A 57,548-nucleotide genomic window follows, 5' to 3' on the forward strand; every position below is an offset into this window, starting at 1 on the left:
CACGTAAAGACGTGAACCCTGATGAAGCAGTAGCCGTTGGTGCTGCAGTTCAAGGTGGTGTACTTGCTGGTGACGTTAAAGACGTACTTCTTCTAGACGTAACACCACTGTCTCTAGGTATTGAGACTATGGGTGGCGTTATGACTAAGCTAATTGAGAAAAACACGACGATTCCTACTAAAGCGAATCAAGTGTTCTCAACTGCTGAAGATAACCAAAATGCAGTTACGATTCACGTACTACAAGGTGAGCGTAAGCAAGCGACTTACAACAAGTCTCTAGGTCAATTCAACCTAGAAGGTATTCAACCTGCACCACGTGGCATGCCTCAAATCGAAGTTATCTTCGACCTAGATGCGGACGGTATCCTGCACGTATCTGCGAAAGATAAACAAACTGGTAAAGAACAGAAGATCACTATCCAAGCTTCTGGCGGTTTGAGCGACGAAGAAATCGAGAAAATGGTACAAGAAGCAGAAGCTAACAAAGAAGCGGACAAGAAGTTCGAAGAGTTAGCAACTGCACGTAACCAAGCTGACCAAATGATTCACGCAACTCAAAAACAAGTTGCTGAAGCAGGTGAAGCTCTTCCAGCAGAAGATAAAGAGAAAATCGAAGCCGCTGTAGCAGCCCTAGAAACTGCGAAGAAAGGCGACGACAAAGCAGAAATCGACGTAAAAGTTCAAGCGTTGATGGAAGCTTCTCAAAAGCTAATGGAAATTGCTCAACAGCAAGCACAAGCACAACAAGGTGCAGGCGATGAGCAACAATCCGCTTCTAAAGAAGACGATGTTGTTGACGCTGAATTTGAAGAAGTGAAAGACGACAAAAAATAATTTGTTGTAAAGCAGATGACTTGTTAAACAACAAGTCATCTGTGTTCACAATTCATTCTATTTACTTGCGGGCGTCAGAGTTTCTCTCTCGCCCGCATGTTTCTAGTTGTAGAGTCTATCTAGATAATACTATTTGCTCGTCAACTTATAGCGTCAACATATTGATTACTAAGTAAAACCTAAAATTGTTGTCAGTAATATTATCTAGATTGATTGATAAAAGACGGAGAGGCATTGCGCTTCTCGCTGAAAGTAATTGGTAGTTTAAAACATGTCAAAACGTGATTTTTACGAAGTATTAGGCGTTAGCCGTGATGCCTCAGAGCGCGATATTAAAAAGGCGTATAAGCGCCTAGCAATGAAATTTCACCCAGACCGCAATCCGGGTGATGCGACTGCGGCGGATAAGTTTAAAGAAGTAAAAGAAGCGTACGAAATTCTGACGGATGATCAGAAAAAAGCCGCTTATGACCAATATGGTCATGCAGCCTTCGAACAAGGTGGCATGGGCGGTGGCGGCTTTGGTGGCGGCGGTGCTGATTTTGGTGACATCTTCGGTGATGTGTTTGGTGACATCTTCGGTGGTGCTCGTCGTGGCGGTGGTCCTCGTGCACAGCGTGGTGCAGACCTACGTTACAACATGGAACTGACTTTAGAAGAAGCGGTTCGCGGTTGCAGCAAAGAAATCGAAGTACCAACACTGGTGCACTGTGATACCTGTAACGGCTCTGGTGCTAAGAAAGGTACATCGGCACAAACCTGTGGAACCTGTCATGGCCACGGTCAAGTGCAAATGCGTCAAGGTTTCTTCGCTGTGCAACAGACCTGTCCTACCTGTAATGGTAAAGGCAAGATCATTAAAGACCCATGTAATGACTGTCATGGTCAAGGTCGCAAGCAAAAAACCAAAACCCTTAACGTTAAGATCCCTGCAGGTGTGGATACTGGCGATCGCATTCGCTTATCTGGCGAAGGTGAAGCGGGAGAAATGGGTGCACCAGCAGGTGATTTGTACGTACAAGTACACGTGAAAGAGCACCATATTTTTGAACGTGACGGCAATAATCTTTATTGTGAAGTGCCTGTAAGCTTTGCTATGGCAGCACTTGGTGGTGAAGTTGAAGTACCAACACTTGATGGTCGTGTAAACCTTAAAGTGCCAGAAGAGACGCAAACAGGTCGTATGTTCCGTATGCGTGGCAAAGGCGTGAAGAGTGTTCGCGGTGGTGCGATGGGTGACTTGCTAGTGAAGCTGGTAGTAGAAACGCCGGTGAAACTCAGCTCACGTCAAAAAGAACTGCTACGTGAACTGGAAGATTCTTTTGGCGGTGAAGCGGGTCAAAAGCACAAACCTAAATCAGAAGGTTTCTTCAACGGTGTTAAGAAGTTCTTCGATGATCTAACCAGCTAATCTCTGGTGACTAGATATAAAGATAAGGCCAGCATTGCTGGCCTTATTTGTATTTGAAATATGTCATCACTTTGGATGTATTTGCGGATAAACCGAATTACGTTCAATCAGTTCTACCGCCATATAAGCGCGGATTCCGCTAATGGTACTGTGAGCTTGCTTACTGATAAGCATCGCTAATCCTTGCTTGGCTAAATCATAGTAGTTAGAGCGAATTGTCGTGAGCTGTGGAGTAACAAGGGAGGATATGGGTAAATCATCAAAGCCGATAATCGAGATGTTTGCCATTTTCTTATTCTTTAGTGCTTGCATTAGTGAGATCGCCATTAAGTCACAGATACAGAATACCCCATCGATGTTATTTAGCAGACCGTCATCAATGATTCTCGGTAGCAGATATTTTGCACCAAAGTCCCCGCCAGCCGTGCCATGAATGATTTTGTCATGCAACATAGGATCATGCTTCTTCGCATACTCGACTAAATCAATGATCTTACAACTTCGCTCAGGATGAATGTCTGTTTGTCTGTGTGCTCGCTGAAAGCCTAATTGTCTGTCTACTAAAGATTGACGTAAATTGACCGTAATAATGCAATTGTTTCTGTTGCCTGCTTCCAACAGGTATTGACCTGCTAAGTAACCACCGTATTCATAATCGGGTGAGATACTTGAAAACTGCATTGAAGGGTCACTACCGTTGATAATTTGCACCGGTTTACCGAGTGATTTTAGGACATTCAATAAGTTTGGATTTTCCATACCAACAAGAATGACCGCATCAGCCCCCTCAAATTGCTCTTTCAATGCCTCTTTGTTTTCCCCCAGGCTATCAATCAGTACAACCTCAATATCAATTTCAAGTCGCTCAGCTTCGAATTTTAACCCAGACAAAACTGCATAATAGAAACTATTTGGATTCGAAAAATCATCGTTAGTAATAACAACGATCTTACTTAATGTAGAAAGTGGTAGGGATTTATAAACCTTTCTTTTATAGCCTAATTGTTTGACGGCTTGTTCCACTTTTAATTTCAGATCATCACTCACGTAACCACTGTCATTTAGCGCTCGTGATACGGTCGCAATTGAGGTGTTCGCTAGTTTAGCAACATTTTCTAGAGTAGGTTTCATAGCAAAACTTATTTGATCTGTAATTTCTTTTTATCTGAACATAGTTATTTTTTAGTGAGAAGTAATTTTTACATTGAGGGTGGTAATTCGTATATATGATCACAAATTAATTTAATTTTAGCCTGAAAAATAAATAATAAATATTTTATCATTAAAAGATATTTTGAAATAAAATTCATTAAAATCAATGTGTTAAGTGAGTTTTGAGGTCTAATGGATTTATAAAAAAAGATGAGGTAATGTGTAAATTTTACATTTACTTATTTTTCCATGTTTAAGGTGATCTTAATCTCGTTTTTATCACTAGTGATACCGAATAATAGTTTTGATTATGGAGATAATCGAAATAAGCCGTTTATTTATTAGATTGAATAAACATAAGTTCATTTAAGCAGATTGAGTTTATCTATGTCTGATCAAGCACTGGCCGTGAAAATGGATCCTACAAAAGCAAAATCAAGAAAGAATAGGAAAATGAGAGATATGCTTACCGCATATTCTTTTATTGCGCCTAATTTCTTGGGCTTTGCAATATTTACGCTAGGTCCCATTGGATTCGCCTTCTTATTAGCTTTTATGAATTGGGATGGTTCTAATCCTATGGAGTTCGTTGGGCTTGATAATTTCTTTGCCCTATTGGAAGACCGTATTTTTAAAATTTCGCTATGGAATACGATTGTCTATACGTTGTTTTCCGTTCCTCTCACTTTAATTTCAGCACTCGCTATTGCGGTACTTCTCAATCAGAAAATTAAAGGACGAGGCTTGTTCAGAACTGCAATGTTCTTCCCTTATGTGGCGTCATTGGTGGCAGTAGCAGTGGTATGGAACATGGTATTCAACCCAGATATGGGGCCGGTCAATATGCTTCTGTACAACTCAGGTGTTGATCCGCAAAACCTACCTGGCTGGTCAGCAGATAAAGACTGGGCAATGCCAACGATTATCCTATTCGGTGTTTGGAAAAACATGGGTTACTACATGGTGATCTATTTGGCTGGTTTACAGGGCATCAACTCTGAGCTGTATGAAGCAGCCGATATCGATGGTGCGAACAGCTGGCAGAAATTCATCAGAATCACAGTACCGCAACTCACACCCACCACGTTTTTCGTTTCAGTAATGCTAATGATTCAATCCTTTAAAGTGTTTGATCATGTATTACTTCTTACTCAGGGCGGTCCGGGCAGTTCAACCATGGTATTGGGTTACCACTTGTACAACGAAGCATTTGTAAGCTGGCGTTTAGGTTATTCATCGGCGATTGCAATTGTTCTGTTCTTACTGGTGCTTATCGTGACCATTATTCAATTCAAATATGCCAAGAAGTACGAAGAGTAATTAGATGAAAATGCAATCTAAAACTAAACAGGAAACAATTAAGAAATTTGTTCTCTATGCCGTCATCATTGCTATTACGCTTGTAATGATCATTCCATTTATCTGGATGTTGTCTGCTTCTCTGAAGCTCAGTAGAGACGTATTTGTATTTCCCATTGAGTGGATTCCTTCTGTACCGAGATGGCAAAACTTTGTCGATATTTGGGAACAGATTCCGTTAGCGTTGTTTATCTACAATACAGCTAAATTAACCGTAATTGTCACTGTGCTCCAGTTGCTGACTTCTAGCTTCGCAGCTTACGCCTTTGCTAAGTTACGCTTTCCGTATCGAGATGCCTTGTTCCTAGGTTATGTTGCGACTATCAGCGTTCCTTGGATCTCTTACATGGTTCCTCAGTTCATCATGATGAGAGAGATAGGGCTCAACAACACTCACGCTGCGATCATCTGTTTACAAGCATTTACCGCTTTTGGCGTGTTTCTAATGCGTCAGTTCTACATGAGTATTCCGGATGAGCTATGCGAAGCGGCGAGAATTGATGGCATGAACGAATATCAGATTTGGTACAAGATTATGCTACCACTTTCTAAACCAGCTTTATCTACCCTAACTATCTTCACGTTTGTAACGACGTGGAACGACTTCTTAGGGCCAATGATTTATTTGACTGAAACTAAGCTCAAAACCATTCAGATAGGTTTGCGCATGTTTATCTCTCAATACTCAGCGGAATACGGCCTGATCATGGCAGCATCGGTTGTGAGCTTAATTCCCGTACTGATTGTTTTCTTAACTCTACAGCGTTTCTTCGTAGAGGGTATCGCTTCATCAGGCTTAAAAGGTTAACTAAATGAATATCAAAACACTTTCAGAGCAGAGTCTGAACAACGCGATCATGCAGGCTGTTTCTATCGTCAAAGGAAATCTCAAGCAGTTCACCTATGACAGCCAGTTCCATTCGAGTGAGAACAACTTCTACAAACCATGTGACAACAACCTTTGGACGACGGGCTTTTGGCCGGGGGCTGTCTGGTTAAGCTATGAATTGACGCATGATCCTATCTTCAAATATGCCGCGCAGATTCAGGTTCAGAGTTTCAAACATCGTATTGAAAATTTGATTGAAGTTGAGCATCACGATATGGGTTTTTTGTATACGCCATCTTGTGTTTCTGCGTGGATGTTAACCAAAGATGAAGACGCAAAAAAAGCTGCGATTTTGGCGGCTGATCAGCTCTGTACACGTTATCAACCTGTCGGTGAATTCATTCAAGCATGGGGTGAGAAAAGCGCACCAGACAACTATCGATATATCATCGACTGCTTGATGAATGTGCCTTTGCTTTACTGGGCTTACGATCAAACCGGTGACAAAAACTACCTCGATATTGCGCTTAAACACACCGAGACCACGTATCAAAATTCCGTACGTGAAGACGGTTCAACTTACCATACCTTCTTTATGGATATGGAAACGGGGGCTCCTTCTTATGGTTCAGCATGCCAAGGTTATAAAGACGATTCAACCTGGGCGCGTGGTCAAGCATGGGGCATTTACGGATTTGCTTTGGCCTACCGCTATACCAAAGATGCGAAGTATCTCGATGTGTTTGAGAGAGTATTGAAGGTTTACCTAGAGTTTCTGCCGGAAGACCAAATCCCTTACTGGGATTTGACCTTTACCGATGGTAGCAGCGAACCAAGAGACTCTTCTTCAGCAGCTATTACTGCGTGTGGTTTGTTGGAAATGGCAGACCTTGTTGAAGAAAGTAAAGCGAAAGAGTATCGAGCGATAGCTCGCTCTATGATTCAAAGCCTGATAGACAACTACGCCGTAGCGGATGCTTCTCAGTCGAATGGCTTGTTGTTACACGGAACCTACTCGAAGAAAAGTCCTTACAACACCTGCACTGAAGAGGGTGTTGATGAGTGTGTGTCTTGGGGAGATTACTTCTACCTTGAAGCATTGACACGTTTGACCACCAACTGGAACCCGTATTGGTAAAAGGAACAGAGACATGGCTGCTATATCACTACATAAAATTAATAAGACTTATGACGACAAAAATGTTGTTGTTCCTAGCATTGATTTAGAAATCAAAGATAAAGAGTTCATTATCCTTGTTGGTCCTTCTGGTTGTGGAAAATCGACCACACTGCGCATGATTGCGGGCTTGGAAGATATCTCAAGCGGTGAGTTATTCATTGGTGGAAAACTGGTGAATGACGTGCCATCAAAAGATCGCGATATTGCGATGGTGTTTCAAAACTACGCGCTTTATCCGCATATGACGGTATACCAAAACATGGCTTTTGGTTTAGAGCTACGTAAAGTTGATAGAGATATCATTGAGCAGAAAGTGCAAGAAGCGGCAGAGATACTGGATATTTCTCATCTGCTTAATCGTAAACCGAAAGCTTTGTCTGGCGGTCAACGTCAACGTGTGGCTTTAGGGCGAGCAATGGTACGTGATCCAGAAGTGTTCTTGTTGGATGAGCCTTTGTCAAACCTTGATGCCAAACTGCGGGGCACGATGCGCTCTGAAATCAGTAAGTTACATAAACGACTCAATTCAACTTTTATCTACGTAACCCATGATCAGGTTGAAGCTATGACTATGGCTGATCGAATTGTGGTTATGAAAGATGGCATTATTCAACAGGTAGACACGCCACAAGAGCTTTACGATAACCCAGCCAATATCTTTGTCGCGGGCTTTATTGGTGCACCACAAATGAATTTCATTCCTGCAAAATTGACGCTAGATGGCAGTGATTTTCAATTATTTGCTCTGGGAAAAACGTTGACTTTGCCAAGTCGTTTTTCATCTCAAATCCTAGATGCTCAACTCAATGAAGAGTTAGTGTTGGGCATTCGCCCTGAAGATATTTACGTTAAAGCACCGAAGGACGTGGATGAGAACTTAATTACGCCAATGGAGTTTGAAGTAGATCTGGCGGAGCCTATGGGTTCTGAAGTGCATTTGAGCCTGACCTGTAAAGGACACAAAATGGTGGCAAAAATCACCTCTCGCTTGGATGCCAAAGTAGGCGATAAGTTAACTTTGTATATCGACATGACTCACGCTCATTTATTTAACGAAAAAACAACCCAGTCGTTAATGCATTTATAAGCTAAGGAATACCATGCTACGTATATTTAAAGACAACAATTCTATTCTGGCGGTTATTTTTCGCGAACTGTGGAATTTATTAGTTCTAAATATACTAATGCTCGCTTCAATGATGCTGATTGTAACTATTCCAGCCAGTTTTATTGCTGCCTATAAAATATGCGAGCGAATGGTTCAGGATAAAAGCGTTTCTGTATACGCTGACTTTAAATGGCATTTCAAAAAAGTCAGCATCAGAGATTGCGCTTTCCTATGGGCGATGACGATTACTAGCGGCATTCCTGCCTACAGCAGCTACATATACTTTCAACTTACACAGCATGCCACGATTTACAGTCTGCCTTTGACTGTCTCTGTGATCGTGTTTGCTATGTGGGTATCCACCATATTTATATACCTGAGTAAGAAACCGGAGGAGGGGAATTTACAGACACTAAAAAAATCCTTATTGAAACAAATGGGTAAACCATCGCTAATTATAAAAATAAACATAACTGTTGGCTTATTTGTATTAATTGCCGTTGCGATGTTTCCCTTATCTTTCTTATTTATTATTTCAATCATGCCTCCTTTGTGTTTGCTGTTTATAGCGAACACGATGAATAAATCCAAAAAGCGAGAAATAGAAGGAACTTGTCATGTTAAATAAAAAACTTACAACACTCTGCCTGACCTCTCTGTTATCTGTCGGTGGTGTTGTTCAAGCTGCAGATGATCCAATTACTCTAAACTGGGCTCGTTGGGATGTGTCTAGCGGCGTAGAATTAAACGCAATTGCGGATGCTTACATGAAAGCGCACCCAAATGTAACAGTAAATTCTGTAGACTTAGGCAGTGCGGATTACAACTCAATGCTGATGACTCAGCTTTCTGGTGGCGCAAAAAATATTGATATCGTAACTGTGAAAGATGTACCAGGGTATACAGATTTAATTCGTTCCAACAACGTGGTAGACATGACTAGTGCTCCAACAGACGAATTGAAAAGTAATGCTACTTATCAAGGCTTGATTGATGAATTTTCCGTTGACGGCAAACTTTATGCGTTGCCAGTCCGTCTTGATTTCTGGGTGCTTTACTACAACAAAGCGTTATTTGATAAAGCGAATACACCTTACCCAAGCAATGATATGACGCTGGAAGAGTTTGATGCATTAGCAGAGAAAGTCACCAGTGGTTTTGGTGCGAACAAAAACTACGGTGCTTACTACCATACGTGGCGTTCAACCGTTCAACTACCTTCTCTGTTTGATGGTAAACAAACGTTGATCAGTAAAGACTACTCATTCCTAAAGCCTTATTACGAACGTGTTCTGAAACTGCAACAAGAGGGTACAGTTCCTCGTTATGCTTCATTAAAAGCAACCAGCACGCACTACTCTGGACCTTGGTTTAACTCAACAGTTGCAATGCTCCCTATGGGATCTTGGTTTATCTCAACTCAAATTGCCAAGCTCAAAACTGGCGAAAGTAAAGCCAGTGATTGGGGGATTGTGAAAATGCCACACCCTAAAGGTGTAAAAGCTGGGACAACAGCAGCAACAGTCACGAGCCTAGCGATCAATGTGAACTCTGATAAACAAGAAGCAGCGTTGGATTTCATCAAGTTCGCTGCGAGCCATCAAGGTGCTCTTGCTGTGGCTAAAGCTGGTGGCTTCCCTGCTAACCAAAACGAAGAAATCTTGAAGATCGCAGCAAATCGTGACGGTTTTCCTAAAGATGCGAAAAGCTTAGCAGCACTCGAAATTGGCAAAACTTACCTAGAAATGCCAGTTGACTCTTTAACGCCACGTATTGAAGTGATTCTAAACCGTACTCACGATGCAATCATGACGGAAAGTGAAAGCATTGATGATGCGTTGAATATGCTTAACAAAGACGTAGCAAAAGTACTGAATTAGTCTTAAATGAGCCACGTTCTGCGTGGCTCTATTTTTAGGAATGACAATGGAACTGGTACAGGCATTTACTGACGAGCGCTCTCTTTCTTCACTAACTCCTTTTCCAGCTTGCGACGACAGAAATGCGTGGCAAGCGTTACCATCTTGGGTTCAGTCGATTATTCAAATTAATCTGGATAAAGCGCAAGAATCAGAGTGGTCACAGCTATTTGCCTCAGATTATGTGGCTTTTTCTCAGTCTGGAAATCGAGTGAATTTTGAAGCCAAGTATTTTCAGCGTAGAGAAAAACTCATCGATTTAACGCTTGGTTATTGTTTATCCCCTAACGATAGGGTATTGGCTCAGATTGTGGATGGCATCATTTTAATATGCGAAGAGTCAGGCTGGCAGTTACCTGCCCATAACGGATATGTGCGTGACTCAACCTTGTACCCATTCCCAGATACTACCCGCCCTGTTATTGATTTATTTGCCGCAGAAACTGGCGCATTGCTGTCACTGGTACATTATTTACTTCAAGCCGATCTACAACATCAATATCCCTATGTGTTAGAGAGACTTCATTTTGAAGTGACTAAACGGATTGTTGATCCTTTCCTTGATTCTCATTTTTGGTGGATGGGAAATGGCGATGAATCTATGTGTAACTGGACGCCGTGGTGCACGCAGAATGTCTTGCTGGCTTTCTTTGTTCTTCCTCAATCACAAGCGTTGAAACAAAAAGCGATTAAGAAAGCCATTTATGCCCTGAACTGTTTTTTGAAGGATTATGGAGATGATGGTGCATGCAACGAAGGCGTGGTCTATTACCGTCATGCTGGATTATGCTTTTTTAACTGTGTCGATATTTTAAATCAGATTACGGATGGCTTTTATCTCAATGTTTTTAATGAAACGAAAATTAAAAACATGGCGAATTTCATCACCAATAACCATATTAACGAGCAGTGGTATTTTAACTTTGCGGACAGTGCTCCGCGCATAGACTCTTGTGATGTCAGAGAGTATTTATTTGGTGTTGCAACAGATTCTCCTGTATTGATTCAGCACGCATTGGAAGACTGGCAAAGAAGTGTGAATAACGGCGGAAAGAGCCGTTTGGCAAACGAATACAGCCTCTATTATCAGCTACAAGGTGCATTCTTTGCGCAGGTGATGAGTGACCGAATCCAGCAGTCACTATCTGAGCGAGAGAGTGTTAAACCGGATGTATATTATCCAAGCATTGGTCAGTTTATCTCTCGGGATAATAGCTTTGCTTTGAGTGTCAAAGCAGGGCATAACGCAGATAGCCACAATCACAATGATGTCGGCAACATCATTGTTTATAAGATTGGTAAACCAATCTTGATTGATATTGGTGTTGGCACATATACCAAAAATACTTTTTCTGAGCTGCGCTACGAGATATGGACCATGCAGAGTGCTTGGCACAACCTACCAACGTTTTCAGCAGTGATGCAAAACAACGGTAAAAATTTCGCCGCAACGGATGTCAAAGTCGAGTTTTCACCTCTGATGAGCTCTATTGCTATGGAACTGTCCAACGCTTATCCACCAGAGGCAAATCTCAAATCTTATCGACGTAAAGTCACTCATGTTAAAGGACTGTACATTCAGGTTGAAGAGCAGGTTGAAGGTGATAGTGAAATGGTTCTTTCACTGATTTTTTCTTCTTTCCCTCAAGTCTTTGACAAGCACATTTTAGTTGGAAGCTCTCAAATTCAGTTTGATCAATCTATCCGTGTCGACATTGATACCGTGGATATTGATGACGCCAGATTGAGGCAGTGTTGGCCTGAGAATTTATATCGAGCAAGAGTAAAAACAGAAAATCCTAAGTTCAGTTGGCGTATTTTTTAAGAGAAAAATCATGAGCAAAACTCAACAATTTCTGAGCAATAATCCATTAGCAACTCGCAACGATTTAGCCGCTTGCTGCCAAGAACTTCTTAAAGCTGTGGATCCTTTTTTTACTGCCGAATGCAGCGGGTTAGCTTTAGGTGAAACCACCACACATTACGGAAAGAAAATTGCCGAGATGGAGGCTTTCTCACGCCTACTATGGGGTGTGTTTCCTTTACTTTCTGGCGACTTCAATAGCTCTAGTGTTGATCATTATTTTGATGCAATTCGTGTTGGTACAGATCCAAATCACCCTCAATACTGGGGAGAAATAGACGATTTTGATCAGCGCGCAGTTGAAATGGCGGTTTATGGCTACGGAATGGCTCTGCTGGGGGAAGGTTTTTGGAACTACTTTAGCGAATCAGAAGCAAACAATGTCCAGACTTGGTTAGAGCAATCGGCTTGGGCGGCTATTCCTGATAATAACTGGCATTTCTTTCCAATTATGGTGCAGATAGGTTTTCAGCTATCGGGTAAGCCTTACGAACAGAAGAGCCTAGATTTTCACTTTGCCAAAATTGAAGAGTATTACCTCGCAGATGGTTGGTATTGTGATGGTATTGGTCGACCAAGAGATTATTACATTTCTATGGGATTCCACTTCTATAGTCTGTTTTACGCCAAACTCATGAAGTTTCATGACCCTCAGCGCTCAGCTCTGTTTGTTGAGCGAGCAAAGCTGTTTGCTAACGATTTTATATGGATGTTTGCAAAAGACGGGGATGCCATCGCTTTTGGGCGTAGCTTAACGTATCGATTTGCTGAAGCCGCATTTTGGAGTGCTGTCGCTTTTGTTGATGAAGGTATCTATGATCTTGGGGTAGTAAAAGGGTTACTGCTGCGCCATTTACGTTTCTGGTTTAAACAGCCAATTTTTGATCATCAAGGCTTGCTGACGATTGGTTACCATTATCCCAATTTAATTATGGCTGAAGACTATAATGCGCCCGGCTCAACCTATTGGGCGGCCAAAGTCTTTCTGGTCGTTGTTCTCGGTGAAGAACATCCATTTTGGCAAGCGGAAGAGAAACCTTTACCTGTGATGAGGGGCATACATATCATTCCTCACGCCAATCAGATCATTACCCATAGTGAAGAATCAAAACATGTTTGGATGCTGACGTCTGGTCAGCTAGAACTGAATAACTATGTCAATACTGAGTCGAAGTACACCAAGTTCGCTTATTCGAATCAGTTTGGTTTTACGCTTGAGCGAGGTCGTTATCAGCTTAAACACAATGCTTGCGACTCGATGTTGTTACTGAGTGAAGGTGATGGTTATTACCGAGGTCGTCGAGAATGTGAGTCAGTTGAAGTGACGGACCAATACATAGTTTCAACATGGCGACCATGGAAAAACGTTGCAATAAAGACGTGGTTAATTCCTTGTGCTGACTGGCACATCCGTCTGCATTGTATTGATAGTGAACGAGAATTGGAGGCTGTAGAAGGAGGCTTTTCTATCAAAAAGCGGCCTCAATCAGTGATTGAATCGTCGCAGACTCAATGCCGTGTGGTAACGGAAGAGTTAGAGTCACAAGTGGTCGATTTACTAAACTGCGCTACGGACGCCCAGTGTGTTACAACACCACCCAATTCCAATATCCTTTATCCTGAGCAGGCATATATCCCAATCTCAACGCACGATATTCATGTTGGTCGTCAGTGGATTGCTTCGGCGATATTTGCTGGTAAACGTTGTGAACACCAAACTGCGCCAATGCTGAGTTTAAATGGAGAGGAAATCGAGATTGTTCATTTGAATGAAAGCAAAACTATCAAAATGTAGTTCAAAATAGGCCAAGAAGGTTTAGCCTTCTTGGCTCTCTGTGATTAAAGCCAGCAAACACTAGGTAAACTTTCTCCTGTGTGTGATAGCGTCAACTTGGTATAGGTATCCCCTAAACAGGTGTCGTTGTTCTGTCCTTTTGTTGTCTTGGGTGTCGCTGTAATCAAATAACTTGTTTTACTGACAGCGGCTGAAATCTCATATCTGTCACTATCCACTTCGCAAAAGCTATTGCAAATACCGTTCGTCATTATGCTATCGGCCGAATAACCGTTGTCGTAGTGCTCTTCCAAGTAGAGTTGCAATTTAGTAATATCGGCCATTGCCTGCTTTCTATGTGCTTTCCTAATGTGGTCACTGTAGTTTGGGTAGGCGATAGAACCTAAAATTCCAATGATGGCGACAACTAAGATTAATTCGATGAGTGTCAAACCTTGATGCTTACGTGACGCTATCTTGCAGTAAAATGTACGAATCATTTCTATTACTTCTCCATATCAACCTACGCCATTTTTAGTACCTGTTAGTATCGTTGCAAGTTGATTCATATTAATTGCAAGACTTACAGAGGAATTTGGGAAATGCTTCGCGGGTTCACTTTACTGGAGATGCTGATAACGATTTCTGTTATGTCGGTGTTGTTCGCTTTTGCTGCACCGAATCTTTATCTCTACCAACAGAAACACAAAATCAAGAATTTAGCTTCTGAACTGCATGGTTTTCTTGTTCAGGCTAAATCAGAAGCTGTCTTTCGCAATAAAGATCTCTGGGCTCATATTGAAATGGATAGTAATCCTACGGTAACTGGGAAGTGGTCTATCCGTCTGACTGATTCTGAAACTTTAGGTGCAGGGGAGACGATACAAGTTATGACAGGAGACAAGTATCGAAACATATTTTTCCAATCCAATCACCCATCGAATCAAATTAAGTTCAATGGCATCAGGGGCAAGATAACCAATGGCACCTTGCGCTTTGCACTGGCTAATGTGCTTGAGAAACCGTTGAATTTAAGAAGTTCGTTTGGTGCTAGTCGAATCATTGTTTGCGGAGAAGGGGGGGAGTTCTATGGTTACTCGCAATGCAGTTCGCAAATTTAGTGGTTTCTCTATTGTTGAATTCATGGTTGCAGCTTTATTAGGCGTAATAGCATTAACGACCATGGGGAGTGTGCTCCTTTCAACTCAAAAGTCTGCTAGTGAAAAAAGTAAACAAATTATGCTGTTGCAGAACATATCAAGCACATTGCATCAACTGAAAGAGGACATATTGAGAGCAGGGTTCGATGATGGATTTGATACGTCAGCGCGATTTTTGGGTGAGTCAAAGATCACCTATGTACATAGCCAACCTAACGCGTTGGGGTATGTGTATAAGGTTCGCTCAAGCACTCCTCCTGAATATAGACACGTGTTGTATTGGTTAAATAGTAAAACTTCTAATCTGATGTTCTGCGAAAAAAGCCGGCCAACGTTGATCTCTGTATATTCTGCTGCGACTCAATTTGGCAATTGTTATTCAGTGTTTGATCCGAACCAAATATCAGTAAACCAATTTTCCGTTACTAGTCATCAGATTGATAGTGATGATGTAGAAAGTGCATTTGTTATTGTTCGCATGGCAGCTCATCTAACGAAATACCCTGAAATTAATCAATATCTAGAGCTCAAAGTGACGCAGAGGAACTGGCAATGAGTAGGTACTTACAAAAAGGTGTTACCACTTTAGCGGTCACTTCTATTTTATTGATGGTAGCGTTAACGGTGACGTTGGGCTCTCAGAAATCACTTTTCTACCAAATTAAACGCTCCCAAAATGAAATTAAATCCCGGCAAAACCATTGGTTAGCGGAAGGTGCTATCGAGTGTGGTTATGCGCAGTTTCGAGCTGAAAATAAGGTTCCACAAAATATTAATGATTGTGGATCTGGGCATGGGGTGATTGCTTCTTTTGTGCCTTCAATTTATGGACAGCGAGTGGTGGCACAAAGTGGATACAGTACTGTAGAAAAAGAAATCCAAATTAAGAATAGATTGAGCTCAGGAGCAATACAGTCAAACGCAGATCTGTATTTTCATTCTAGCTTGTCATTTGCGACACCCGATCCCGGCAAGTTAACAGAAAGAGGTTGGGAGTGTGTCGCCCTTCGTTATGGAAGCCGCTTTTATTCACCATCGTTGGTTAATCAGGGGGTGGTTCACGGCAGAAAACCCTATGAAGATTTTAGTAACCCCGGTTACAAAGACTGTGTTAGTTCTCATCGCTCTTTCGGTCAATCGTGGGGGCATTTAGGAAAAGATTTCGTACAAGATGCCCATTTATCTCTATTCGAACAGTTCTTTAATGTCCCTGCTCACGAACATGACAAGGTGAAAATGAGTGACAAACTAACTGTGATGGAGGGCGTTGGGTATCCTAAGCAAGTGTATAACTGCGGCAGCGCATTGGCATCGAAAATTCGCTCTGGCAAACATTTTCTTTGGGTTGAAGGGGGGTGTGAGATCAAAATGTCTGAATACAATAATTTGGTCAATGCTGCTTCTGCTACGGATGGGGTTTTGATACTTGTCCACGAAGGCGTTTTCTCTGTAATGGGCAAGCCTCCCGGAGCTACTTCAGAACCGTTCAAAGGGGTTTTATTCCATTTTAATCGAGATTTTGTGGCATCTCCTTACCAATGGGGAGGTTTTGTTGCAAATAGGATTTTGAATCATCCTTCTTCTGTTGTTGAGCGGTCTTTTCGAAATATAGCTTCCTATTATCAATATGGTGCCTTCAGTTTGTCTGGTGGGCAATACTTCGATACACCCGGGCAGGCCGCAGTGTTCAATGATTCATTAGAAGTCAATTTTAATGGTGATGTCATCAATAACGTTCAGGCAAATGTTAATCCACCAAGGTGGAGAGAAGGATCTTGGTATGCAGAATAACAACAAACAGTCAGGTTTTAGTTTGATTGAAGTGATGATCACTTTTGCTTTGATTGGGGTTAGTGCTTTAGGGCTTATCAAACTTCAAGCTTATATTGAGCAGCGTGCCGATTATGCTTTACACAGTATTAAAGCGTTGAATGTTGCAGAGCAGAGGTTGGAGTGGTTTAGAACCCGAGGCTCTAGAGCTGCTCATCTGCGCGTTAAAACGCCTGACTATGATAATAGTATTGCTTCATATGTGTGTAATGAAGACCCTGTGTACACTGTGAGTTGGGATGTTCATGAGCCCAATCCAACGTTGGCTGTAAAAACGATCACTATGGAGGTTTCTTGGTTTGACCGAAACGGAAGTAAGCAAACTGTCTCTCTGCAAACCATGTTGTCCAAATACAGTGAGTTCAATACCTAATAGCCTGAACGAGATATAAGCAGTATTAGATACAAAAGCCCGCAAGTCGCGGGCTTTTGTATTGAGGTAAACATTACTCTATTTTCAGATGCTTAGCGTGAAATTCCAGATGTTCATCGATAAATGTCTGAATGAAGTAGTAACTGTGATCATACCCTGGCTGAATACGCAGAGTTAAGTTTGCTTTTGCTTCAATGGCTGCTGATTGCAGTGTCTCTGGTTTGAGCTGCTCAGTTAAGAAGTTATCTGCGTTTCCTTGGTCAATCAATATTGGCGCTGTCACTAGATGAGTTTTCATTAGCTCGACTGCGTCATACTGTAGCCATTTGCTCTTGTCTTCGCCTAAGTAGTTGCGAAACGCTTTTTGTCCCCATGGCACGGCCATAGGATGACAAATCGGGCTAAATGCAGATATCGACGAGTAAGCCGTTGGATTTTTAATACCAATCGTTAACGCGCCGTGACCACCCATACTATGACCTGATATAGCTTTGCGCTTACTAACAGGAAAATTTGCTTCTATCAGTTGTGGCAGTTCATCAACGATATAGCTGTACATCTGATAATGCTCCTGCCAAGGCTCTTGAGTTGCATTAAGATAAAAACCTGCACCGAGGCCGAAATCGTATGCACCTTCCGGATCATCCGGAACACCTTCACCTCTAGGGCTGGTATCTGGAGCGACAATCGCAATTCCTAACTCGGCGGCTTTTTTAAACGCGCCCGCTTTCTGCATGAAATTTTCGTCAGTACAGGTGAGACCTGATAACCAATACAATACAGGCACTGGTTTATCTTCGGTCGCTTCTAACGGAAGATAAATGGCAAAGCGCATTTCACAATTGAGTGTGCTGGATTGATGAATGTATTGCTTGTGCCAGCCATCGAAAACTTTCGCTTGGCTATGATTAATTAAACTCATTCTTCCTCCTATATCCAGTTTTTCGTAGTGGCTGTTCAGATTCTCAGCCACTCGAAGTTATAGGGTATACGCTGTTTCTAGATATCGGTCTGCACTACTTATCGAAGTGAACGACAGAGCGAATACTTTCGCCAGCATGCATCAAATCAAATGCATCGTTGATTTCATCTAAGGCCATTGTGTGAGTGATGAACTCTTGCAAGCCAAACTCACCAGCAAGGTATTGCTCAACAATGCCCGGAAGTTGTGAACGACCTTTAACGCCGCCAAATGCACTACCACGCCATACACGACCAGTGACTAATTGGAATGGGCGAGTTGAGATCTCCTGACCTGCGCCAGCGACACCGATAATGACGGATTCGCCCCAGCCTTTATGACAGCATTCAAGAGCTTGGCGCATTACATTCACGTTGCCGATACATTCAAACGAGAAGTCCACGCCGCCGTCAGTCATCTCAACAATCACTTCCTGAATCGGCTTGTCGAAGTGTTGTGGATTGATACAGTCTGTCGCACCAAGCTGTTTCGCTAATTCGAATTTCTTCTCGTTGATATCGATACCAATGATGCGGCTTGCTCCAACCATACGAGCACCGATAATGGCCGAAAGACCAATACCGCCTAGACCGAAAATAGCGACAGTGTCGCCTTTCTTCACTTTAGCAGTATTAATTACCGCGCCCATACCGGTTGTGACACCGCAACCCAACAAACAAATTTCTTCCAATGGTGCTTCTTTATTCACTTTCGCAAGAGAAATTTCAGGCAGCACTGTGTATTCGGAGAAGGTTGAACAACCCATGTAGTGATAAATAGGCTGACCATCTTTGTAGAAACGCGTCGTGCCGTCTGGCATCAAACCTTTACCTTGAGTTTCCCGCACTGCCTGACATAAGTTGGTTTTACCTGATTTACAGAATTTACATTCGCCACATTCAGCTGTATATAGAGGGATTACGTGGTCACCGACCTCAACAGAAGTAACACCTTCACCGACCATCTCAACAATACCGCCACCTTCGTGACCAAGAATCGATGGGAACACGCCTTCTGGGTCTTCGCCGGATAACGTGAATGCATCAGTATGACAAACACCTGATGCCACAATTCGTACTAACACTTCACCTTTACGAGGAAGCATGACATCAACTTCTTCGATTTTAAGAGGTTGGTTTGGACCCCACGCAACCGCAGCGCGTGATTTTATGAATTTGTCTTGTGACATGTGGTCATCCTTTTAATCAATAACGAGGAGTGTTTGGTGTACTCCCAACACCATCAGTAGTCTTTTAGTATAGAAGCTTCTCTTTGGTTAATAATTGGGTGAAAATGAGAATAACTTTTACACTATTGTAATAATCCAAAAGAGTTGTTTATGGCTGGTTGGGAAGGGATTAACGAGTTTATTGCGGTTGCTGAGAGTGGAAGCTTCACTCAGGCCTCTCTGCGCTTAAACACTTCGGTGGCAAATATTAGTCGCCGTGTCGCAACGCTTGAAGAGCGATTGAAAGTGAAACTGTTGGTAAGAACGACGCGTAAAGTTTCTCTCACTGAAGCTGGACTGGTCTACTTTCAACAATGTCGAGTACTGGTTGAAGGTTTAGAGCAAGCAGAGCAAACCGTTACTCAAATGCAGCAAACGCCACAAGGCAAACTCAAAGTGACGGCTCCGGTGACTTATGGAGAGCAAAAAATTGCGCCGCTACTCCATCAGTTTCTTCAGCAACATGAACAGCTAAATTTAGAGTTAGTGCTCACTAACCAAAAGTTAGACTTAATTGAGCAAGGCGTCGATCTGGCAATCCGTTTGGGGCAGTTAGACGATTCCAGTTTTAGGGCAAAGAAGCTGAGTAATCGACAGCTATATGTTTGTGCAACTCCAGAGTACCTTGCTCGCTTTGGCGTACCTCATACATTGTCTGAGCTTAATAAGCATCAATGCTTGATTGGAACTTATGATCACTGGCGTTTCAAGGAGCACGGTCAATCACGCTCTATTCGGGTGAAAGGTAAGATTAACTGCAATAGCGGTATCGTTTTGTTGGATGCAGCGCTTCGCGGAATGGGTATGGTTCAGTTGCCGGATTACTATGTAAGTGAGCATTTAGCTTCAGGAGCCTTAGTCGAAGTGCTCCCTTCGTATCGTGATGATAGAGAAGGGGTTTGGGCGCTTTATCCTCACAATCGGCATCTATCGGCCAAAGTTCGTCTGTTGGTGGATTACCTTGCGCAAAGCTTATCAGCCGAAGCTGTTGTATAATTTCGTCCAATAAAGGGCAAACAAACCCAAGTCCAACAAGAGAGAGAATAATGACTGAATCCCAAGCGGAATTTAGCCCACAAGACGAAGACTTTATGCGCCAAGCGATGGCTTTAGCCGCTAAGGCTGAAGAGCAAGGAGAAGTTCCGGTAGGCGCGGTTTTGGTCAAAGATGGCGAAATCATTGCTCAAGGCTGGAACCGTTCAATTGGCAATCATGATGCAACCGCTCACGCTGAAATTCAGGTGTTACGTCTGGCAGGTGAGAAGTTAGAAAACTATCGCCTGTTAGATACAACGTTGTATGTCACGCTGGAACCTTGCCCTATGTGTGCTGGCGCTTTGCTGCATAGTCGAGTAAAGCGAATAGTGTATGGCGCTCCTGATCTCAAAGCTGGTGCAGCAGGTACGGTATTGAATATTTTTGATAGTCCCGCTGCTTATCACTACGCCACGATAGAAAAAGGCTTATTAGAGGATGAGTGTCGCCAACAGTTACAAGCCTTCTTCAAACGTCGCCGCAAGGAAATCAAAGCATTAAAAGATGAGCAGAAACGAGATCAAACAGTTGAGAAATAAAAGTAACAAGTGGGAAGTAGCGGGATAGAACAAAATAAGACGAGTGGATAAAACGATTAGTAGTGGGTCTTTGGCAAACATCTACATTCGTAGATGTTTGCGTCCCTAAAATATCAGCTGATTACAAGTACGGTTCTTCCAAATGTACATACGCTCGATGACGTGCTAGCACTTTCTTTTTTGTATTGGCTAGCATACGACGACGGCGGTTAGCTGATACTGCTTTGTTAAGGAGTTTAGGCCTACGTTTAAGCATAAAACGTCCCCCTTTCAGTACTAACTATCACAACAAACCCCAATTATTCGTCCAATCAGGGCGCCAAACTATCAAACTTATTTGACGTTTTTATGTATCCGACTCTTACTTGTTTTTATTTGTAGAGTAAGAGCGGATGCACATATCTATTTATGGGTTCCGAAGAAAAAAATCAAGTATTTATTTTTGAATTGATGCAGGGTTATCGCTTGCCGATTCTACTTGCTCAGAATCTAAGCTCTCTTCATCGTTTTGCGAATCATCAATAGATTCATCAAGCGTACTTTCATCACTGTCATCCTCTTCCGGCAAATGAATAACCGTGATGTCATCGGTGCCAGACTCGACGCTAACTACTTTCTGTTGCTCTAAATGGCCGATGATACTTTGATAGTAACGACGTATGTTCTCAACATAGTTTCTCGCTTCATCACCACGGGCATAACCATAGATGGTCTTCGAGAAATATTTCTTCTGACGTAACAAAGGTAGTCTGTCTTTTACTTCTGCCCAAGTATCTGGGTCACTGCCCTGAAGTTTGGTGAGTCGACGAGCATCCATCATGTGACCGTAACCGACGTTATACGAAGCAAGGGCAAACCAGATTTTTTCGTGATCAGAAATGGAATCGGGAACTCGCGCCACCATTCTTCGTAAATACTCGACCCCACCTCTAACCGACTGTTCTGGGTCAAGACGGTTGGACACATCAACACTTTTTGCCGTCGGCAGCGTCAGCATCATCATGCCACGTACACCGGTAGGCGATTTAGCTCTAGGGTTCCAGTGAGATTCCTGATAAGCCAGCGCCGCAATCAAGCGCCAGTCAAATTCATCCGAATATTTCTGGAACAATGGAGCCCATTTCGGCAGCCTGTTATCAAGTGCTCGAATAAATGCACGGGTGTCTACATAGTCGAAAGTACCAATGTGACCAATGTATTTTTCTTCTAATGATGCGAGCGATCCTGATTGTTTCAGTTCACCAAAAAACTCGATCATCATGGCATATAGGCTTTCGTCTTGTGAACGACGCATAAACCAAGAGATAGGTTGGTCTTCAGTCACTTCAAAAGCTGACGCGAGATCAGGGTAAATGCGTTGAGAAAGTGAAACTTCTACCGAATCTGCCATCGTAAACAGCAATGAACCTTCGGAAACTCTTTTGAGCAGATCGTTAACATCTGAATTGGTATCAATATGGAAATCAAAATCAGGGTAATCTTTTTTTAATCCGTTGAGCGTTGTTTCAAAGTGAGAATCATCCACGACACTAAAAATAGGTTGACCTTCGTTTTTATTTTCAAGCTCTTGTTGCTTATTGACTAGCTGTTGAATATTACGCGGACGCCATTGGCCTTTTTTATACACCACTTGCTGAGACACATAGTAGTAAGCTGGGCCGGCGCGGTAGTCTTTCAGGCGTTCTTCCGATTGGCTAAGACCTGCAGCGATGATATCGATCTCGCCGTTTTTGAGAGCTGGAAACAGACTGGAGAGGCGATAAGCGGGCTTCATCTCAAGTCTTACATTTAGCTGTGCTGCAAATTCTCGAGCTAATTCATAATCCAACCCAGAAGGACCATCTGGACCGATGTAGTAGGAGAGTTGGTTGTTTAATGTACCAACACGCAAGACGCCGCGTTCACGGATCTGGTCAAGTTCACTCTTTGGTTCGGAATCAATTTGACAGCCACTCACTAAAAGCGTCAATAAAAATAGAGTGAAGCCACGGCTGACTGAATGATAAAAAAGCTTTGTCATTAATTTAAGATCTCTTACATCAATTAGTGCCTTTATATCAAAGGCTGCTCGTATGGCAAAGTGATAGCTTGTTACTAAGCTTGTTGTGTCTGAAAATTGTTCAAACAGGGTGAAATTCAAAATTAATGAAAAAAATGACGCAAACGGTTGCTTTTGATGTTACGTCACAAAAAAAAATCCTCTATAATGCGCTCGCATCAAAGAGAAGAAATCGGCATAAGTTCCAGTTTATTAGTTTAACATACTGATAATTAGATGAATTTATGCCAATTACACCTCAATCAATGGATATAGAGACCTTTGCACATGAGAATTTTGCGTGGTTCCCCAGCTCTTTCTGAGTTTCGTGTTAATAAACTACTCGAGACGTGTCGTGAACAAAACTTACCTGTGACGGGTATCTATGCTGAGTTCATGCACTTCGCTGATCTTAAGGCAGATTTAGACGACAGTGAAATCGAAAAACTTGAAAAGTTACTGACTTACGGTCCAACCATTCAAGAACACGAGCCACAAGGTTTGCTACTTCTTGTTACTCCTCGTCCGGGTACTATTTCTCCTTGGTCTTCTAAAGCATCAGATATCGCTCACAATTGTGGTTTGGCAAATGTTAAGCGATTAGAGCGCGGTACGGCTTACTATATTGAGTCTGAAGGTGAACTTTCAGCTGACCAAATCGCTAGCATCAACGCTTTAATTCATGACCGCATGATGGAAGTGGTGTTCACGGAACAAGAGCAAGCTGCTGCACTATTCAAATCTGCAGAACCAGCGCCAGTTGCTTACGTTGATCTACTTTCAGGTGGTCGTAAAGCGCTTGAAGAAGCAAACGTTACCCTTGGTCTTGCTCTTGCTGAAGACGAGATCGACTACTTACTTGAAAGCTTTGTGACTAAGCTTGAGCGTAACCCAACTGACATCGAATTAATGATGTTTGCACAAGCAAACTCAGAGCACTGTCGCCATAAGATATTCAATGCTGATTGGACAATCGACGGCGTAAAACAAGACAAATCTCTGTTCAAAATGATCAAGAACACCATGGAATTGACTCCTGATTACGTTCTGTCTGCTTATAAAGATAACGCAGCGGTAATGGAAGGCTCTGAAGTTGGTCGTTTCTTCCCGAATCCAGATACTCGTCAGTACGGCTATAGCCACGAAAAAGCACATATTTTGATGAAGGTGGAAACACACAACCACCCAACCGCAATTTCTCCATGGCCAGGTGCCTCAACGGGTTCAGGCGGTGAAATTCGTGATGAAGGCGCAACAGGTATCGGTGGTAAACCGAAAGCTGGCTTAGTTGGTTTTACTACCTCTAACCTTCGTATTCCAAACTTTGTACAGCCTTGGGAAACGGACTTCGGTAAGCCGGGCCGTATCGTTAACGCTTTGGATATCATGCTTGAAGGTCCTTTAGGCGGTGCAGCATTTAACAACGAATTTGGTCGTCCTAACTTATTAGGCTACTTCCGTACCTACGAAGAGAAAGTGACTTCTCACGCGGGTGAAGAGATCCGTGGTTACCACAAGCCAATCATGATTGCTGGTGGTTTAGGTAACATCCGTGATGAACACGTACAGAAGAAAGAAATTCCAGTAGGTGCAAGCTTGATCGTTCTTGGCGGCCCTGCAATGAACATCGGCCTTGGTGGCGGTGCTGCCTCTTCTATGGCATCTGGCCAGTCTGCAGAAGACTTAGATTTCGCATCTGTACAACGTGAAAACCCAGAGATGGAGCGTCGTTGTCAGGAAGTGATTGACCGTTGTTGGCAGCTTGGTGAAGCAAACCCAATCGCATTTATCCACGATGTGGGCGCGGGCGGTATTTCTAACGCATTGCCAGAGTTAGTAGACGACGGCGAGCGTGGCGGTATTTTCCAACTACGTGACGTGCCAAATGATGAGCCTGGAATGAGCCCGCTGGAAATTTGGTGTAACGAATCTCAAGAACGTTATGTACTGGCAGTTGCGCCAGAAAACATGGCGGCATTCGATGCTATCTGTAAGCGTGAACGTGCTCCATACGCAGTTGTAGGTATCGCGACTGAAGAGCGTGACCTGAAGTTGGAAGATACACACTTCGACAACACGCCTATCGATATGCCAATGGATATCCTGCTAGGTAAAACACCTAAAATGCACCGTGATGCGAAAACAGCGAAGGTGAGCAGCCCAGCTATTGATCGTTCAGGTATTGAGTTGGGTGATGCCATTGAACGTGTTCTTCGTCTTCCTGCTGTTGCAGAGAAAACATTCCTTATCACCATTGGTGACCGCACGGTAACTGGTCTTGTGGCTCGTGATCAAATGGTTGGCCCATGGCAGGTTCCTGTTGCGAACTGCGCGGTAACAGCGGCAAGTTACGACACTTACCACGGTGAAGTTATGGCGATGGGTGAACGTACGCCTGTAGCACTACTCGATTTCGGTGCGTCTGCTCGTCTAGCGGTTGGTGAAGCAATCACTAACATCGCTGCAACTGAAATCGGCGATATCAAACGTATCAAACTATCTGCTAACTGGATGTCTCCAGCGGGTCACCCAGGTGAAGATGCTGGTCTATACGAAGCAGTGAAAGCGGTTGGTGAAGAGCTGTGTCCGGCACTAGGACTTACTATCCCAGTGGGTAAAGACTCAATGTCGATGAAGACTAAGTGGAACGAAAATGGCGAAGACAAAGAAGTGACTTCTCCACTTTCACTGATCATCACTGCGTTTTCTCGCGTAGAAGATGTTCGTAAGACAGTGACTCCACAACTTCGCACAGATTTAGGTGAATCAAGCCTAGTGCTTATTGACCTAGGTAACGGTAAGAACCGTCTAGGTGCGACAGCACTGGCTCAGGTTTACAAGCAGTTGGGTGACAAGCCTGCTGACGTAGATAACGCAGAGCAACTAAAAGGTTTCTTCAATGCGATTCAAAGCCTAGTCAGCAACGACAAGTTGATTGCTTACCACGATAAAGGCGACGGCGGTCTATTTGTTACTCTAGCTGAGATGACATTCGCTGGTCACTGTGGTGTGAAAGCAAACATTGAAGCTTTAGGTGAAGATGTTCTAGCTACGCTGTTCAACGAAGAACTAGGTGCAGTTGTTCAGGTTAAGAATGATGAACTTGAATCTGTACTGGCAACGCTAGCAGACAACGGTTTAGCAGAATGTTCACAGGTTATTGGTGCAGTAGAAGCTTCAGATAAGCTGGTTATTACTTCTGGTGAAACAGTACTGGTCGACCGTTCAAGAACAGAACTTCGTACCATCTGGGCTGAAATGACGCACAAAATGCAAGCGCTGCGTGACAACCCTGCGTGTGCAAACCAAGAGTTTGAAGCGAAGAAAGACAATTCAGACCCAGGTCTGAACGTGAAACTCAGCTTCGATACTAACGAAGATGTAGCAGCGCCTTACATTGTGAAAGGTGCTAAGCCTAAGATGGCAATTCTGCGTGAGCAGGGTGTTAACTCGCATGTTGAAATGGCAGCAGCGTTTGACCGTGCAGGCTTTGAAGCTACCGATATCCATATGAGCGATATCTTGACAGGTCAAGCTGTGCTAGAAGAGTACCAAGGTCTGGTAGCTTGTGGTGGCTTCTCTTACGGTGACGTACTGGGTGCTGGTGAAGGTTGGGCGAAGTCAGTGCTATTTAACGCACAGGCTCGTGACCAGTTTGAAACCTTCTTCAACCGTGAAGATACCTTCTCTCTAGGTGTTTGTAATGGTTGTCAGATGCTTTCTAACCTGAAAGAACTGATCCCAGGTGCAGACTTATGGCCTCGTTTCGTACGTAACGAATCTGAGCGTTTTGAAGCTCGCTTTAGCTTGGTAGAAGTACAGAAATCGGATTCTGTATTCTTCGACGGTATGGCCGGTTCTCGTATGCCTATCGCAGTATCTCACGGTGAAGGTCGTGTAGAAGTTCGCGATGAAGCGCACCTAGCTGCCATCGAAAACTCAGGTACAGTAGCGGTTCGTTTTGTTGATAACTTGGGTAACCCAACTCAACAATATCCAAACAACCCGAATGGTTCGCCAAACGCAATTACCGGTCTAACTACCTCTGATGGTCGTGTAACTATCATGATGCCTCACCCTGAGCGAGTATTCCGTACAGTGGCGAACTCATGGCATCCAGATAGCTGGGGCGAGAACGGTGCTTGGATGCGTATGTTCCAAAACGCTCGTAAGAACCTAGGTTAATAACAGACCTGTGAATTAAAGCTACTAAATTTCAGATAATTAAAAACGCAAACCCTTGGGTTTGCGTTTTTTTACATTCTACATCATCAATTTCGAAGATTAACGAAACTGACCCGCCTCTGGCAGAAACTCAAAGCCTGCTGTGGCCAGCTTTGCTTCAAGTTTGGTTCGGTCAATATCGAAGTAAGCAACCAGTTTATCTAAATCACCGTTAAAGTCGTCACGCAGCTTCATGTTCACAATGCTCATTAGCATGACTGTGTCCATCGAGGCGAAGTTCGCGAGATTCATTATTTGTCCTCGAAATCAGAAATCAGTAAGTTTGCCGCAGCAAAGGCTGCTTTTTCTCTTACTTCTTTTGGTAAAGACGTATCCGCGGCCACATCGTTCAGAGCACGAACGGCGCAACTAATGGCTTGAGGAATATAGGCTTGATCGCCACTACCAATTTGAGCGTATAACTCACGAACTAAATCACAACAACCGTAAACTTGCATAACTCTATCCCACTTTTACAAAACGAATAGTACAGAACGAAACATCTGCCTTATAAATGATAACTGCTCTCAATATACACAGAGAGCAGAATGAAGACAAAAGTTACCTTTGAGCTGGCTCAATGTTGAGTTTCAGCCGGTGAATTATTCACCGTTTATCTGCTGATGAATGTCATTTACCAACCCTTCACTCAAGCCGAGTTGCTTCGCCAGTTCTTGCAGATACGCTTTTTCCATAAAGTTTTGCTCGTCGGCAACTAATGCTGAAGCAAGATAAATCTCCGACGCTTGAGCTGGAGTTTGCGCCAGCGCAGCGATTTCATTTGGGTCTAAAGGCTTTTTCAACTCTTGTTGGAACAGGGTTTGAACGTCGTTATCGGCACCAATCTCATTAACCACTTGGTTTATCTTAGCCATTTCTTGCTCATCTATGTGTCCATCCGCTTTGGCAGAAGCGATCATCGCTTTGAGAATGAGTATTTCATGGCGAGGATTCGATTGGTCAAAGTTCGCTGGCTGAGTTGGTTCATTTTGATTGGCTTGCCAGTCATTATACATTTTATAGGCGAGAGCCCCCAAGGCTGCAGAACCACCAATGGTGAGCGCTTTCTTGCCCAGCTTCTTCGTTTTCTTTGAACCCATTAAAAGGCCAATGATACCTCCGCCGAGTGCGCCAGCACCAAGTGTGGCAAGCTGGCTTTTATCTTGAGCTAAAGACTGAGCTTGCTGTTTACCAGATTGAACCAAATTGGAGTTGAGTGCTTGATTGAGTAGAGCTTTGAGATCCATATCTTTCTCCTTCTTGTTTTTATGCAGTGTAGAAGAGAAATGATGAATCCAGCATTAATAAAAAAGGCTGCCATTAGGCAGCCTTCAAAGATAGACGTTCGAGATTAAGCCATTTGCGACTTGATGTGCTCGACGATATCAGTCATTGCCACTGGAGTTTTATCACCAGTGCGACGGTTTTTATATTCGAAATTACCTTCGTCCATACTACGATCACCGATAACGATCGTATGAGGAACACCAAGTAGCTCCATATCAGAGAACATAACACCTGGGCGTTCTTTACGGTCATCGAATAGAACTTCGATACCAGCAGCTGTCAGATCAGCATATAGCTTCTCTGCTGCTTCTTGAACGCGCTCAGATTTATGCATGTTCATTGGAACGATAGCCACTTGGAACGGTGCAATAGCGTCTGGCCAGACGATACCGTATTTATCGTGGTTCTGTTCAATCGCAGCAGCCACTACACGAGTAACACCGATACCGTAACAACCCATTTCTAGAATAACGTTTTTACCGTCAGCGCCTAGAACACCACAGTTCATTTTCTCAGAGTAGTTAGTACCAAGCTGGAAGATGTGACCAACTTCGATACCACGCTTAAGCATGATAGTGCCTTTACCACATGGGCTTGGGTCACCTTCAACAACGTTACGTAGGTCTTCAACTTGACCTAGTTGAACGTCACGGCCCCAGTTAATACCGAAGTAGTGTTTACCATCAACGTTTGCACCAGCACTGAAGTCACTGGTTACTGCAACTGTGCGGTCAACGATGAATGGCAGTTTTAGACCTACTGGGCCTAAAGAGCCTGGACCTGCACCGACTAGAGCACGAATCTCTTCTTCAGAAGCCATCTCTAATGGAGACGCGACTTCTTTCAAGTTTTCTGCTTTTACTTCGTTTAGCTCGTGATCACCACGGATGATCAGGGCAATGATGTCTGCGTCAACTTCATCTGATGCTTTAACGAAAAGCGTTTTAACAGTTTTCTCGATAGGCAGTTCAAATTGCTCAACTAGTTCTGCAATGGTTTTCGCATTTGGCGTATCAACCAGAGTCATCTCTTGAGTTGGCGCAGCTAGCTCAGTTGCAAGTGCAACCGCTTCTGCTTTTTCAATGTTCGCTGCGAAATCAGATTCAGTAGAGAATGCAATTAAGTCTTCGCCGCTTTCTGCCAATACGTGGAATTCTTGAGAGCCGCTGCCACCGATAGCGCCGCTATCCGCCAATACTGGGCGGTAATCCAGACCCATGCGATCGAATGCTTTACAGTAAGCATCGTGCATCGCGTCGTAAGATTTTTGCAGACCTTCTTTATCGATGTCGAAGCTGTATGCATCCATCATTGAGAATTCACGAGAGCGCATCACACCAAAACGAGGGCGGCGTTCATCTCGGAATTTAGTCTGGATCTGGTACAGATTTAGAGGTAGTTGTTTGTATGAGCTAACCTCGTTACGCACAAGAGCTGTAATCACTTCTTCTGCTGTTGGGCTTAGTACAAACGGACGAGTGTGGCGGTCAGTAAAGCGAAGCAGTTCTGGGCCCATCTTTTCAGAGCGACCAGTCTCTTCCCATAGTTCAAACGGCTGTACAACGGGCATTAGTGTTTCGATAGCCCCTGCATTGTCGATTTCTTGGCGAATGATGGTTTCGACTTTACGCAGTACGCGAAGACCGGTAGGTAGCCAAGTATAAAGACCTGAAGCTAGCTTACGGATCATACCCGCACGTAGCATGAGCTGGTGGCTCACTACTTCTGCGTCGTTTGGAGTCTCCTTCAGAGTAGAAAGAAGATATTTACTGGTACGCATTTATGGTATCCGTTTATCAAAGGTGGTAATAAATTTAGCCGCTAATAATATCAGCCAAATGCGAATGTCAAAAGTGTTCAATAGTAGTAACTGTCACTAAGTTACCAGATATGGTGAATTTTACGTTCAAATTGTACAAATGTACTGCGTATTGCTTGTCGTCAGGCTTATTTTTCTTGTAAGCAGGACGTGGATCTTGTGCTAGAACTTCACTAATTACCGCTTGTTTGACGGTTGAATCGGGTAGAGACTGCAAAATAGCCAGAGCTGCAGGGCTGAATTCAACCTCAACTGTTGGAGGCTCCGCATCTGCGTAGCCACCTTTTGCTTCTGGTACGGAGTCAGAATAGGGGATATAAGGTTTGATATCGATGATGGGAGTACCATCAACCAGATCAACACTGCCCACTTCTATATAGATTTGATCGCCTTCTTTATCTATACCTCTAAATTCCACCGCAGACATACCAATTCCATTCGGACGAAATGTCGAACGAGAAGCCAATACACCCACTCTTTCATTGCCACCAAGACGCGGTGGGCGAACCGTTGGTTTCCAACCAGCTTCAAGATTTTGATCAAACAAGAACAATAACCACAGATGACTGAATTGATCTAACTCACGCACTGCTTCCATACAGTTCAGCTCGCCTAATAGTTTGATGCGTGCTGTTGCGCTGGGCACTAAACGTGGCTGACGGGGAACGGCAAACTTCTCTTTATATGGAGTTTCGATAGTAGCAATCGGCGTGATTGTATGCATTGGCGTGTATTGAGTTTGGCTAAAGAAATAAAAGTGAAAGTATCACACCTAACAGAGAACAGTAGTAATTATTGTTGACAGTAACTCTCTTTTGTTATGTTATATTATAACAATTGTAATTTGCGAGGTTTCATCCATGAAAGTATTAAGTTCTCTGAAAAGTGCAAAAAACCGCCACCCAGATTGTCAGATTGTAAAACGTCGTGGGCGTCTTTACGTTATTTGTAAGGCTAACCCAAGGTTTAAGGCAGTGCAGAGATAAATGTTGCTACAATGTTGATATCGCTATTAACTTATAATTCCTATCTAACTCATTTATTTAGTTTATAACACTGCGTATTGTGCTGATTTGGTTTATTTTATGCTCAGTTTGAAATAATCTGTAACATCTTTGATTTTGTAATGTTCACTCCCTAAAGTACTCTTCGCCGCGCTTTTGACATTTTTGTCACAAATGCATAGATAAAACTACAAGGAGGAAACAGATGAGTTCGTCTGCTTCAATAAACAAACCAGCACCTAAAAAGTCACTTTTTACCCGCTTCTTAGATGGTGTTGAGTATTTAGGGAATCTATTACCCCATCCGATTACTTTATTCGCTATTTTCTGTTTAGCGATTCTTATTTCATCAGGTATTGCAGGCTACTTTGAAGTCTCAGTTATGGACCCACGTCCAGAAGGCGCTAAAGGCCGTGCCGCTGATGGTATGATCCACGTTGTGAGCCTGCTTAATGCTGAAGGCCTGCAGCTGATCGTAACTAACCTAGTGAAAAACTTTGTTGGTTTCGCACCTTTAGGCACAGTGCTTGTTGCTATGCTTGGTGTGGCAATTGCTGAATATTCTGGTCTTTTATCTGCTGCAATGCGTGGCCTTGTTATGGGCGCTTCTGCTCGCATGGTGACAGTTACAGTTGTATTTGCAGGTATCATTTCTAATACAGCATCTGAACTTGGCTACGTGGTATTGATTCCACTTGCGGCTATGTTGTTCCACTCTTTAGGTCGTCACCCTCTGGCGGGTCTGGCTGCCGCATTTGCAGGTGTATCTGGTGGTTACTCTGCAAACCTTCTGATTGGTACTGTTGATCCACTGCTTTCAGGTATCACTGAAACAGCAGCACAAATGATCGACCCAACTTACACGGTTGGCCCAGAAGTGAACTGGTACTTCATGTTTGTCTCTACCTTCTTTATTGCTGGTATGGGTGCTTACGTGACAGAGAAGATCGTTGAACCTAAATTAGGTAAATACAATCCTGAAGAAGCAGCAGAAGATCTGTCTAAAGACAAGATGGGTACTCTAACAGCTGTGGAAAAACGTGGTTTGAAAATGGCCGGTATTGCAGTACTTGTAGTAAGTGCTCTTCTGGCTTGGACTATCGTTCCAGCTGATGGTGTTCTGCGTTCTGCTCAAGGTACTATTGCGGGTTCACCGTTCCTGAAAAGTATCGTTGCTTTCATCTTTGTATTCTTCGCAATCCCTGGTTTCGTCTATGGTCGTGTTGTGGGTACAATGAAAACTGACCGTGATGTTATCGATGCGATGGCGAAATCAATGTCTTCTATGGGCATGTACATCGTACTGGTATTTTTTGCTGCTCAGTTTGTTGCGTTCTTCAAATGGACTAACTTCGGTCAGGTATTCGCAGTTGCGGGTGCAGGCTTCCTACAAGAGATTGGTCTAACAGGTCCAATGTTGTTCTTCGCATTTATCCTAATGTGTGGCTTCATCAACCTTATGATCGGTTCAGCATCGGCGCAGTGGGCAGTAACGGCACCAATTTTCGTACCAATGTTAATGCTAGTAGGTTATGCGCCTGAAACTATTCAAGCGGCTTACCGTATCGGTGACTCAACCACTAACATCATCACACCAATGATGAGCTACTTTGGTCTGATCCTAGCGGTTGCAACTCGCTACATGAAGAATCTAGGTATTGGTACGCTAATCGCAACCATGCTGCCTTACTCAATCTGCTTTATCGTAGGTTGGAGTTTGTTGTTCTACGTATGGGTATTCTTGCTAGGTCTACCTGTAGGCCCTGGTGCAGCAACCTACTACACGCCATAAGTCATGTTCGCTTTGAGCGACATACCTTAATAGGTTATATAGCTTGATTAGTTATATATAATAAAAAAACCTGCGAAATTCGCAGGTTTTTTTGTATTTACAATCGAACTATTTTTTGAACTTAGCCAGATATCTGTCTAGATGGTTAGCGAACTCTCGTCGGTCAGTCTGAGACAGCGCACTAGGGCCTCCAGTCTGAATGCCACTTGAGCGCATTGTTTCCATAAAGTCGCGAATATTCAGACGTGCTTTTATCGTTTCTTTCGTATAAAGCTCACCGCGTGAATTCAGTGCCAATGCCCCTTTGGTAATAACTTCGTCGGCAAGTGGAATGTCCGAAGTGATGACTAAGTCATTCGCTTCTACTCGTCTTACAATTTCATTATCCGCAATATCAAAACCCGCAGGAACTTGAATGGAATGAATATTGACGCGTTTAGGTACTGGAATGATGTGGTTAGCTACGAAGGTACATTCTATCCCTGTGCGTTCAGCTGCACGTACAATCGTTTCTCTTATCACTTTCGGGCAAGCGTCTGCGTCAACCCATATCTTCATTGAGCTTTACCGTTTATTTGTTGTTCTAACTGTTCAATACGCTTAGTGAGCTGAACTATGGTTTGTTCTAGCTGAGTAATACGATCCATATCTGAATTGGTTTTTGCCGCAATTTCCACTTTTGGCACGCGATTAGCATTCTTCCAGCTTTTAATAGCGGCAATAAGAGCAGCTATAGGAACTGAGGTACTCATACGTGCCTTTACCAGTGCAACGGTTGGTTCTTTTCCTTGTTGCTGCAGAGTTGTTAGCACGCTTTCGAGCTCTTTAGTGACATCTTGTGTGAGCATTGGTTATCCCTCTATCTGTTGGCGTGATTTTATATCAGATTGATGGATTATTCCCGCTTAAAAGTCTTAGCGTGATTTCCTTCTTTTTCCTTCAGATGACGAGTGCGAGTGAAAGTAACAAGTTCATGTGCGAGATCTCTTACAAATGGTGTGAGATATCAGAGTTTTGTGAAGCAGAAAATGCGATGTTTTGTTTTTAAGTTATTGAAAATAATTTAAATTGTTTGATTGTTTGCTTTGTGTGCAGAAATATTTTCATTCAGGTAATTGCACAAAAAATCCAAAGGCGTAGATTTAACCTTGTCGGAAGGGAACTGACACGGAATTGGATACACCATTGGACGGTGGTTTCAGGACGAAAAAAGTGATTAACGGATAATCACTACATGGAAACGGATAAGAACGGATTCAACAGCTAACAGGAAGTTAGTTGGCAAGGAAAGCAAAAGGATAAACCCTAGGAAAGGGAAGGACACCATCAGGATGATGGGAAGGACACCGCTCAAGGAACAAGTGATGAGCGCTAACAGGATAGTTAGCATAAAGGATGAAAAAGGACACCGCTAGGAAGGCGATGCAAGGATTTGACTGAAGGATTCGGTTTTTTAGGGATGATGCAGGAAGCATGCATTTGTAGCCGGATAGCTGCGCACAAGACTTAAACCCCAGCACTTAGGTGTTGGGGTTTTTCTTAATTTGAAGTTTTCAATTCAAATTCTGTTATCTCTGCGACAATTTCTACCGTCCACATAGTGACCTTTTGAACGTTATCTATGCGAAAATCAGTAAAATCAGTAAAATAATAAAATAATCAGTGGCTTAATTTTTTTTGTTTTTGTTAGTAATAGCAAAAACGCTATTCAATTGATGTTGTAACAAGGACTGTTTGTGACAATAGTGACACGACGAACGCTGTTAATTCCCTATACAGAATCGTTCGAGTTGGACTTTTTGATGTTGAACTGCTGTGCGAAAAACAGGGCATATATGAACGGCCCTAAAACAGTTTCGGCATCAAGAGAGTTATTCAAGCGCGTACTCAATGACTCCTCCATTCATGCAATGGCGGTTCTGGATAACTATAATCGTGAGTTTATGGGGCATGTGTTTATCGAGCGCGATGACATTAAAGCTGAACTGGGCTTTATTTTCGATAAGTTGTACTGGAAGCAAGGTATAGCGTCTGAAGCGCTAAAAGCGTTTTTCCCCAAAGCCTGTGAGCGTTTAGGACTGATGAGAGTCGTTGCGAGTGCTGAAATTGAAAACCTCTCCGCGATTAAGATACTGCAAGCTTTGGGCTTTCAAAACAAAGGCGAAAATGAAGAACATTTCGCCCCGAGTTACGACTTTGAATGGATTAGAGCATCCGATGTGGTGGCAAGTTAAAGCGCATAGGAATGAAACCTCGCATTTCCAGCTTTCCTTGGTAACAGTCGTCGCCTAAAGCCGAAAATTCAAACAAGTAAACCGTATGCCAAAACCAGCGACCATCGCTGGTTTTCCATTTGTGGCCGCCGAATGAGATGCTTAGCAATTGGAGTTCAAGCTGATCGCACTTTCTCAATACATGTGACTTTGCGATTTCAGACTGACGCCTTTGTTGCCAAAAGAGAAAACAGACAAAGCACAGCGCCAATATTGCCAATAAGTCTCCAATCATCTTCTATCCTAAGACTTTGTATCTTGTTGAAGTTTAATCAGCGCTTGAGCGAGCTCTTCAGATGGTGTGCCATGCAAAAGCGGCAACAACACCATTCTTAGCTCTGGCAACATGACTAAGTCGGCAAATAGCTGATTAAACAGAGTCTGGTTGCCCGTTTGCGCCAGCCTTAGTAAGAACTGCTCTGCTCGCGAATTTAGGTTCAAAACGTGCCACGCACGACCAGCAATCGCAATCAGAACTTCAGGATGGCTTAAACGCGGGCTCGCTAAGATAGCATCGACAATCTTGCTCAGCTGCTTTTCATCAGAACCTGAAAGCGCACGAGTTAATGCCGACAGTAGGAACAGATCGGGCTCTTGGCTTGTTATCTCTGCCTGCGCAAATTCTTCAAGACGCTCGGCCAGCTTAGCGGGCAGTTTAGTATGCTCAAGTGCTCCAAGCAGCGCATAAAGAGGCTGCGTGGGTAAGTGAGAAAGGGCTTTACGCACCATAGGTCCGTTTTGTTCTTGGCTTAAGCGTGCACAGATATCGGTAATACCTTGCAGACCGACGGTTTGCCAGTTGTTCCAGCCAAGGCCGCCTGAGAAATAGTGCTGTGCGTGCTCATAATACTGACTGCAAGGCATATCTAGCTCTGCGCGAATTTGGCTGTGGAAGACCGCCATTTTGTCTTCAGATGGCTTAAAGGTGTAAGGATTGTTTGCCAGTTTTTCCTGCTGCTCTTCGGTAAGTTCTTTAGTCAGACGAGTACCCATAGCTTCAACTACGTACTTAATAAATTGTCCGACATCCGCTTGTTGCAACAATCCTCGTTCATCTAACGAAAATTTCAGAAACCAAATCCAAGGTTGTTTGGTTTCATTCCAGTACGCAATAGCAAGGTGAGCGGTACGCTTTACAGGATATGGATAAGCTTGATGTCCTTGTTCTACGTGCGAAAACTGATCGTTGTCGATCGGTTGCATACGTCGGCCAAGGTCGAAAATTTGGTGTTGGCAGCCACTGTTTTTTAGCAGCGCTGTCAGAGTTTGAATATTGTCCATGGGAGCAAAATGTTCCTACTTTTCTTTGGGGCAAGTAACCCTTCTTTCCCCAATAAATGGTACTCTATGGCCCTTTTTCAAGGTGTACGACCAATAAACTTGGTGAATCATGACAATTAACACAAAACTGGCCCAAGCTTTGGAGCAGTTAGAAGCTGAAATGCGCCAATGTGAAGTATGGCAGTCAACGCCTCCAAGCTTGGAAGCGATGCAAAGTGTTGAGCCATTTTCTATCGATACGCTCGACCCGCATGAGTGGCTTCAATGGGTTTTTATCCCGACAATGCAGAAGTTACGTGATGAAGGACAAACGATTCCAAGAGGGTTTGAGTTGTCGCCTTATTTTGAGGAAGTCTGGAAGCATCAAGATCAGTTTCAGGCTGTTTTGCTGGTGGTAAATCATATCGATAGGGTATGTCAGTAATGTTGGAAATTATCTACCAAGATGAGTATTTGGTGGCGGTAAACAAACCTGCTGGAATGTTGGTGCATCGTTCATGGCTGGACAAGCATGAGACTCAGTTTGTGATGCAGACATTGCGCGACCAAATCGGTCAGCATGTTTTTCCATTGCATCGCTTAGACCGACCGACATCCGGTGTGCTGGTTTTTGCGTTATCGAGCGAAATTGCTTCCAACGTTATGCCGATGTTTGCCAATCATGAAATGGTGAAAACGTATCATGCAATTGTCCGTGGCTGGATTGAAGAGGGCGATGTACTGGATTATCCGCTCAAAGAAGAGCTGGATAAAATTGCCGATAAGTTTGCTAAGCAAGATAAAGAAGCACAGTCCGCAGTGACCGAATATCAACCACTCGCCAAAGTGGAAGTGCCGTTTTCAACCGGAAAATTCCCAACTACTCGCTACTGTTTAGTTGAGATGAAGCCTAAGACTGGGCGTAAGCATCAGTTGCGTCGTCATATGGCACATCTTCGTCATCCAATTGTTGGTGATACCACACACGGTGATGGTAAACATAACCGCTTGTATCGCGAAGAGTACGATTGCCATCGCTTAATGCTGCACGCCAGCGAACTGCGTTTTGTCCATCCGTACACTAAGCAAGAATTGGTATTAAAGGCTTCATTTGATGAAAGCTGGCAAAAGTTGTTTGCTGAGTTTGAGTGGAACAATCCACAACCTTAAAATGCGGGTCTAACACAAAACGAAAAGCCTTCTCTCTGAGAAGGCTTTTCGTAGCAATAATCTTATTGGATTACTTATTCAAGTAGGATTCTACGGCAGCTTTGATGCCAGCACCGTCTAAACCAAGTTCAGCATGCATCTCTTCCTGAGTTCCTTGAGCAATGAACTGATCAGGAAGACCAAGGTTTAGCACCGGCTTGATGATTTTTTCTTTCATCATAAACTCAACAACGCCTGCACCTGCACCACCTGCAATCACGTTCTCTTCCAGTGTCACAATGATATCGTGGTTCGCTGAAAGTTCTTTGATTAGTGCTTCATCTAATGGTTTAACGAATCGCATGTCAGCCACGGTTGCATTCAATTCTTCAGCCGCTTCCAGTGCATAAGGAAGTAGGGAGCCGAAGCTTAGAATCGCCACTTTTTCACCTTGACGCATCATGCGACCTTTACCGATTTCAAGCGCAGTAAACTCTTGCTTGATTTCAACACCCATACCGTTGCCGCGTGGGTAACGAACAGCACTCGGGCCTTGATGTTGATGACCGGTATACAGCATTTGACGACATTCGTTTTCATCTGCCGGAGCCATGATCGTCATGTTCGGGATGCAACGCATAAAGCTTAAATCGAAAGCACCTTGGTGAGTTTGACCATCAGCACCGACAAGTCCAGCACGGTCGATAGCAAACATCACTGGCAGATTCATAATAGCGATGTCGTGAATCAATTGATCGTAACCACGTTGCAGGAAGGTCGAGTAAATCGCCACAATCGGGTTGTATTTAGCGATTGCCATACCTGTTGCTAATGTCACGGCATGTTGCTCAGCAATCGCCACGTCGAAGTATTGAGATGGGTACTCTTTCGAGAAACGAACCATGCCAGAGCCTTCACGCATAGCAGGTGTGATTGCCATCAGTTTTGGATCTTGCGCTGCCATATCACACAGGAAATCACCGAAGATCTTCGAGTAGGTCGGTTTGGTACTTGAGCTCTTAGGCAAGCTGCTATGACTTGGGTCGAACTTAGGCACGCCGTGGTAACCAATAGGATCTTTCTCCGCTGGTTCATAGCCTTTGCCTTTCTTCGTCATAATATGAAGGAACTGCGGGCCTTTAAGCTCACGCATGTTCTTCAGTGTTTTGACCAGTTCAATTACATCATGACCGTCAACAGGGCCGATATAGTTAAAGCCTAACTCTTCGAAAAGCGTTCCCGGCACGACCATTCCTTTCAGATGTTCTTCCGTACGGCGAACTAATTCTTTGATTGGCGGAACACCAGAGAGAACTTTTTTACCGCCTTCGCGAATCGAAGTGTACAAACTGCCTGACAGTACCTGAGCAAGATGGTTGTTCAGTGCGCCTACGTTCTCTGAAATCGACATTTCATTGTCGTTGAGAATGACCAGCATATCTGGGTGAACGTCACCAGCGTGGTTCATGGCTTCAAATGCCATACCTGCAGTAATCGCACCGTCACCAATCACGCTGACAACTTTACGATCAGCGCCTTCTTTGTCAGCACAAATAGCCATGCCCAAAGCAGCACTGATAGATGTTGAGGAGTGACCGACAGACAAGGTGTCGTATTCACTCTCTTCACGCCACGGGAAAGGGTGAAGGCCATCTTTTTGGCGAATCGTAGGCATTTGCTCACGACGACCGGTCAGGATTTTATGTGGGTAAGCTTGATGACCCACATCCCAAATCAATTGATCAAATGGCGTGTTGTAGACGTAGTGAATTGCCACTGTCAGTTCAACAGTGCCTAAGCCAGAAGCTAGGTGTCCACTTGATTGACTAACAGAGTTAAGCAGATACGTTCTGAGTTCTTCACAAAGCTTTGGCAGAATATTTTTAGGCAGACTGCGTAATTCGTCCGGCGTATTCGCCAGAGCCAGTGTTGGATATTTTGAAATATCAAGAGTCATAATTATGCGCGCTTATAGTGTTAATTTTTGCGCTCGATGACGTATCGGGCGAACTCTTCAAGACATTCTGTATTGTAGGGAATGGCTTCAAGTGCTTGAAGTGCTTCCTGTAACAGAGTTTGGGCTTTATTTATCGCTCCGTCCAATCCTAATAGAGCTGGGTACGTACTTTTATTGAGCTGTTGATCTGAACCTTGAGGTTTACCCAAAGTTTCGGTATCGCCGATGACATCCAAAATGTCGTCTTGTACTTGAAATGCGAGGCCAACGGCATCGGCGTATTTATCAAGCTGTGGCAGAACTTGTAAGCCCTTTTGGCCAGCGGCTAAAGCCCCTAAACGAATCGCACAGCGCATTAATGCGCCGGTTTTATTACGATGAATTGTTTCGAGCTCTTGCAACGAAATAAGACGGTTCTCTGCGCCAAGATCGAGAGCTTGTCCTAAACACATACCTTGTGCGCCGGAAGCCTCAGCAAGTACCTGAACCATTTTGATACGATTGACTTCGCCTTCTGCGGACAGAGTACCCTCGGCTAAAATAGTAAATGCTAAGGTTTGCAGAGCGTCACCGGTTAGGATTGCTGTCGCTTCATCGAACTTAATATGGCACGTTGGTTTACCACGGCGTAATTCATCATCGTCCATGGCTGGTAAATCGTCATGAATCAGTGAATACGCGTGGATACACTCCACTGCTGATGCTGGGGTGTCGATATCTTCAATAGAGCAACCTAGCATTTGGCCTGTTATATAGACCAAATAGGGGCGAGCTCGTTTACCACCCAGCAGCAGGCCATAACGCATTGCTTCAATCAGCGCTAAGTCTTGGTTGGGCAGACGGTTTAACCAGTGGTCAAGCTGCTCATTATTTCGTTGTTGATAAGAGGTTAGAGCCTCAATCATAGGACACTCTTAAACGTTTCGTTCAGCCGCGAGTCGCATTATCAATGAGAGACAAAAACGACAAGAGACAATAAATAGTTAAGAACAATAAATATCAGTTATTCAGGTAATTCGTTAAATTCACTGAGTGGCGCATCATCTGTATTGCTTAGCAGAATGCTAACACGTTGCTCCGCTTCATCCAGTTTACTTTGACCTGAGCGAGCAAGAGCGATACCACGTTCGAATTTTTTCAGTGCATCGTCTAATGTTAAATCACCATTTTCTAGCTGCTCGACCACTTGATCTAGCTCTTCAATGGTCGCCTCGAAAGACATGTTTTCTGGTTTTTTACTCGCCATAATATTGTTGCCTTGAGAAAGATGCACGAAAGTTACCTTAGCCTGTGTTGATGGTCAAATTTAACCAACCAATTTTGTCAGAATTACTGAGCTTTTTAGTCGATACCGATAACGAATATGAAAATTCACAGTGGTGCGTTATTCGTAATTAATGAGCATTTTGTTCAATCTATGAATACCGAAGGTGCATATTGGCACGCTTTAAGTATAAACTTGTTGTTGGCGTAATTGAGGCACAAGTGTCCTTTCGTCAATTTTCTATTTAAGAATTTGATTCTCTTGTCGATAAGAGAATAACTAAGAGTCGTTCGGCTCTATACATGCGAACATATTGTCTGAGGAGTGCTTCGTGGATTTAGCAACGCTGATAGGTCTGATTGGTGGCTTAGCTTTCGTAGTTATGGCGATGGTTTTAGGTGGAAGCCTATCGATGTTCGTTGATGTTACCTCAATTCTTATTGTTGTTGGTGGTTCAACGTTCGTTGTTTTGATGAAGTTTACCATGGGACAATTCTTCGGAGCCGCTAAAATTGCTGGTAAGGCGTTTATGTTTAAAGCGGACGAGCCAGAAGATTTGATCGCGAAAATCGTAGAGATGGCTGACGCAGCACGTAAAGGTGGTTTCCTTGCTTTGGAAGAGATGGAAATCAGCAACAGCTTTATGCAAAAGGGCATTGATTTATTGGTTGATGGTCATGATGCGGATGTGGTTCGCGCAACACTACAAAAAGACATCGCCTTAACAGATGAGCGACACGAATTTGGTTCGGGAGTGTTCCGAGCATTTGGTGATGTAGCACCAGCAATGGGGATGATTGGTACGCTTGTTGGTCTGGTGGCGATGTTGTCGAACATGGATGACCCGAAAGCTATCGGCCCGGCAATGGCGGTTGCACTTTTAACCACGTTATACGGTGCGGTTCTTGCGAACATGGTGTTCTTCCCAATTGCAGACAAATTATCGCTTCGTCGTGAACAAGAAACATTAAACCGCCGTCTGATTATGGATGGTGTGCTGGCAATCCAAGATGGTCAAAACCCACGAGTGATTGACAGCTACTTGAAGAACTACCTCAACGAGGGCAAACGAGCTCTTGATATTGATAGCGAATAACCGGAGCAAATGATGGATGACCAAAAGTGTAAATGTCCACCTCCGGGGCTTCCCGCTTGGTTGGGGACATTTGCAGACCTAATGTCCCTGTTAATGTGCTTCTTCGTACTGCTGCTTTCGTTTTCGGAAATGGACGTATTGAAGTTCAAGCAGATTGCCGGCTCGATGAAATTTGCTTTTGGTGTGCAAAACCGTCTGGAAGTGAAAGACATTCCCAAAGGTACCAGCATCATTGCTCAGGAGTTCCGCCCGGGGCGTCCTGAGCCTACGCCTATCGATGTGATTATGCAGCAAACCATAGACATCACTCAGCAGACGTTAGAGTTCCACGAAGGGGACGAAGACCGTGCTGGTGGTACTATGCGTGATGCTGGTGATATGACTGGTGGTCAGTCACCGGAAACATCGACTGAAGACAATCAAAATACCGAGTCAGAATCTCAACAACAGCAATCTCAGGCAACCTCTGAATCAACAGAGACCTTAATGGAAACCATTAAGAACGCGTTGCAGCGTGAAATTGAGCAAGGTGCTATCGAAGTGGATAACCTTGGTCAACAGATTGTTATCCGTATTCGTGAGAAAGGCGCATTCCCTGAAGGTTCTGCTTTCTTGCAACCTAAGTTCCGTCCTCTGGTTCGTCAGATAGCGGATCTGGTTAAAGATGTTCCGGGTATCGTTCGGGTTTCTGGTCACACTGATAACCAAAGAATTGATTCGGAATTGTATCGTTCAAACTGGGATCTTTCCTCTCAGCGTGCCGTGTCTGTGGCTCAAGAGATGGAATCTGTGCGCGGATTTTCACATCAGCGCTTGCGGGTAAGAGGAATGGCCGATACCGAGCCTTTGGGACCCAATGATACCGCTGCTCAACGTTCTCGTAACCGCCGTGTGGAAATCAGCATCATGCAGGGTGAGCCGATGTACAGTGATGAAATACCATCAGCACAAGCTGGCTCAATTCAATAGTTAAGCGACGAAATACAGTTCAAAGGCAAGCATCAGGCTTGCCTTTTTCTTTGGCGTGCTTTTATCGTTGCGTCATTATCGTGTATAATCTCGCCCCCTTAGTGATACCCACTCTGGTCGTCGATGAAATTAGCGTTATTGCTGAGTTCAAAGATGTAGCTAAGTACAAGCTACTATTACGTTAATACTTTAATTGCGAAGACACTTATGAAATTTATTGTTAAGCCCCATCCAGAAATCTTTGTTAAAAGTGAGTCGGTGCGTAAGCGCTTCACGAAAATTCTTGAGTCTAATATTCGCAATATCGTAAAGAGCCGTACGACAGGCGTTGCTGTATTCAACCGCCGTGATCACATTGAAGTGACCTCTGAAAGTGACCGCTTCTTTAACGAAACTCTGGAAATTTTGACCAGAACACCGGGTATCCAACAAGTTCTAGAAGTTAAGCAATCAGAGTTCAAAGATCTTCACGATATTTACGAGCAAGTTCTTGAAACTAGCCGTCATCTGATTGAAAACAAAACCTTCGTGGTTCGCGCTAAGCGTCGTGGTAAACATGATTTCTCTTCAATCGAGCTTGAGCGTTACGTTGGTGGCGGTCTAAACCAAGCGGTTGAAAGCGCAAAAGTTAAGCTAACCAATCCTGATGTGACGATTAACGTTGAAGTTAACTATGAGTTGCTCAACCAGATCATCAAACGTTACAAAGGTTTAGGTGGTTTCCCTCTTGGCACTCAAGAAGATGTACTTAGCCTGATCTCTGGTGGTTTTGATTCGGGTGTTTCAAGCTACTTACACATTAAGCGTGGCTCAAAAGTTCACTACTGTTTCTTCAACTTAGGTGGCCCTGCTCACGAGATTGGTGTTAAGCAAGTTGCCCACTTCTTATGGAACAAATATGGCTCTTCTGCCAAGGTGCGTTTCATCTCTGTTGATTTCGAACCGGTTGTGGCGGAAATTCTTGAGAAAATAGATGACGGCCAAATGGGCGTTATTCTTAAGCGCATGTTTATGCGTGCAGCTGGTCAGGTCGCAGAAAAATTCAATATTGAAGCTTTGGTTACCGGTGAAGCATTAGGTCAGGTATCAAGCCAGACTCTGACTAACCTGCGGCATATCGATGGTGTAACTGACACCTTGATTCTTCGTCCTTTGATTAACTGGGATAAAGAAGACATCATCACGCTTGCGCGTGAAATCGGCACTGAAGACTTCGCTAAAACAATGCCAGAATACTGTGGCGTTATCTCGAAGAGCCCGACGGTTAAAGCGGTGAAAGCGAAATTGGAAGCGGAAGAAGCGAAATTCGACTTCTCTATTCTGGACAAAGTAGTGTACGACGCTCGTGTTATGGATATCCGTGACATTGAGAAAGAGAGCCAAGAGCAAGCGCCTGAAGTAGAGCAAGTTGCCGCGGTTCAGGAACACGCTATTGTACTTGATATTCGCAGTGCAGATGAGCAAGAAGATAAGCCGCTAGAGATTGATGGTGTGGAAGTGAAGCACATTCCTTTCTTCAAACTTTCAACTCAGTTTGGCGATCTTGATCAGTCTAAGACTTACTTATTGTATTGTGAACGTGGCGTAATGAGCCGTTTACAAGCACTGTACTTGCAAGAGCAAGGCTACAAGAACGTGAAAGTTTATCGCCCATAAGCGTTAGCTGAATACTCTAAACAGAAAGGCGCAACTTGTTGATTCAGGTTGCGTTTTTTTATGCTTGCCAGATATTCAGACATAAAAAAACACCGCCAATAGGCGGTGCTAAAAATTTGACAGACAGGTCAAAATAAATACAGGAAGTATATGTTTTGTAACAGGGGATAACTGCACAAAACAGGTGGTAGAATTCTACCGAACTCGAAAATCGAGTATGCAAACACAACATCGTAATAATAAAGCCAATTGATTCAGGAGAATCAAGCCGTTCAGGCTCATATTACCGGACGAAATATAGATTTTCTCTGGCTGGTTAGCAATGGACAATTTATAATGTTTCAGATAAAAAAAACTAATGAATATTTGGAACAATACATAGGATTGAACCATGTCCAGACGATTACCTCCATTGAACTCACTGAAAGTGTTCGAAGCCGCGGCTCGTCATTTGAGTTTTACTCGTGCAGCAGAAGAACTTTTTGTGACTCAAGCCGCTGTTAGTCATCAAATTAAGGCTCTTGAAGAGTTTCTCGGCTTAAAGCTATTTCGTCGTCGTAATCGCTCTTTATTGCTTACTGAAGAGGGACAAGCGTACTTTCTGGACATCAAAGATATCTTTGGTTCATTGGCTGAAGCGACCGATAAGTTATTGGAACGTAGTGAAAAAGGTGCGTTGACCATTAGTCTTCCACCGAGCTTTGCTATTCAGTGGTTAGTGCCTCGGCTTGCCGACTTTAACCAACAGCAACCGGATATTGATGTGCGTATTAAAGCGGTCGATATGGAAGAAGGCTCGCTGACCGATGATGTGGATGTTGCTATCTATTATGGACGAGGTCACTGGCCCGGTTTACGTGCTGACAAACTCTATCAAGAGTTTTTGATTCCTCTTTGTTCGCCTTCTTTGTTGCTGGGTCAGAAGCCACTGAACTCATTAAGCGATCTTCCTCTACACACTTTGTTACACGATACTTCACGTCGCGATTGGAAACAGTTCGCTAAAGAGAACCATATCGATGGTGTGAACGTGAACCACGGACCAATTTTCAGTCACTCAACCATGGTGCTTCAAGCGGCTGTTCACGGGCAAGGCATTGCTTTGGGGAACAACGTATTGGCACAACCAGAAATCGACGCAGGCCGCCTTGTGGCGCCGTTTGATGAAGTGTTAATGACTAAGAACGCCTTCTATGTGGTTTGTCATGAGAAGCAGGCGGATATGGGGCGTATCGCGACATTTCGCGACTGGATGCTGAAGAAGGCACGTAGCGAGCAAGAGGTCATATTAGATGAATAACGTAAGAATAGAGGGGGAGGATAGCTTCCCTCTGTTTATTTTTGCCCATGGTGCGGGTGCAGATATGGATCACGAGTTTATGTCGCAAGTGGTAACAGGACTCGTAAGTAAAGGCATTCGTGTCGTACGTTTTAATTTTCCTTATATGGTAAAACGAGCGGAAGACGGCAAACGTCGACCGCCGGATCGTGCGCCGAAACTTCTCGAAGCTTTCGAACAAGTCATTGCAGAGCATGCGTCTCAACCGGTTGTTATCGGTGGTAAATCCATGGGGGGCAGAATGGCTTCGATGCTAAGCGATAACTCTAGGGTTAAAGGCATAGCTTGTTTGGGCTTTCCTTTTCATCCGCCGGGTAAGGTTGAAAAGTACAAGGGCGAGCATTTGGCTTCATTGGAAAAACCTTGTCTGATATTACAAGGTGAGCGTGATACCTTTGGTAGCCGAGAAGAGTGCTCAAGCTTCAAGTTTAGTAGCCTAGTTAAGATCGAATACATCCCCGATGGCGACCACAGCTTCAAACCTCGCAAGTATTCTGGTCATACTGAAGCTGGCAATATCGCTCTTGCCATAGAACATTTATCGCAATTTATTTTGGAACTGAACAATGAAAAGTAAGTATTTGCTCACCTTTGGTGGCTTGTTTTCGGGCATTGCGGTTGCACTGGGCGCTTTTGCTGCCCACGGGTTAAAGGCTTATGTCACGCCGTATCAAATAGAAGTGTTCCAAACCGGGGTTCAGTATCAGTTCATCCATGCGGCAGCTTTGATTGCTTGTGGCATTTTGCTGGTTTTGTCTCGCAGCGAAAAAGCGCAAAAATATTTTAGCCGCGCGGCTATTTGCTTTATCATCGGCATCTTTTGTTTTAGTGGCAGCTTATATGCACTAGCACTAACAGGAATAAAGTGGTTCGGACCAATTACACCTATGGGTGGTCTACTCTTTATTATTGGCTGGGTGATGTTTGTTCTGGCTGCTATAAATTTTGATGAGGTGAAACAGTGAAACAAGTGATGCTCTATTGTCGTGCGGGCTTTGAAAAGGAGTGCGCAGGTGAGATCCAAGATAAAGCAACCCAGCTTGAAGTTTTTGGTTTCCCTCGTGTCGTTAACAACTCAGGCCATGTTTTGTTTGAGTGTTACCAAGACGGCGATGCAGACAAACTGATCAAGAACATTGATTTTCAAGCCCTGATATTCTCTCGCCAGATGTTTGCTGTAGCAGCTGAGTTTACTGCTTTACCAACAGAAGACCGTATTTCGCCGATTTTATCTGAACTTGCTGAGATCGAAGCGTTTCCACTGTGCGGCGATGTTCGCGTAGAAACGCCAGATACCAATGAAGCGAAAGAACTGCTGAAGTTCTGTCGTAAGTTCACAGTGCCACTACGCCAAGCATTGCGTGGTAAAGGTATTTTGACAGCGAAAGACAACGCCAAACGACCTGTTCTGCATGTGTGTTTTGTTAAGTCTGGTCACTGTTTCGTCGGTTACTCATACAGCCAGAACAACTCTAAGTTCTTCATGGGTATCCCGCGTTTGAAGTTCCCTGCAGATGCGCCGAGTCGTTCAACACTTAAGTTGGAAGAAGCTTTCCATGTATTTATTCCACGTGAAGAGTGGGATGATCGTTTAGCGTCGGGCATGTGGGCGGTTGATTTGGGCGCGTGCCCAGGCGGCTGGACTTATCAACTCGTTAAACGTTCAATGTTCGTACATGCTATCGATAACGGCATGATGGCAGACAGTTTGATGGAAACCGGTCAGGTAAAACATCATATGGTTGATGGTTTCAAATTTGAGCCGCCACGTAAAAACGTGACTTGGTTAGTTTGTGACATGATTGAAAAACCTTCTCGTGTAGCGCAGTTGATGGGTGAATGGATCATTAGCGGTTGGGCGAAAGAAGCGATTTTTAACCTTAAATTGCCAATGAAAGGCCGTTACGATGAAGTGCTGCAAGATATTGAGAACTTAAAAATTTTCCTAAAAGATCATAATGTTAAGTTCAAGCTTCAGGCGAAACATCTTTATCATGACCGTGAAGAAATTACCGTGCATGTGCAGACGTTAAAAACGATCTCTCCACACTAACCCTCGTCTTAATTGAAGCTGTAGGGGCTGCGTTCATTAACCTGACGTTTCCAGCAGTTTCAATTCGTTAGAGGATAACCATACTTACCAAAAAACGCGCCTTAAGCGCGTTTTTTGTGTATGTGCTAGTCACTCTTTGTTAAAGCGAATGTCTTGAAGATTAAAGCCAAGTTCAATGTCAGTTTTCAGCGTGGAGATCTGCTTACAAATACGCGCCATTTCAATATGCTCGTCGAGTTTCTTGCGGTATTTGGGGGCAAGTTCCGAACTCGCAAAGGCTTCTTCTATACTAGCAAACTGATTCAGGATCTCTTTGGCGGCTTTAGGGCCAATTCCAGCAACACCGGGAACTTGGCTTGAGCTGATGCCTGTGAGTCCCCAGTAATCCGCAAGTTGTGAAGGCTTAACTCCAAATTCATTTTCAATAAAAGGCGCATCTAGCCAGCGGTGCTGGAAGTAATCTCTAATTTGCAAAGTTGGAGAGAGCAGTTGGCAATAGCCTTTATCAGTGGAAATGATAGTGATTTTTTCATTGTGGCTAGCCACTTTGCACGCGAGCGTTGCCACTAAATCATCCGCTTCATCGCCTTCAGAAAGCAGTGAATCAATACCTAATTCCCACCAAGCTTGTTGAATACGATCTAATCCTTGCTGTAATGGCTCAGGCATCGGCTTACGGCCTTCTTTATAAGAGGGTAATAGTTCTGCTCGCCATCCTCTGTCCTGCAGGTGGTGATCAAACACAGCAATAATATGTGTCGGTTCTGATTCGCTGATAATACGTGCGAGTGTTCGAGTGGTCGTGTTTATGGTTCGCTCAATATCATTAGGGTCAGGCTGCGCAGAGTGAACGCGGCGAATGAGGTTAAGAGCATCAATAATGACAAGATGAATAGACATAAACACAAAAAAATAAGGAGCGATTGCCCCTTATTCTAATGAAATTCAATGAGATTACTACCGTAGCTAATCTTTCATACACACAGACTAACTTTCTATTCGATAACAAGGTACATAATCACTTCCACCCGGAAGCTTCATACGATGTTGCTCGACGAAGTCTTTCAGCAGCTTATCCATCTTCTTCATTAACTTAGGATCACCATGAAGCCTGAAAGGGCCATGACGTTCGATTTCTCGAATGCCTTCCGCTTTTACGTTACCTGCAACGATACCGGAGAACGCTTGACGTAAATTCGCAGCCAGAACTTCTGGACGTTGGTTAAGGTGCAAATCTAAGTTGGCCATGTTTTCATGAGTCGGTTCAAATGGAAGTTGGAACTCCGGCTCAATTTTCAATGACCAGTTATAGCTATAGGCATCTTCGTTGTCTTTGCGTTGCTGACGAATTTTAGGCATGGCATTTTTCATGATGCGCGCGGCTTCCGCTGGGTCATCAACCACTATGGTGTAGTGTTTCTGGGCTTCTGGGCCTAATGTTTCACCAATAAATTCATCAATAGAACGGAAATACTCTTCGCTCTCTTTCGGACCCGTTAAGACGATTGGCATCGGCTGACTAGCGTTATCCGGATGCATCATAATACCGAGTAAATACAACAGTTCTTCAGCTGTACCCGGTCCGCCAGGGAAGATAATAATACCGTGAGCCATTCGAACAAACGCTTCTAAACGTTTTTCAATATCCGGCATGATGATCAACTCATTCACGATAGGGTTTGGCGGCTCAGCGGCGATGATTGAAGGTTCAGTTAAACCAATATAGCGCTTGTCTGCATAGCGCTGCTTAGCGTGACCAATAGCAGCGCCTTTCATTGGTCCTTCCATCGCGCCCGGACCACATCCTGTACAGATGTTCAGCTCACGTAGTCCAAGCTCATTACCTACTTCACGAGTGTACTGATATTCGACAGGATTGATTGAGTGACCACCCCAGCACACCACTAAGTTTGGTGTTATTCCCGGAATGAGCGCTCCAGCGTTACGTAAGATACCAAACACTAAGTTGGTAATGTGCGTTGAGTTGGTGAGGTTGAGCTTTTGTCCTTCCGCGATGTGCATATTGACGTAAACAATATCACGCAGCACTGAAAACAGATGTTCTTGGATCCCTTTGATGATGTGGCCATCAACAAAAGCGTGTTCTGGTGGGTTGGTGAGTTCCAATTTCACACCACGTTCACGGCGCATTACCGTGATATCAAAATTCTTGTATTTATCTAACAGTTCTTTTGAGTTATCGGTATGGCTTCCAGAGTTGAGTACCGCTAGGCTACAGTTACGATATAGCTGGTAAAGATCACTGGATGCGGTTTTTTTTAATCGTTCTACTTCCAATTGTGAGAGTAAATCCATACTCCCCGCAGGGCTGACTTGAGTGATCATGAGAGCCTCCTTATTTAGAGGGAAAGAAGATCGCGAGGACCTTAATTAAACGCTAGTGGAGATAGCACATCATATACCAATCAAGATGAACAGGTGTTCAGAAAGTGCGTAGGAAGATTCGAGAGCCTAATTACTTGCGTGATTTTCAATGCAATGAAAAAAAGGTGTAGGCACGAATAAAAAGCAGCAAATCCATTTCTTGATAGGTATATCTTTATCAATAAGCTAACTTGTTGATATTTCAAGTTTCAATCTAGTGTGCTTTGTATCGTAAGGAGAACACGATACTCCATAAACTGTGATGTGTATCGTGTAATTGCTGTGAGTTTGCTTAAAATTTACTCAGCTTGCTTTTGTTTTCTGTGCCTTGCTTGCTGTTATTTCCAAGTGATCTGATTTGGACCAAATTTTTTCCCGTTATTAAGCGAGACATGTAGTCGCTCGAGAACGATTTCTGGAGAATCAGAGTCTTTAAACAAGGTACTTGCTGCGCTTAAAGTGATAGTGATGTTTTTGTCACGGAACTTAAACGGCAAGTGGGAAATGCTGCGCTGGATTTTCTGCACAATTTGGTAGCACTCTGAATCAGAACGCTCTGGCAGCAATAGCACAAATTCTTCACCAGAAAAGCGCGCCACAGTATCAGTATCTTCAATGTTGTTCTTGATCGTGCGAGCGATAATTTTCAGTGCTTTATCACCTGCGGTATAACCAAAACTGTCATTGATAACTTTGAATTTGTCGATATCGAGCATGACAACGCGAAGGTTGTGTTGTGCGCGAATCCAACGTCGGTATTCGAGTTCGAGACGGTCATTAAATGCAGTGCGGTTGTATACCTTGGTGAGAGGATCTTGCAGCATACGCTGAGCTTGATCTTCTAGGCGACGACGATAATCTTGCGTCACTTCGAAAAGTGTTTCCATTTGGTTTTTGGTGTAATCCATGCGCTCAATGAGCGCTTGTTCACGAGCTTCAGCCAGTGCCAGTCGTTCAGAAAGTGAGGCTAATTCGCTCATTAATGGATTCAAGGTGTTTTTAAGAGCGTTGATTTCGGTACCATCTCGAACTGCAGTTTGGCTTCTTGAGACCAGAGAACTCAGTTCTCGATGCATATCTTTTCGGTGTTCGAAATAGTTATGGCTTTGTTCAACGTTCAGGGAAGAGCTTTTCAAACTAGTGGACAAAGAAGCGTTCACCTGCTCGAGGAACTTTTCAGATGTTTTTCGTTCGTAATTGGTACCAGCGACAACCAGCTTCAATACTTCTAGTGTGAGCTCTAGTAAAACTTGTGTACTGACACCGATTAGCAACTTAGCTCGAATATCACTCAGTAAATCTCCCGATTCACCTTCAAAATCAAGCTCAGTGATGAGTTGTTGTAGCTCTTCGTTTAACTTAAGAAGAATTTCTTTGTCTGCACTTTGAGTCAGCTCCTCAACCACGGCATTTGGATTTGAGGTGATGATTTTGATTGAGCGTTCATAGATAGTAAGAAGACGTAACGATTGTTCAACTTTAGACAGATTCTGCCCAGTAGAAAAACTGAGAAGATCACGAAGATCGCGTTTGATTTTAGACGGTAAACCAGGGATGCGGAGTAGCACTTCACTGCTATGCTTTACCTGCTCATCTAAGTGTTGGCTTTGCTTTTCGGTGTCTAACGTTTGCTTCTTCAACATGCGCTCCAATACGGCCAAGCGAGGAATTAAGATGCTGACATCTTTCTGCTGCTCAAGCGCTTCTCGTAATTCGACCAAATTTTGGTTGAGGCGATTATTCTCGCCTTTACAGGCAAGACTGAGTGATGCGACGATTCGTTTGAGGACTTTTTGCTCTAGTTTAAATTTGAGCGAGCTATCCCTGTGAGTTAAACGCGTCTGTTCCAACTGCATTTTGAGTTGGTGTAACTGAATCTGGATATCTTGCTCTAATGCGCCCATTTATAAAAATGCTAAATATTTAGGGAGATTTAATCCTACTTACTAATCTGTCGATAATAGCAAATTTATTGGATACGTCATCGTATCTCTTTGTTAATCGGCTGGGAACTAACCATCTTTTAATATTTTTTTGATATTCTCCTCATTATTGTGAGATGAGTGGACTTTTATCAAACCTTGGTTGATAGCGTGCTTACAGGATTTTCGCATATTACTCGATGCAAAGCTGGCAGCTGGTGCATTATCAATCGCCTTCAAATATACCCAATGAGAGCAATTTTCTTTCATGCTCAGTTCGCGTGCTGCACTGGTTGCCATTAACAGGATATCCAATAATTCTTTGTCGTTAATTGCCGTATAAGCTCTCGGCAAAAATGGGTAATCGGTAATACCCATCCTAATAATCCGGTTAATTTTTCGCTCAGGTTGAAACTCTCGAATCCACTGTTGAATCTTCTCAAACATTTCTTCTGGCGGACTATCTCTGTCGGTGCTTGGCTCGATAAAGAGTAAGTTTGAATCAGAAAAATGATAGAGCCTAGTTGGTTCATCAATTTTAGATTTTAAGTACTCTCCAAACGCTCGCTCTAGCTCTAAGCCAGCGGTATAACCGTGTTGTAGATACATGTTACGCAGAAACGGAACGTCAATCATGGCGAAGCGAAGACGGTCATTTAGCGGTTCATGAATCAACTCACCAACATGCCAAAGTTCATAGTTCTGGCTGCTTCTTTGCAGTGATTTCGGTAGTTTTGCATTCAACATACGTAAGTTGCGCAGACGTGAACGAGAGTGAGTAAACAAATTGGTGTTGAGTTCTTCAATCTCTTCATTTTGCGTTTGAATGACGTAACTTCGACGTAAAACTAGTAGAAATAACGCTCCTGCTACAATAAACAGAGTAAAGGTCAATTTTTGCAATTTTGAATATTGACGTTTTGTTTCTTTAAGTTCGTTTTCCTGACCCACTAAGTGTAGCGTTTGCTCAACAAATTCTTTTTGCTGACGAAAAGCATCTTCGCTGATTTGGTTGAGTTTTTCCTGATGGAGGTTTTCCAACACGTAGCTGCGTTTTAAGGCTTCAAGTGCCAGAGCATGCTTACCGAGTTGTTCATAACCTTGAGAAAGCAGGCTATAGGCTTGTTGCTCAATATGCTGGTTGCCAATCGACTGGCTGATTGCTAATGCTTTCTGAGCATTGAGAATGACCTTTTCGCTTCTATGTTGATGGTAAGCAAGGTTTGCATTAAGCAGTGCAGCTTTCCCTTTCAGATGAGGGATGTCTGCGTACTGAAGAAGGTCTTCTGCACGTTGTAAATACTGTTCCGCGAGCGGGTAGTTATAGAGATGAATATACGTGGCGGCGAGACTGAGTCGTGTTCCGATAACGCTTTCAATATTGTTGTTGTTATTCTCATGATCAATCACGTTAAAATAGTTCACCAACGCAAGGTTGTACTTTCCTAAATCAAAATAGATATCGCCCATGCGTTTTAAAACCATGGCAAGCTTAGGTGATTTTTCATAGTTATCGTAAAAATCTGCTGCTTCCGACAAGTGAACAAGGGCTTTATCCAGTACGCGTCGCTCAAAGAATAGCTGAGCCAATAATGTGTTGGTTCTGGCTAGCCTAGCGCTTGAGTTTGACTCAATAGAGCTCCAGTAAGCTATCAGCAGCTCTGAGAGCGCAAGGTTATAACGTTCATGGTCTAAGTAATGTCTGCCGACCATGATGTGATAGTCGATCTTCGTATCCTCAGACTGGATAAACTCTAGGTCTTGTTTAAGCTCAATAAACAGTTTGTTGGCTAACTCGACATCATTAGCTTTCGATGCTATTTCAGCTCGTAACAATTTAATTTTGTAGCCAATTCCTCGTGCTGGGAAATCTTTGCTTCTGATGGATTCGTATTGTTGAGTAATATCGCGTAGTTTTTCGCGAGCATCATTCACATCGTTATTGTCCAGCCAACGCAGGCGTATTTTCAGCAACTGAATTTCTAACTGTAAATAGGGTAGGTTGAATTCTTGCGCCGTGTTTAAAGCGTCATCTAATAGGCGAAATGCGGCAATCGGATAGCCGAGATTGAACTCGGCTTGTGCGAGAATTTTCATCGCGTCTACGGTGCTCGCAGGCGTACGCAGGCGACTATCAGTTTCGTCTCTTGCAACTGTGGATGGGTTTTGCTCGGATTTCTCCGCCATCTTCCTTTCAGTTAAATACTCACTTGTGAGTTCTTTAGCTTGTTGTGGCGATATTTCTATCAGGCTTTCAGCTTCGTTTAGCGTCGGTGATGAATACGGTGCCGCTTGTGAAAATACTGAAAAAAAGAAAAGAGCTAAAGAAACCCAACGCTTCCAGCGAATACATCCCATCCTTAATTGTGTCCTTTTTATTGGCGAGCCATACGTTTGTTGTCTTGTGGTGCGGCTTGTTCTGTTGAACGGTACGGGTTGATATCTAGGCCGCCACGTCGAGTATAACGAGCAAATACAGTCAGTTGCTCCGGTTTGCAGAAGCGAGTGATGTCAGTAAATATACGCTCAACACATTGCTCATGGAACTCATTGTGTTCACGGAAAGAGACTATATAACGTAAAAGCGCTTCGCGGTTAATTTTTGGACCACGATACTCAATTTCAACGCTGCCCCAGTCCGGCTGATTGGTGATCAGACAGTTTGATTTCAAAAGGTGGCTATGCAGAGTTTCGCTAACAATAGTATCTTCCGCTGCACCTTCTAGCAGTGATTCGTCGAAATCGTAGCTATCGATTTCGATGTCTTGATCGTCAATGCAATCGCCTTTCATTGTGACAATAGGTTCTGCCGTGTAATCACTTAAAGGCTTGACCTTAACCTCTACTGTTTCACCAGCACAAGCAGAGAGATCCGCGATCAAATGCTGTTCAACCTGTTGCCAGTTCTCAAACTTAGTTTGGTTAAAGCTGTTCAGATAAAGTTTGAACGACTTCGACTCAATTAAATTTGCACTGGTAGCTGGGATCGCAACTTCACCGATAGCCACTTGTGGCAGACCTTTGGTATTCAACCAAGACAATTCATAAAGAGTCCAGATATCACAGCCTTTAAATGGCAGTTCACTACCTAAACTCAGGTCATCACGGTTTAAGCTACGTGGAACAGGCTGCAGTAGTGTTGGGTCATACTGATGTGAGTAATCGGTTTTTTTACCTAAAGTCAGACCTGCTAACTCTTTGGCATCGGAATATTTGCTCATACTTAATGCTTAATTCGATTAGAATAGGCAGAATTTTACGCAATACCGCAGCCTATGTCATCAAAGGGCTGCTAGTTAGCTCATCGAATTTGAACAGTGGAGATTTTCATGGCGCATTCTGTTGCAGAAGCCTTACATACTTTTAGTCAGCGCTATCTAGATGCTTATCAAGCTGCACACCAACATTTACCGGAAAACGAAGAGTTGGCGGACTGGGTTTCACCGTGCGTTAAGCAGACGTTTGAGCATAGTGTGTATTGGCAACCTGTGATCAGAGATGAAGCTGCTGATCTTACTAATGTCGAAAACGGTATTGAGATTGCTTTGCATGAAGATATTCATGCTTTTTATGGTATTCAATACAGTGCGGATATGGCTGCGAGTTGGAACGGTAATGCGCTTAATTTATTGCAAGTTTGGAGTGATGAAGATTATCAACGTTTGCAAGAGAACATTCTTGGTCATTTGGTCATGCAGCGTCGTTTGAAACAGAAACCAACGGTATTTATTGCAACAACTGACGATGAAATGGAAGTGGTATCGATTTGTAATCTGACTGGCAACGTTATTCTTGAAAAACTAGGCACTGATAACCGACAAGTGCTCAGTGATGATGTCGCTAGTTTTCTGCTGCAACTTGAGCCAGAGGTAGACGCATAATGTACGTGGTTGAACTAGAGTTTGAATGTTTTGACAACACCACGATCACCGCAGTAGATAAAGCGATCAATGGACTAATGGATGCGCTGCGTTACAACGGTCAGGTATTAGGTCGTGAGTTTCCCATCGTAATGGGTGACGGCGAGTTTAGTGTTCGCGCTGTCTGTCCTGAAAAAGATAGCCTTCATCCAAAGAATCATTCTGATTTTGTTAAAGTCTGCTTTAACCGACTTGCGGATGCTTGCTTACTTGCTCCTAAGTTTCGCTTGCTTGGCAGAGATATCAATTCTGAGCAAGCTGCGGAAGAAGAAACCCCTAGCTGGCAGGTTCTTTATACCACTTATGTTCACACCTGTTCGCCACTGCGTAGCGGTGAAACCTTGCTGCCGATTCCTCTTTATCGCAATGAAGCGACATTTAATGGTGACCATAAGGCCGTTGTTAAGTGGCAGACAGAGTGGCAGGCGTGTGACGAGCTACAAATGGCAGGAGGCTGCAAAGCGGAACATGCTGCGTTGAAAGAGATTTGCGATGTAGATAGTGACTTATTCCGTCGTGGTTGGGATTTAAGTAAACGTATTGAATACATTACTAAAATACCAACTTACTACTATCAATACCGTGTTGGTGGTAAAAGCTTGGCGGATGAAAAAGCTCGTCCTTGTCCTAAATGTGGTGGGGAATGGCTACTGGATGAACCTCTGCATGATATCTTTTATTTCAAATGTGATAGCTGCCGAATCGTATCCAATATTTCGTGGGATCATTTAAAGTAGTCGAGTTGAAAATATCGGTTTGAAAAAGCAAAAGGGCTCCAATCGGAGCCCTTTATTATTTTCGATAACTGTTAGTCTTTTTTACAGATAGTGATAACAGAAGGTTATCGATTACCAGCCTTTAACCGCGCCACCTTGGAAGATGTCAGATGCAGCTTTTGCTACTTCATCTGTTTGGTACGCTTTTAGGAACGTTTGTACGTTTTCAGCGTTTACGTTGTCTTCACGAGCAACAAGCAGGTTCACGTATGGTGATTCTTTGTTTTCTACGAAGATACCATCTTTCTCAGGAGTCAGATTGATAGAGCTTGCGTAAGTCGTGTTGATGATAGAAAGCGCAACGTCATCAAGAGAACGTGGAAGTTGAGCTGCGTCTAGTTCAACAATCTTGATGTTTTTAGGGTTTTCTACGATATCACGAACAGTAGCCAGCAGACCTACGTCTTCACGTAGTTTGATCAGACCTTGTTGCTCAAGAAGTAGCAGAGAGCGACCTAGGTTAGTCGGATCGTTTGGTACTGCAATACGGTCACCGTCTTGGATCTCATCAACAGATTTTACTTGCTTAGAGTAGCCAGCGATTGGGTAAACAAAGGTATTACCTGCAATAGCCAGTTTGTAGCCACGGTCAGCAATTTGTTGATCCAAGTATGGCTTGTGTTGGAATGCGTTTGCATCGATTGAACCGTCATCAAGCGCTGCGTTTGGCGTAACGTAGTCAGTGAAAGTTACAAGTTCAACATCTAGGTTATATTTGTCTTTCGCAATTTTCGCTGCTACTTCTGCTACTTGAGCTTCAGCACCGGCAATAACACCGACTTTTACTTTGCTGGTATCTGCTTCTTT

General features: G+C 43.5%; 55 protein-coding genes (2 of these 55 cut by a window edge). 31 read left to right on the forward strand and 24 right to left on the reverse strand.

Annotation, left to right across the window (positions count from 1 at the left end):
- Window positions 1-836: the end of a molecular chaperone DnaK gene (dnaK, locus tag ACRQQK_RS20805; protein ID WP_457514570.1), read on the forward strand. Its footprint begins 1,078 nt before the window's first position; the window shows 836 of its 1,914 coding nt (coding positions 1,079-1,914); the start codon falls outside the window, past its left edge; it ends in the stop codon at window positions 834-836.
- A gap of 271 nt (window positions 837-1,107) precedes the next feature.
- The gene (gene dnaJ, locus ACRQQK_RS20810; RefSeq protein WP_457514572.1) at window positions 1,108-2,247 is read left to right on the forward strand and encodes a molecular chaperone DnaJ; all 1,140 of its coding nucleotides are present in this window, start codon (window positions 1,108-1,110) and stop codon (window positions 2,245-2,247) included.
- 66 nt (window positions 2,248-2,313) lie between these two features.
- Here dnaJ and ACRQQK_RS20815 read toward each other — a convergent pair whose 3' ends face one another.
- Complete coding sequence (locus ACRQQK_RS20815; protein WP_457514574.1) at window positions 2,314-3,378, reverse strand: LacI family DNA-binding transcriptional regulator; 1,065 nt, start codon at window positions 3,376-3,378, stop codon at window positions 2,314-2,316.
- A 474-nt stretch (window positions 3,379-3,852) separates the two neighbouring features.
- On the opposite strand from ACRQQK_RS20815, the gene ACRQQK_RS20820 reads away from it, so the two are divergent.
- The 8 genes from ACRQQK_RS20820 to ACRQQK_RS20855 are packed head-to-tail and all read left to right on the forward strand — an operon-like array spanning window position 3,853 to window position 13,453.
- Window positions 3,853-4,719 carry a carbohydrate ABC transporter permease gene (locus ACRQQK_RS20820; RefSeq protein ID WP_457514575.1) on the forward strand — a complete coding sequence of 289 codons (867 nt, stop codon included), beginning with the start codon at window positions 3,853-3,855 and terminating at the stop codon, window positions 4,717-4,719.
- A 4-nt stretch (window positions 4,720-4,723) separates the two neighbouring features.
- On the forward strand, window positions 4,724-5,566 hold the full coding sequence (locus tag ACRQQK_RS20825) for a carbohydrate ABC transporter permease (RefSeq protein ID WP_167411934.1): 843 nt from the start codon (window positions 4,724-4,726) through the stop codon (window positions 5,564-5,566).
- Window positions 5,567-5,570: 4 nt separating this feature from the next.
- Entirely contained in the window at window positions 5,571-6,725 is a 1,155-nt protein-coding gene (locus tag ACRQQK_RS20830; RefSeq protein ID WP_457514576.1) for a glycoside hydrolase family 88 protein, read from the forward strand.
- A gap of 13 nt (window positions 6,726-6,738) precedes the next feature.
- On the forward strand, window positions 6,739-7,854 hold the full coding sequence (locus ACRQQK_RS20835) for an ABC transporter ATP-binding protein (protein WP_457514578.1): 1,116 nt from the start codon (window positions 6,739-6,741) through the stop codon (window positions 7,852-7,854).
- Window positions 7,855-7,867: 13 nt separating this feature from the next.
- Window positions 7,868-8,503 (forward strand): hypothetical protein, encoded by a 636-nt coding sequence (locus tag ACRQQK_RS20840; RefSeq protein ID WP_457514579.1) that lies wholly within the window; start codon window positions 7,868-7,870, stop codon window positions 8,501-8,503.
- Window positions 8,493-9,755 carry an extracellular solute-binding protein gene (locus ACRQQK_RS20845; RefSeq protein WP_457514581.1) on the forward strand — a complete coding sequence of 421 codons (1,263 nt, stop codon included), beginning with the start codon at window positions 8,493-8,495 and terminating at the stop codon, window positions 9,753-9,755. Before ACRQQK_RS20840 ends, ACRQQK_RS20845 begins: the two co-directional genes overlap by 11 nt.
- Before the next feature lie 46 nt (window positions 9,756-9,801).
- Entirely contained in the window at window positions 9,802-11,619 is a 1,818-nt protein-coding gene (locus tag ACRQQK_RS20850) for a heparinase II/III domain-containing protein (protein ID WP_457514582.1), read from the forward strand.
- A gap of 10 nt (window positions 11,620-11,629) precedes the next feature.
- Window positions 11,630-13,453: a DUF2264 domain-containing protein gene (locus tag ACRQQK_RS20855; RefSeq protein ID WP_457514584.1), complete on the forward strand. Its 1,824-nt coding sequence runs from the start codon at window positions 11,630-11,632 to the stop codon at window positions 13,451-13,453.
- 44 nt (window positions 13,454-13,497) lie between these two features.
- On the opposite strand, the gene ACRQQK_RS20860 is transcribed toward ACRQQK_RS20855, so the two are convergent.
- Window positions 13,498-13,938, reverse strand: a complete 441-nt coding sequence (locus ACRQQK_RS20860) for a type IV pilin protein (protein WP_457514663.1) — start codon at window positions 13,936-13,938, stop codon at window positions 13,498-13,500.
- 96 nt (window positions 13,939-14,034) lie between these two features.
- Between ACRQQK_RS20860 and ACRQQK_RS20865 the strand changes: the two genes are divergently transcribed.
- The 4 genes from ACRQQK_RS20865 to ACRQQK_RS20880 are packed head-to-tail and all read left to right on the forward strand — an operon-like array spanning window position 14,035 to window position 16,795.
- Window positions 14,035-14,553, forward strand: a complete 519-nt coding sequence (locus ACRQQK_RS20865) for a GspH/FimT family pseudopilin (protein ID WP_457514586.1) — start codon at window positions 14,035-14,037, stop codon at window positions 14,551-14,553.
- On the forward strand, window positions 14,522-15,148 hold the full coding sequence (locus tag ACRQQK_RS20870) for a pilus assembly protein PilW (RefSeq protein ID WP_457514588.1): 627 nt from the start codon (window positions 14,522-14,524) through the stop codon (window positions 15,146-15,148). The genes ACRQQK_RS20865 and ACRQQK_RS20870 overlap by 32 nt, the downstream gene beginning before the upstream one ends.
- Window positions 15,145-16,383, forward strand: a complete 1,239-nt coding sequence (locus tag ACRQQK_RS20875; RefSeq protein WP_457514590.1) for a hypothetical protein — start codon at window positions 15,145-15,147, stop codon at window positions 16,381-16,383. Before ACRQQK_RS20870 ends, ACRQQK_RS20875 begins: the two co-directional genes overlap by 4 nt.
- Window positions 16,373-16,795: a type IV pilus modification PilV family protein gene (locus ACRQQK_RS20880; protein WP_457514592.1), complete on the forward strand. Its 423-nt coding sequence runs from the start codon at window positions 16,373-16,375 to the stop codon at window positions 16,793-16,795. Before ACRQQK_RS20875 ends, ACRQQK_RS20880 begins: the two co-directional genes overlap by 11 nt.
- Before the next feature lie 73 nt (window positions 16,796-16,868).
- Here ACRQQK_RS20880 and fghA read toward each other — a convergent pair whose 3' ends face one another.
- Window positions 16,869-17,717 carry an S-formylglutathione hydrolase gene (gene fghA / locus ACRQQK_RS20885; protein ID WP_457514594.1) on the reverse strand — a complete coding sequence of 283 codons (849 nt, stop codon included), beginning with the start codon at window positions 17,715-17,717 and terminating at the stop codon, window positions 16,869-16,871.
- Window positions 17,718-17,811: 94 nt separating this feature from the next.
- Window positions 17,812-18,945, reverse strand: coding sequence for an S-(hydroxymethyl)glutathione dehydrogenase/class III alcohol dehydrogenase (locus ACRQQK_RS20890; RefSeq protein WP_457514596.1), 1,134 nt, complete (start codon window positions 18,943-18,945; stop codon window positions 17,812-17,814).
- 150 nt (window positions 18,946-19,095) lie between these two features.
- Between ACRQQK_RS20890 and ACRQQK_RS20895 the strand changes: the two genes are divergently transcribed.
- Both ACRQQK_RS20895 and tadA read left to right on the forward strand, forming a co-directional pair.
- The gene (locus tag ACRQQK_RS20895) at window positions 19,096-19,980 is read left to right on the forward strand and encodes a LysR substrate-binding domain-containing protein (protein WP_457514598.1); all 885 of its coding nucleotides are present in this window, start codon (window positions 19,096-19,098) and stop codon (window positions 19,978-19,980) included.
- Between the two features lie 50 nt (window positions 19,981-20,030).
- A complete protein-coding gene (gene tadA / locus ACRQQK_RS20900; RefSeq protein WP_457514600.1) occupies window positions 20,031-20,558 on the forward strand; it encodes a tRNA adenosine(34) deaminase TadA in 528 nt (175 codons plus the stop codon).
- A gap of 121 nt (window positions 20,559-20,679) precedes the next feature.
- On the opposite strand, the gene ACRQQK_RS20905 is transcribed toward tadA, so the two are convergent.
- Both ACRQQK_RS20905 and mltF read right to left on the reverse strand, forming a co-directional pair.
- On the reverse strand, window positions 20,680-20,814 hold the full coding sequence (locus tag ACRQQK_RS20905) for a hypothetical protein (protein ID WP_457514601.1): 135 nt from the start codon (window positions 20,812-20,814) through the stop codon (window positions 20,680-20,682).
- Between the two features lie 180 nt (window positions 20,815-20,994).
- Window positions 20,995-22,578, reverse strand: a complete 1,584-nt coding sequence (mltF, locus tag ACRQQK_RS20910) for a membrane-bound lytic murein transglycosylase MltF (RefSeq protein WP_457514603.1) — start codon at window positions 22,576-22,578, stop codon at window positions 20,995-20,997.
- Window positions 22,579-22,884: 306 nt separating this feature from the next.
- Between mltF and purL the strand changes: the two genes are divergently transcribed.
- The gene (gene purL, locus ACRQQK_RS20915; RefSeq protein ID WP_457514604.1) at window positions 22,885-26,781 is read left to right on the forward strand and encodes a phosphoribosylformylglycinamidine synthase; all 3,897 of its coding nucleotides are present in this window, start codon (window positions 22,885-22,887) and stop codon (window positions 26,779-26,781) included.
- Window positions 26,782-26,880: 99 nt separating this feature from the next.
- Here the strand turns inward: purL and ACRQQK_RS20920 are convergent, their stop codons facing one another.
- From ACRQQK_RS20920 to tsaA, 5 genes are all read right to left on the reverse strand, one after another.
- Window positions 26,881-27,072 (reverse strand): DUF4250 domain-containing protein, encoded by a 192-nt coding sequence (locus tag ACRQQK_RS20920; protein ID WP_457514606.1) that lies wholly within the window; start codon window positions 27,070-27,072, stop codon window positions 26,881-26,883.
- Entirely contained in the window at window positions 27,072-27,278 is a 207-nt protein-coding gene (locus tag ACRQQK_RS20925; protein WP_042488988.1) for a YaeP family protein, read from the reverse strand. Before ACRQQK_RS20925 ends, ACRQQK_RS20920 begins: the two co-directional genes overlap by 1 nt.
- Before the next feature lie 144 nt (window positions 27,279-27,422).
- A complete protein-coding gene (locus ACRQQK_RS20930; RefSeq protein WP_457514608.1) occupies window positions 27,423-28,067 on the reverse strand; it encodes a tellurite resistance TerB family protein in 645 nt (214 codons plus the stop codon).
- A 104-nt stretch (window positions 28,068-28,171) separates the two neighbouring features.
- Window positions 28,172-29,887: a proline--tRNA ligase gene (locus ACRQQK_RS20935; RefSeq protein ID WP_457514609.1), complete on the reverse strand. Its 1,716-nt coding sequence runs from the start codon at window positions 29,885-29,887 to the stop codon at window positions 28,172-28,174.
- A 67-nt stretch (window positions 29,888-29,954) separates the two neighbouring features.
- Window positions 29,955-30,650 (reverse strand): tRNA (N6-threonylcarbamoyladenosine(37)-N6)-methyltransferase TrmO, encoded by a 696-nt coding sequence (gene tsaA / locus ACRQQK_RS20940; protein WP_457514610.1) that lies wholly within the window; start codon window positions 30,648-30,650, stop codon window positions 29,955-29,957.
- 136 nt (window positions 30,651-30,786) lie between these two features.
- Here tsaA and ykgO point away from each other — a divergent pair, with 136 nt between their 5' ends.
- Window positions 30,787-30,912, forward strand: a complete 126-nt coding sequence (gene ykgO, locus ACRQQK_RS20945) for a type B 50S ribosomal protein L36 (protein WP_102940270.1) — start codon at window positions 30,787-30,789, stop codon at window positions 30,910-30,912.
- Window positions 30,913-31,135: 223 nt separating this feature from the next.
- Window positions 31,136-32,722 (forward strand): AbgT family transporter, encoded by a 1,587-nt coding sequence (locus ACRQQK_RS20950; RefSeq protein WP_457514611.1) that lies wholly within the window; start codon window positions 31,136-31,138, stop codon window positions 32,720-32,722.
- A gap of 108 nt (window positions 32,723-32,830) precedes the next feature.
- Here ACRQQK_RS20950 and ACRQQK_RS20955 read toward each other — a convergent pair whose 3' ends face one another.
- Together ACRQQK_RS20955 and ACRQQK_RS20960 are read right to left on the reverse strand one after the other, a co-directional pair.
- On the reverse strand, window positions 32,831-33,280 hold the full coding sequence (locus ACRQQK_RS20955; protein ID WP_167411956.1) for a YaiI/YqxD family protein: 450 nt from the start codon (window positions 33,278-33,280) through the stop codon (window positions 32,831-32,833).
- Complete coding sequence (locus tag ACRQQK_RS20960) at window positions 33,277-33,570, reverse strand: hypothetical protein (RefSeq protein WP_457514613.1); 294 nt, start codon at window positions 33,568-33,570, stop codon at window positions 33,277-33,279. The genes ACRQQK_RS20955 and ACRQQK_RS20960 overlap by 4 nt, the downstream gene beginning before the upstream one ends.
- An 888-nt stretch (window positions 33,571-34,458) precedes the next feature.
- Here ACRQQK_RS20960 and ACRQQK_RS20965 point away from each other — a divergent pair.
- Complete coding sequence (locus tag ACRQQK_RS20965) at window positions 34,459-34,956, forward strand: GNAT family N-acetyltransferase (protein WP_457514614.1); 498 nt, start codon at window positions 34,459-34,461, stop codon at window positions 34,954-34,956.
- Here ACRQQK_RS20965 and ACRQQK_RS20970 read toward each other — a convergent pair.
- Window positions 34,928-35,230: a DUF3301 domain-containing protein gene (locus ACRQQK_RS20970; protein WP_457514616.1), complete on the reverse strand. Its 303-nt coding sequence runs from the start codon at window positions 35,228-35,230 to the stop codon at window positions 34,928-34,930. The genes ACRQQK_RS20965 and ACRQQK_RS20970 overlap by 29 nt on opposite strands.
- An 8-nt stretch (window positions 35,231-35,238) precedes the next feature.
- Window positions 35,239-36,276 (reverse strand): DUF3549 family protein, encoded by a 1,038-nt coding sequence (locus tag ACRQQK_RS20975; RefSeq protein ID WP_457514618.1) that lies wholly within the window; start codon window positions 36,274-36,276, stop codon window positions 35,239-35,241.
- A 109-nt stretch (window positions 36,277-36,385) separates the two neighbouring features.
- On the opposite strand from ACRQQK_RS20975, the gene ACRQQK_RS20980 reads away from it, so the two are divergent.
- Window positions 36,386-36,700 carry a YqcC family protein gene (locus ACRQQK_RS20980; RefSeq protein WP_457514620.1) on the forward strand — a complete coding sequence of 105 codons (315 nt, stop codon included), beginning with the start codon at window positions 36,386-36,388 and terminating at the stop codon, window positions 36,698-36,700.
- The gene (gene truC / locus ACRQQK_RS20985) at window positions 36,691-37,425 is read left to right on the forward strand and encodes a tRNA pseudouridine(65) synthase TruC (RefSeq protein WP_175579690.1); all 735 of its coding nucleotides are present in this window, start codon (window positions 36,691-36,693) and stop codon (window positions 37,423-37,425) included. Before ACRQQK_RS20980 ends, truC begins: the two co-directional genes overlap by 10 nt.
- 70 nt (window positions 37,426-37,495) lie before the next feature.
- Here truC and dxs read toward each other — a convergent pair whose 3' ends face one another.
- The 3 genes from dxs to xseB all read right to left on the reverse strand — a co-directional run bounded on the left by dxs (window position 37,496) and on the right by xseB (window position 40,607).
- Window positions 37,496-39,361 (reverse strand): 1-deoxy-D-xylulose-5-phosphate synthase, encoded by a 1,866-nt coding sequence (dxs, locus tag ACRQQK_RS20990; protein ID WP_457514622.1) that lies wholly within the window; start codon window positions 39,359-39,361, stop codon window positions 37,496-37,498.
- Between the two features lie 20 nt (window positions 39,362-39,381).
- Window positions 39,382-40,266, reverse strand: coding sequence for a (2E,6E)-farnesyl diphosphate synthase (gene ispA / locus ACRQQK_RS20995; RefSeq protein ID WP_457514623.1), 885 nt, complete (start codon window positions 40,264-40,266; stop codon window positions 39,382-39,384).
- A gap of 98 nt (window positions 40,267-40,364) precedes the next feature.
- Window positions 40,365-40,607 carry an exodeoxyribonuclease VII small subunit gene (xseB, locus tag ACRQQK_RS21000; protein ID WP_042488944.1) on the reverse strand — a complete coding sequence of 81 codons (243 nt, stop codon included), beginning with the start codon at window positions 40,605-40,607 and terminating at the stop codon, window positions 40,365-40,367.
- Window positions 40,608-40,956: 349 nt separating this feature from the next.
- Here xseB and pomA point away from each other — a divergent pair, with 349 nt between their 5' ends.
- From pomA to rlmM, 7 genes are all read left to right on the forward strand, one after another.
- The gene (pomA, locus tag ACRQQK_RS21005; RefSeq protein ID WP_167412973.1) at window positions 40,957-41,721 is read left to right on the forward strand and encodes a flagellar motor protein PomA; all 765 of its coding nucleotides are present in this window, start codon (window positions 40,957-40,959) and stop codon (window positions 41,719-41,721) included.
- Between the two features lie 12 nt (window positions 41,722-41,733).
- A complete protein-coding gene (locus tag ACRQQK_RS21010) occupies window positions 41,734-42,690 on the forward strand; it encodes a flagellar motor protein MotB (protein ID WP_457514626.1) in 957 nt (318 codons plus the stop codon).
- Window positions 42,691-42,897: 207 nt separating this feature from the next.
- Window positions 42,898-44,346 (forward strand): tRNA uracil 4-sulfurtransferase ThiI, encoded by a 1,449-nt coding sequence (gene thiI / locus ACRQQK_RS21015; protein WP_457514627.1) that lies wholly within the window; start codon window positions 42,898-42,900, stop codon window positions 44,344-44,346.
- Window positions 44,347-44,737: 391 nt separating this feature from the next.
- Window positions 44,738-45,646: a transcriptional regulator GcvA gene (locus ACRQQK_RS21020; protein WP_042488931.1), complete on the forward strand. Its 909-nt coding sequence runs from the start codon at window positions 44,738-44,740 to the stop codon at window positions 45,644-45,646.
- Window positions 45,639-46,262, forward strand: coding sequence for an alpha/beta fold hydrolase (locus ACRQQK_RS21025; protein ID WP_457514630.1), 624 nt, complete (start codon window positions 45,639-45,641; stop codon window positions 46,260-46,262). Before ACRQQK_RS21020 ends, ACRQQK_RS21025 begins: the two co-directional genes overlap by 8 nt.
- Window positions 46,252-46,650: a DUF423 domain-containing protein gene (locus ACRQQK_RS21030; protein ID WP_457514632.1), complete on the forward strand. Its 399-nt coding sequence runs from the start codon at window positions 46,252-46,254 to the stop codon at window positions 46,648-46,650. The genes ACRQQK_RS21025 and ACRQQK_RS21030 overlap by 11 nt, the downstream gene beginning before the upstream one ends.
- Window positions 46,647-47,738, forward strand: a complete 1,092-nt coding sequence (rlmM, locus tag ACRQQK_RS21035; protein WP_457514634.1) for a 23S rRNA (cytidine(2498)-2'-O)-methyltransferase RlmM — start codon at window positions 46,647-46,649, stop codon at window positions 47,736-47,738. The genes ACRQQK_RS21030 and rlmM overlap by 4 nt, the downstream gene beginning before the upstream one ends.
- 129 nt (window positions 47,739-47,867) lie before the next feature.
- On the opposite strand, the gene xni is transcribed toward rlmM, so the two are convergent.
- From xni to queF, 5 genes are all read right to left on the reverse strand, one after another.
- Window positions 47,868-48,638, reverse strand: coding sequence for a flap endonuclease Xni (gene xni / locus ACRQQK_RS21040; RefSeq protein ID WP_457514636.1), 771 nt, complete (start codon window positions 48,636-48,638; stop codon window positions 47,868-47,870).
- A gap of 87 nt (window positions 48,639-48,725) precedes the next feature.
- Window positions 48,726-50,084 carry a nucleotide 5'-monophosphate nucleosidase PpnN gene (gene ppnN / locus ACRQQK_RS21045; RefSeq protein WP_457514637.1) on the reverse strand — a complete coding sequence of 453 codons (1,359 nt, stop codon included), beginning with the start codon at window positions 50,082-50,084 and terminating at the stop codon, window positions 48,726-48,728.
- A gap of 377 nt (window positions 50,085-50,461) precedes the next feature.
- Window positions 50,462-52,027 carry a GGDEF domain-containing protein gene (locus ACRQQK_RS21050; RefSeq protein ID WP_457514639.1) on the reverse strand — a complete coding sequence of 522 codons (1,566 nt, stop codon included), beginning with the start codon at window positions 52,025-52,027 and terminating at the stop codon, window positions 50,462-50,464.
- A gap of 108 nt (window positions 52,028-52,135) precedes the next feature.
- On the reverse strand, window positions 52,136-54,394 hold the full coding sequence (locus ACRQQK_RS21055; protein WP_457514665.1) for a tetratricopeptide repeat protein: 2,259 nt from the start codon (window positions 54,392-54,394) through the stop codon (window positions 52,136-52,138).
- Between the two features lie 26 nt (window positions 54,395-54,420).
- On the reverse strand, window positions 54,421-55,266 hold the full coding sequence (gene queF, locus ACRQQK_RS21060) for an NADPH-dependent 7-cyano-7-deazaguanine reductase QueF (protein WP_457514641.1): 846 nt from the start codon (window positions 55,264-55,266) through the stop codon (window positions 54,421-54,423).
- Window positions 55,267-55,374: 108 nt separating this feature from the next.
- Between queF and syd the strand changes: the two genes are divergently transcribed.
- Window positions 55,375-55,926 (forward strand): SecY-interacting protein, encoded by a 552-nt coding sequence (syd, locus tag ACRQQK_RS21065; protein ID WP_457514643.1) that lies wholly within the window; start codon window positions 55,375-55,377, stop codon window positions 55,924-55,926.
- Entirely contained in the window at window positions 55,926-56,702 is a 777-nt protein-coding gene (locus ACRQQK_RS21070; protein WP_102964401.1) for a Zn-ribbon-containing protein, read from the forward strand. The genes syd and ACRQQK_RS21070 overlap by 1 nt, the downstream gene beginning before the upstream one ends.
- Before the next feature lie 111 nt (window positions 56,703-56,813).
- On the opposite strand, the gene ACRQQK_RS21075 is transcribed toward ACRQQK_RS21070, so the two are convergent.
- Window positions 56,814-57,548, reverse strand: partial view of a MetQ/NlpA family lipoprotein gene (locus ACRQQK_RS21075; protein WP_457514646.1) — the 3' portion only. Its footprint extends 75 nt past the window's final position; the window shows 735 of its 810 coding nt (coding positions 76-810); its start codon lies beyond the right edge, outside the window; the stop codon is at window positions 56,814-56,816.

Source organism: Vibrio sp. C8 (assembly GCF_054051265.1).

What these genes read in the sequence shown, in the direction of transcription:
- ACRQQK_RS21050 (WP_457514639.1), bottom strand. Translation starts at nt 52,027, where the DNA reads ATGGGCGCATTAGAGCAAGATATCCAGATTCAGTTACACCAACTCAAA.
- mltF (WP_457514603.1), bottom strand. Translation starts at nt 22,578, where the DNA reads ATGACAAAGCTTTTTTATCATTCAGTCAGCCGTGGCTTCACTCTATTT.
- ACRQQK_RS20920 (WP_457514606.1), bottom strand. Translation starts at nt 27,072, where the DNA reads ATGAATCTCGCGAACTTCGCCTCGATGGACACAGTCATGCTAATGAGC.
- thiI (WP_457514627.1), top strand. Translation starts at nt 42,898, where the DNA reads ATGAAATTTATTGTTAAGCCCCATCCAGAAATCTTTGTTAAAAGTGAG.
- ACRQQK_RS20880 (WP_457514592.1), top strand. Translation starts at nt 16,373, where the DNA reads ATGCAGAATAACAACAAACAGTCAGGTTTTAGTTTGATTGAAGTGATG.
- ACRQQK_RS20865 (WP_457514586.1), top strand. Translation starts at nt 14,035, where the DNA reads ATGCTTCGCGGGTTCACTTTACTGGAGATGCTGATAACGATTTCTGTT.
- queF (WP_457514641.1), bottom strand. Translation starts at nt 55,266, where the DNA reads ATGAGCAAATATTCCGATGCCAAAGAGTTAGCAGGTCTGACTTTAGGT.
- ACRQQK_RS20975 (WP_457514618.1), bottom strand. Translation starts at nt 36,276, where the DNA reads ATGGACAATATTCAAACTCTGACAGCGCTGCTAAAAAACAGTGGCTGC.
- ACRQQK_RS20905 (WP_457514601.1), bottom strand. Translation starts at nt 20,814, where the DNA reads ATGCTTAAACGTAGGCCTAAACTCCTTAACAAAGCAGTATCAGCTAAC.
- ACRQQK_RS20840 (WP_457514579.1), top strand. Translation starts at nt 7,868, where the DNA reads ATGCTACGTATATTTAAAGACAACAATTCTATTCTGGCGGTTATTTTT.
- ACRQQK_RS20895 (WP_457514598.1), top strand. Translation starts at nt 19,096, where the DNA reads ATGGCTGGTTGGGAAGGGATTAACGAGTTTATTGCGGTTGCTGAGAGT.
- ACRQQK_RS20970 (WP_457514616.1), bottom strand. Translation starts at nt 35,230, where the DNA reads ATGATTGGAGACTTATTGGCAATATTGGCGCTGTGCTTTGTCTGTTTT.
- ACRQQK_RS20870 (WP_457514588.1), top strand. Translation starts at nt 14,522, where the DNA reads ATGGTTACTCGCAATGCAGTTCGCAAATTTAGTGGTTTCTCTATTGTT.
- purL (WP_457514604.1), top strand. Translation starts at nt 22,885, where the DNA reads ATGAGAATTTTGCGTGGTTCCCCAGCTCTTTCTGAGTTTCGTGTTAAT.
- ppnN (WP_457514637.1), bottom strand. Translation starts at nt 50,084, where the DNA reads ATGATCACTCAAGTCAGCCCTGCGGGGAGTATGGATTTACTCTCACAA.
- ACRQQK_RS21020 (WP_042488931.1), top strand. Translation starts at nt 44,738, where the DNA reads ATGTCCAGACGATTACCTCCATTGAACTCACTGAAAGTGTTCGAAGCC.
- truC (WP_175579690.1), top strand. Translation starts at nt 36,691, where the DNA reads ATGTCAGTAATGTTGGAAATTATCTACCAAGATGAGTATTTGGTGGCG.
- fghA (WP_457514594.1), bottom strand. Translation starts at nt 17,717, where the DNA reads ATGAGTTTAATTAATCATAGCCAAGCGAAAGTTTTCGATGGCTGGCAC.
- ACRQQK_RS20930 (WP_457514608.1), bottom strand. Translation starts at nt 28,067, where the DNA reads ATGGATCTCAAAGCTCTACTCAATCAAGCACTCAACTCCAATTTGGTT.
- ACRQQK_RS21010 (WP_457514626.1), top strand. Translation starts at nt 41,734, where the DNA reads ATGGATGACCAAAAGTGTAAATGTCCACCTCCGGGGCTTCCCGCTTGG.
- ACRQQK_RS20835 (WP_457514578.1), top strand. Translation starts at nt 6,739, where the DNA reads ATGGCTGCTATATCACTACATAAAATTAATAAGACTTATGACGACAAA.
- ACRQQK_RS20950 (WP_457514611.1), top strand. Translation starts at nt 31,136, where the DNA reads ATGAGTTCGTCTGCTTCAATAAACAAACCAGCACCTAAAAAGTCACTT.
- dxs (WP_457514622.1), bottom strand. Translation starts at nt 39,361, where the DNA reads ATGACTCTTGATATTTCAAAATATCCAACACTGGCTCTGGCGAATACG.
- ACRQQK_RS20855 (WP_457514584.1), top strand. Translation starts at nt 11,630, where the DNA reads ATGAGCAAAACTCAACAATTTCTGAGCAATAATCCATTAGCAACTCGC.
- syd (WP_457514643.1), top strand. Translation starts at nt 55,375, where the DNA reads ATGGCGCATTCTGTTGCAGAAGCCTTACATACTTTTAGTCAGCGCTAT.
- ACRQQK_RS20845 (WP_457514581.1), top strand. Translation starts at nt 8,493, where the DNA reads ATGTTAAATAAAAAACTTACAACACTCTGCCTGACCTCTCTGTTATCT.
- ACRQQK_RS20825 (WP_167411934.1), top strand. Translation starts at nt 4,724, where the DNA reads ATGAAAATGCAATCTAAAACTAAACAGGAAACAATTAAGAAATTTGTT.
- ACRQQK_RS20960 (WP_457514613.1), bottom strand. Translation starts at nt 33,570, where the DNA reads ATGCTCACACAAGATGTCACTAAAGAGCTCGAAAGCGTGCTAACAACT.
- ACRQQK_RS20830 (WP_457514576.1), top strand. Translation starts at nt 5,571, where the DNA reads ATGAATATCAAAACACTTTCAGAGCAGAGTCTGAACAACGCGATCATG.
- ACRQQK_RS21030 (WP_457514632.1), top strand. Translation starts at nt 46,252, where the DNA reads ATGAAAAGTAAGTATTTGCTCACCTTTGGTGGCTTGTTTTCGGGCATT.
- ispA (WP_457514623.1), bottom strand. Translation starts at nt 40,266, where the DNA reads ATGATTGAGGCTCTAACCTCTTATCAACAACGAAATAATGAGCAGCTT.
- ACRQQK_RS20820 (WP_457514575.1), top strand. Translation starts at nt 3,853, where the DNA reads ATGAGAGATATGCTTACCGCATATTCTTTTATTGCGCCTAATTTCTTG.
- ACRQQK_RS20890 (WP_457514596.1), bottom strand. Translation starts at nt 18,945, where the DNA reads ATGTCACAAGACAAATTCATAAAATCACGCGCTGCGGTTGCGTGGGGT.
- ACRQQK_RS21025 (WP_457514630.1), top strand. Translation starts at nt 45,639, where the DNA reads ATGAATAACGTAAGAATAGAGGGGGAGGATAGCTTCCCTCTGTTTATT.
- ykgO (WP_102940270.1), top strand. Translation starts at nt 30,787, where the DNA reads ATGAAAGTATTAAGTTCTCTGAAAAGTGCAAAAAACCGCCACCCAGAT.
- ACRQQK_RS20955 (WP_167411956.1), bottom strand. Translation starts at nt 33,280, where the DNA reads ATGAAGATATGGGTTGACGCAGACGCTTGCCCGAAAGTGATAAGAGAA.
- ACRQQK_RS20815 (WP_457514574.1), bottom strand. Translation starts at nt 3,378, where the DNA reads ATGAAACCTACTCTAGAAAATGTTGCTAAACTAGCGAACACCTCAATT.
- tsaA (WP_457514610.1), bottom strand. Translation starts at nt 30,650, where the DNA reads ATGCATACAATCACGCCGATTGCTACTATCGAAACTCCATATAAAGAG.
- ACRQQK_RS20850 (WP_457514582.1), top strand. Translation starts at nt 9,802, where the DNA reads ATGGAACTGGTACAGGCATTTACTGACGAGCGCTCTCTTTCTTCACTA.
- tadA (WP_457514600.1), top strand. Translation starts at nt 20,031, where the DNA reads ATGACTGAATCCCAAGCGGAATTTAGCCCACAAGACGAAGACTTTATG.
- ACRQQK_RS20980 (WP_457514620.1), top strand. Translation starts at nt 36,386, where the DNA reads ATGACAATTAACACAAAACTGGCCCAAGCTTTGGAGCAGTTAGAAGCT.
- ACRQQK_RS21070 (WP_102964401.1), top strand. Translation starts at nt 55,926, where the DNA reads ATGTACGTGGTTGAACTAGAGTTTGAATGTTTTGACAACACCACGATC.
- xni (WP_457514636.1), bottom strand. Translation starts at nt 48,638, where the DNA reads ATGTCTATTCATCTTGTCATTATTGATGCTCTTAACCTCATTCGCCGC.
- ACRQQK_RS20875 (WP_457514590.1), top strand. Translation starts at nt 15,145, where the DNA reads ATGAGTAGGTACTTACAAAAAGGTGTTACCACTTTAGCGGTCACTTCT.
- ACRQQK_RS20925 (WP_042488988.1), bottom strand. Translation starts at nt 27,278, where the DNA reads ATGCAAGTTTACGGTTGTTGTGATTTAGTTCGTGAGTTATACGCTCAA.
- xseB (WP_042488944.1), bottom strand. Translation starts at nt 40,607, where the DNA reads ATGGCGAGTAAAAAACCAGAAAACATGTCTTTCGAGGCGACCATTGAA.
- dnaJ (WP_457514572.1), top strand. Translation starts at nt 1,108, where the DNA reads ATGTCAAAACGTGATTTTTACGAAGTATTAGGCGTTAGCCGTGATGCC.
- ACRQQK_RS20935 (WP_457514609.1), bottom strand. Translation starts at nt 29,887, where the DNA reads ATGCGTACCAGTAAATATCTTCTTTCTACTCTGAAGGAGACTCCAAAC.